Origin of the sequence: uncultured Agrobacterium sp. (assembly GCF_913777885.1) — a bacterium.
Lineage (GTDB): Bacteria > Pseudomonadota > Alphaproteobacteria > Rhizobiales > Rhizobiaceae > Agrobacterium.
Genome location: NZ_CAJYTV010000009.1, coordinates 114,481 through 168,500, shown reverse-complemented (window position 1 = coordinate 168,500; position 54,020 = coordinate 114,481). Strand labels below are relative to the sequence as shown.

Sequence of the window (54,020 nt, the reverse complement as noted above, 5' to 3'; positions counted from 1 at the left end):
GCTGATGCCTGAATTACGAGAAAGGTTAATATCTCTCAACCCTTTGGGCGGCAAAAAGCAGGGAAGACACGCCGATTTGACCCTCTTTCAATGAACGCGCATCGTTACTATATCTATGCCAACAGAAAGGGGCCTCTGATGAGCGATCTCAAATCTCCCAAAATTACCAAAACCGATGAGCAATGGCGTGAACAACTCACGCCCGAGCAATACCGAATCTTGCGCGAACACGGCACAGAGCGCGCCTTTACCGGGCCATATTGGAACAGCACCGAAAAAGGTCTCTATCGCTGCGCCGCCTGCGACGAGCCGCTCTTCGTTTCCGATACGAAGTTCGATGCCGGATGCGGCTGGCCCAGTTATTTCGAACCCGTGAAGCCCGATGCCGTGACAGAGCATCGCGACATCAGCCACGGGATGGTGCGCACTGAAATTCGCTGCGCCAATTGCGGCGGTCATCTGGGGCACGTCTTTCCCGATGGCCCGCCACCGACAGGCCTGCGTTACTGCATCAACGGTCACTCCATGGTGTTCGAGCCGCAAGATTGACAGCGCGAAAAACGGGTTGGCGCGTCTGCGACAACTCGTAACAAAGGCAACAAACAAAAAGTTGCCATTGGTAGTCCACCCTTGATGCACAAGAGGGCGCCCAAGACCTCTGGTCTGACGGAAAAGCGCGGCCGCTGGACGGCGGTCGGCGCTTTAGAGCGCCTGGCTTGAGGTAAGCACCTGCCCCCCTCGCGTCACCTCGGCATAACATCCTCCGCCTCTCTTTTTAACCTTCTCTGCCTGCTCTGAACGAGTCCCGCCATGTGACGCGATCCATGAGCCTGGGAAAACAATCTTTCGATTTTGAAAAATTATAGATAATATTGCATTTTTACCTCCGATTTAGCCTCTTGACTCTCCGTCGAGTCTGAATACCCTTATAATCATCGATAAATTATCTATAATTGAGAGAGCTTGATGCATAAAGTTGAGACTGCCTTTTTCAGCGCCACAAACCGTAGCTTGCCGTTCCGGATGGTTGCCGTTGTCGCTGGTGTCGTCCTGATGACGCTTGCCGCAAAAACACAGGTACCGTTCTGGCCGGTACCGATGACGCTACACACCATGGCAGTGATGGGTTTTGCGATCGTCCTTGGACCACGAATGGCCGTTACGATCTTCGTCGCTTATCTGTCGGCGGGCGCTGCGGGCCTTCCAGTCTTCTCCGGCTCTCCCGAGCGCGGCATCGGAATTGCCTATATGATGGGACCGACGGGTGGTTACCTAGCCGGTTTCCTTGTTGCATCCTGGCTTACAGGCTGGCTGTCGCAGAGTGGAACCCTGCTGCGGAGAACCGTTGCCATGATGGCGGGCCTGGTCGTGATCTACGTCTTCGGCATGGCATGGCTGCTCGCCTTCCTGCCCGCAGAAAAAATCTTCTCTATCGGCGTTGCGCCATTCATTCTGGGCGATCTCGTCAAAATCGGAATTGTTACTGCCGCGTCGCTTCTTCTGCCCAAAGTGAAGACGGTGGAGAATGCTGCCAATGACTGAAACGCTGCCAGCCGACGTCAAGATACGGCATGACTGGAGCGTTGAGGACATCGCTGCGCTCTACCGGCTCCCACTTCTCGAACTGGTGGGGCGCGCCAATGCTGTCCATCGGCACTATCACGACCCAAACCATGTGCAGAAGGCCAGCCTTCTCTCGATCAAGACGGGCGGCTGCCCGGAAAATTGCGCTTATTGTCCGCAATCGGCCCATCACCGCGAGGTCGATCTGACACGCGACATGCTGATGGACCCTCGAAAGGTTCTGGACATGGCGACCACGGCGAAGGCGGCTGGCGCAGAGCGCTTCTGCATGGGGGCCGCTTGGCGACAGGTGCGCGACGGTAAGGAATTCGACGCTGTCATCGAGATGGTGGAGGGCGTGCGCGAACTCGGCATGGAGGCCTGCGTCACGCTCGGCATGCTGAAGCCGCATCAGGCCGAGCGATTGGCGAAGGCTGGTCTAACCGCCTATAACCATAATCTCGACACCAGCCCGGACTTTTACTCCCGCATCATCACCACGCGCACATATCAGGACCGGTTGGAAACATTGTCTACCGTGCGCGCCGCCGGCATCGAGCTTTGTTGCGGCGGAATCATCGGCATGGGAGAAGGCGTCAATGACCGGGCGGCGATGCTGCAGGTGCTGGCGGGCTTTGCGCCTCACCCAGAAAGCGTACCGATCAACGCACTCGTCCCCGTCGAGGGCACACCCCTTGCGAAACGTCCTCGAATCGATCCGCTGGAACTGGTGCGTATGGTGGCAACCACACGCCTCGTCATGCCGCAATCCACCGTGCGCTTGTCAGCCGGTCGCTCAAGCCTGACGCGGGAAGCGCAAATCCTCTGCCTTATGGCAGGCGCGAACTCCATCTTCTATGGCGATACACTGCTCACCACGCCCAATGCCGGCATCGGCGAGGATGCCGAATTGTTGACCGCCATCGGAGCTGTGGAAGAGACGGTTGAAACCGCACTGGCGTCGTGACGCAACGCGTGTCGACAGGGCAGCGTTTTCGCTGCCCTGCGCTTCAGCTGGCCGCAAAAGCAAAACCCTCATCCGCCCAACCAGTCATGCCGCCGATCATGATCTTCACCTTGCGTCCCAACCGGGCAAGATTGAGCGCTGCCCTGTCCGCTCCATTGCAATGTGGACCAGCGCAGTAGACGACAAACAAGGTGTCCTTGGGCCATTCCTGCATCCGCTCTTCAGTCATATCCGCATGGCGAAGATGGATCGCTCCGGGGATGTGGCGCCTAGCGAAGACCTCGGCCGACCCCACGACATGAAGAAGCACGAAGTCCTGCTGGCCTTTCTCCATTGAAGCGCATACGTCCCAGCAATCGGTTTCCACTGACAGTCGCATAGAAAAGTGGTCGATAACAACGTCTGCCGGGGCAGCAGAAATGTCAGTGACATAGCTCATGGTTCGTCTCCTTTTTGTCGAGTGTCCCGAGCTTAAAACGTCACTTGCTGGCTTGGCAGGTGGCAGGATTGCCATATAGCGTAAAGATCATGACAAACCCTGCAGAAATTGCGAAGCCTCCCAATCGGCTCGTCGTAGCCATTGCCTATGATGGACTTTGCACGTTTGAATTCGGTGTTACGGTGGAGGTCTTCGGTCTGGCGCGTCCAGAAATGGGTGACGATTGGTACCGCTTTGCGGTGGCGGCGGTGGATGATGGGGAGATGCGCGCAACAGGCGGTGTGCGCTTCGTTGCCGACGGAGGCATCGAACTCATAGAACAGGCCGGAACGATCATCGTGCCTGGTTGGCGTGGACTTGACGCCGACGTGCCGGACGCGCTTCGCCTCGCCTTGCGAAAGGCGCATGAAAATGGCGCCCGGCTTCTTTCCATCTGTTCGGGCGTCTTCGTTCTGGCGGCCAGCGAGGTTCTCGACGGCAGGCGTGCGACGACACATTGGCGCTATACACAAGCGTTGCAGGACCGCTATCCTGCGATCACGGTGCTGCCGGATGTGCTGTATGTCGATGAGGGCAATGTCCTGACCTCTGCCGGAAGTGCTGCTGGCATCGATCTTTGCCTGCACCTGATACGCCGGGATTTTGGAACCAGGGCGGCTAATATGGTGGCGCGCCGTCTCGTGGTTCCACCACACCGCGATGGAGGACAGGCACAGTTCATCGACAAGTCCGTGCCGGAGCCGCATGAGAAGGCACGGCTTGGGCCTCTGTTGGATATGATGCATGCCGATCTGTCGAGAGCCTACACAGTTGCAGACCTGGCTAGAATGGCTGGCATGAGCGCGCGCACGCTGCTACGCCGCTTCGAAGCGGCGACCGGAACGACGCCCGCCAAATGGCTTCTGTCGCAGCGACTATCAAAGGCGAAAGACTTGCTGGAAAGCTCGGCATTGACGATCGACGCTGTGGCCGAAACATGCGGGCTGGGATCATCCGCCAATCTTCGTCACCACTTCCGCCAGCATTTTTCCACGACCCCAGCCGCCTATCGCGGTCGGTTCGGCTCTGAAAAGCTCAAGAAGGAACCCTGAGCTCCATTGTGGTCAAGTCCAGCCAGCGTCCGAATTTCTTGCCGACTTCCGAATATTGTCCTGCGATCCGAAAGCCGAGCTTTTCATGCAGCCGGATGGATGCGACATTTTCGGATTCGATAGCGCCGATGAGCACGTGGACGCCAGCTGCCTTGGCATGTTCGATGAGCGACAGCATCAGCAGCTTGCCAATCCCATGACCGCGGGCTTCCCTATGCACATAAACCGAATGCTCGCGCGTGTGCCGATAGCCGTCGAAGGCACGCCAGTCACCGAATGAGGCATAGCCTGCGACCACGCCATCCTTGATCGCGACAATCACCGGAAAGCCGCGCTCCTTGCGCAGCTTGAACCACTCCTTGCGGTTCTCGAGATCGACGAGGACCTCGTTCCAGATAGCAGTCGTGTTCTCCACGGCGTCATTATAGATGTCCATGATGCCGCTAAGATCTTCGACTTCGGCGTCGCGTAGTTCAATGCTCATTTCCGATATCCATTCACGATGAATCTGTGCCGCGACCATAGACACGGCTGCGGAGCCTGTGAAGCAGTTTCAGGGACGTTGAGGCATTAAAACGAGATCAATAGCCGACGCCGGGCGTGATGCTGAAGCTCGTCATCACGGCCGAGTAATGTACGGCTGCCGCAGTAACCACGAAGCCATGCCAGATGGCATTCTGGAACCGCAGGCGCTCCCAGACATGAAAAATCACGCCCATGGAGTAGATCACGCCGCCAATCACGATCAGCCACATGGTGATAGGTGCGAGATGATTGGACAAAGGCTGCGCAACCATGACCCCACTCCAGCCCATGCCAAGATAAAGCAGAATAGCAAGCCGGTCGTATCTACCTGGATAGAAGCATTTAAGAAAGATGCCGCCCAGCGCCGCCACCCAAATGCCCGCCAGCGTCAGAGCAATTAAAGGATCTTCGATTCCGCGCTGAAGAAAGGGTGTGTAAGTGGCTGCAATCAAAATGAAGATGGCAGAGTGATCGAGCCGGCGCAGCAGCCATTTCGCTCTCGAATGTGGCCAGATATTGTAGGTGAATGAAATGGAGAGGCAAAGAACGAGGCCAAGCGCGTAGATCCAGGCTGCCGCAATTGCGCTAAGACTGCCCCAGAGCGTTACATAAAAGATGAGCGCGGTTGCGCCTACAAGCGCAAAGGCAATGCCGATGCCATGCACAATGCCATCGGCCACAATTTCATGCAGATCGTACCGGCGGCCAAACGGCCAAATCTCGCTCATTTCATCTTCCCATCAGTCGTCATGTTATCATGGCGGCAATATGAGACAGGAACAAGACGAGCGATCGCCTTGAACTTCACTTTCCGTTCACGGCTGTTGCAAAAGCGGAGACATATCTAACGGTCTACCAACACCGAGCACTTGGCATGACGCACGACACGGTCTGCCGTAGCGCCGATGAAGTAGTTGGTGAAATCTGGCGTGTGCGAGGCGATGATGATGAGATCCGCGCCCGCCTCTTCCGCAACAGCCAATATTTCGCGAGCGGGCGCGCCGCTTCGAATTTCAGCGGAAGAGATTCGAGCCGATTTTTCCTTCAACACGGCAAGCTGGCTCTTGGCATCTCGTATGGCATTTTCGATGATGTCCATGGGCACGTCGATGGCTAGATAATTCGGAAGGTCTTCCACCACGTTCATCAGCACGATCTGGCCGCCTTGGTCGAGAAGCGCTTCGGCTTTCCTGACCATGCGCTCTGCCTTGTCGGCGTTGCTGAGATCGACCGGCACCAGGATTTTCGCATACATAGGTTGCTCCCTTCGTTTGGAAGCAAATGCGCTGCTTCCTCACCGGAATGATAGCCCCTTACACCGCAGCCAGCCATAACGGACGTCAAGTCGGCAAGACTTACCGTCAACGATTATTAGACAGTTTATCGCCAATCGATGAGCTTTCGCGAACGATCTCTTCGCCGCATATTGACGGCAACGGGCTCGCAATATGAGCAGACGACATGGAGATTTGCCAATGAACACAGAGAAGCAATTTGCCTTCACGCGTCCAGGCTATGTGGGCCAGGCGCATTTGGTTGTGAAGGACCTTGCGCAGGTGTCAGGGTTCTATCAAAAGATTATCGGCCTTTCGGTGATTGAGCAGAGCGCAAGCGGCGCCGTTCTAGGCGTCAATGGTCTGCCGCTCCTTACTCTCACAACCTCGAGAAACGCTGAAAAAGCTCCGGCCACCGCAGCGGGACTGTTTCACACCGCCTTTTTGCTCCCGAGCCGAAACGATCTTGCCCAGTGGCTTGCCCATGTAGCGCAAAACGGCGTCCCGCTCGAGGGCGCGTCGGATCATCTCGTCAGCGAGGCGATCTATCTTTCCGATCCGGAAGGAAACGGCATCGAGGTCTATCGCGATCGCCATCCAGACGAGTGGAACTATCAGGAAGCGGGCACGGTGCAGATGGCGACGAACAGGCTGGACCTCCAGGCGCTTTACGAAAGCGCGCCCAAAACTCAGTTCACACAGGCGATGGAGGGAACGGCCATCGGCCATATTCACCTTCAGGTCGGCGCACTGCCGCAGGCGGATGCTTTCTACCAGGACGTTCTGGGATTGAAGATCATGGCGCGTTATCCGGGCGCAAGTTTCTTCGGCTACGGCGCCTATCATCATCACGTCGCCGCCAATATATGGAACAGCAGAGGTGCTGAAGCGCGTAAGAGCAACATGACCGGCCTTTCAGGTTATTCCCTGAAATTCAACGAGCAAGCTACGCTGGATAAGGCCCTCTCCGCATTGGATCGCCTGGAAATCCCATCCGAACGCCAGGACGATGGGATTGCCGTGAAGGACCCGTGGGGTATCGGTTTGAAGCTCTCGGCCTGACTGAGTAAGGCTGGATCTCATATCCTCTCTGGCATATTTTAGCGACACTGGAACTGCGCTCTTCACGATGAGTTATAGCTCATCACGAGGGGTCGGGAACATGAACAGTCACGTTTTTAGCCGTAAGAAAAAGAAAACGGAGCCGCCAACGGTCGAGCAGAATCGCGATCCCGCCCTCAAGAGCGCGCTCGCGACTGCTCAGGACGACGCGCGCAGCCAGCAGCCGCTTGGACGTGAAGCGCTCGATGTCGCGGTCGCCTGGTCCGTCGTCGGTCTCTTCGTCATCGTGCTGATGGGCGTGATCCACATGCTTTCGCTGGTCCTCATTCCCATCGTCATGGCGATCGTCGTCGGCATGATACTTGGCGTTGCGGCAGAGAAGCTCGGCTCCTACGGCATCCCGGGGTTCGCAGTCGCGCTCCTCTTGTCTTCCGCGGTGGCACTCGTTCTTTTTCTCGTCATCAACTCACTTGTCGGCCCTCTTTCGTCGCTAGCAAGCGAAGGGCCTGAACTTCTCGAGCGAACACTCAACCGATTTCTCCCCTATCTACAGGGCTGGCGTTTTATCAACATCACTGCATCGACGTTCAGCCTGGGCAATATGTCGATGGAATCGTTGATGTCACGCAGTGGCGAAATCATTTCGGTCGTGGGGGCTAACCTCACCCCTGCCATCATTCAGGGCTTGATCTTTTTCGCAGCGCTTCTGCTCTTCCTCTACAGCCGGCTACGACTGCGTAAAGCAGTCATCATGGCCTTTCCGCAGCGCCATCAGCGATTGCGAACCATCCGCACGATCGCCTCGATCGAAACGGTACTGAGTTCCTATTTTACCACCGCGTCCCTGCTTTATGCCGCTCTTGGGGTGTCTATGGCGCTGATCGCCTTTCTGGGCGGCCTTCCCATGCCGTTCCTTTGGGGGCTCTTTGCCTTCCTGTCTAGCTTCGTGCCCTTTCTTGGCATCACGGCGATGACGCTGTCACTCGCCGTCGCAGGCATCATCACCCATGACAGCCTTTTTCTGGGGCTGCTTCCGTCCATCGTTTTCTTCACCATCCATCTTCTGATGGAAAATCTGGTGTTTCCGGCAGTGGTCGGCAAGAATATGGAAATCAATCCATTCCTGGTTTTCGTGGCGATCATTTTCTGGACATGGATGTGGGGAGCAGCAGGCGCAATGCTGGCACTTCCTCTATCCCTGATCGGCATGACCATCGCCCGCGAACTCTTTCCGTCGCGTCGGGTCGTACCAAACCTTCCGGCGTAGTGCGCTGGCCAGACTGATCCGATCAATTGGAGGGCATATTGAAGGCTGGATCGTCCAGCCTGACGAATGTCACTCCGCGCGCCTTAAGTGCCATCAGGCCTTTAACCACACCCTCGCCGGCCTCATGCGTCGGCTGGTTGATGTGGGAGATCACCACGTCACCATCCTTGGCGGAAGCAATGTGCTTTGAGGTGGCCGTCGCGCCGAGCAAGGAGCCGCCATCGCCGTTGATAGAATAGCCGGCGACGCGTTCACCCATCCTATTAATCGTCGTCATGGAGGTGGTGGTGTATTTTGCCGTGGCCCCACGAAACCATTGCGGCTGCCTGCCGGTCGAAGCGACGATGGCCTGCCTGCCGCCCTCGACCTCCTGAACCACGGCTTGCTCGGAACCGGCTGCGGCAATGCCATAGATCGACACTGGCTTATCGACTGCAGGAATGTGGTTTTCGCCGTGGTTTTCGATTTCGAACAGATCAGGATGCGCTAACAAAATCGCCAGCGCATCGCCATTGTGCTTCAGCCAGCGGGCTGTGACGAAAATGGTCGCAGGGATTTTTTCCTGAACCAACGTATCGAGAATGCGAAAATCCGTTTTGCCCATGCAGGCATCGAGAGTGATTGCCACTCGAATGGGGGCACCTTTGGTCTGAAGCTTCTCGCTGTGCATCTTAAGGCTCGGCTCCAGAAGCCCGGTCCCGGCGAAAGCAGGAATGGCGACCGTCGCGAACATAGCGGCAAGAGCAATGGGCTTTATCATCTCAAATACTTTCCATCGAAATCTCATCGGCAATGCCGCTTGTAAAACGCCAGAATTATGGCGTTGCGGCTGGCAGCGCGTCGAGTTCGGCGAGCTTTGCCAGCGCTTCCTCTACATGCTGGGTATCGCTGACGCCAAGCGGCATGATGGGCAGTGGCGGCTGGTGATGGGTCAGCGACAGCAGGTTTGCAGCCGCGTAAGTGACGCGATAGCTACCCAAGGACTTGTAGAGCGTCCACAGCGGATCGAAAAACGCCTGCAATCGTTGGACTTCCGCTTTATCCCCCGCCTTCGCCGCAGTGTAAAGCCGTTGCGTCGGCGCAGGCAACAGCCCGCCGATGACGCTATACCAGCTATCCGCGCCCTGCAGCACGGCATTGGCGCAGCCCCAGTCGCCGCTGTAGCCGATGGCGAAATCGTCTCTCAGTCGAGAACGCAGTCGTTCCAGTTCCGCCTTGATATGCAGATCGGCTGGAAGCGGCATCTTCACAGAAAGAATGGTTGGAATATAAGCGAGCTTCACCAACAGTTCTTCGCCGAAAGTAAAGTGTGTGGTGGATGGGTTGTTATAGGCGCAGAGCGGCAGCGCGGTTGAACCGGCGACCGCTGCGAAGTGATGATAGGCTTCCTCCTGCGTCAACGGCGTGTATGAGACAGGCGCCAACAGAAGCGCGTTTGCGCCGGCCTTCTCCGCATCTTGCGCCAGGGCGAGAGACTGATCGGTACGCAGTGCGCCTGCGCCTACCATCAGCGTGCGCCTGCCACTCAGGCACTCGACAGCGGCCTGAACCGCACGCAATCGTTCCTCACGACTAAGATAGGCGTAACTGCCGGTGCTCCCCAAGAGGCCTATGGAATCAACACCCGCCGCATCCAGTCGCTCGATGAGACGAGATAGCGCCTCGACATCTACTCTGCCATTTTCGTCTGCTGGCGTCAGCGGAAATGCCGAAAGTCCGTGAAACCTGCTGCTCATGTGAAGTCACCCCTGAAATCCCTCTTTGGACAGGATTAGGGGGCAAACGATAAAACGACAATAACGATTTGAAATCACTGAGATATCGTTGCCGATCAGCAACTGTCGCTTTGGATGTCTGCTTAGGTTCCGCAGAATGTACGAAAGACCCGCTCGTGGTTCATCGGGGCCTGCATGTAGACGGCGTAGTCGGGTCGTTCCTCGAAAGGGCGCGCGATCGCCTTCAACATTTCATGGAACGGCTCAAAATCGTCATCCTCTACGGCCGCTGCGATGACTTCCTCGATGCGATGGTTGCGCGGAATGACGGCAGGGTTGACAGCACGCATGGCTTTAGCCTGCTCATCGCCAGAACGCCCCTCCTGAGCAGAACGCGCTTGCCAGCGTTTCAGCCATTCATCAGCGGCGGCAATGTCGATAAACATGCCACGGAAGGCCTCCGCTTTACCTTGCGCTGCACTGCAAAGGCTGCGGAAGGTCAAGGTGTAGTCCACCTCGGAACGCTGCATCAGTGCCAACAGATCCTGAACCAGTTGCTCATCGCCCTCCGCCTCGCTCGCTAGACCGAGCTTGGCGCGAATACCGGCAAGCCAGCGCTTTGGAAAAGCCTTGGCAAAATCGGCAAGCACGCTGTTCGCAAGATCGACGGCCTTGTCCTGATCTTCATCCAAAAGCGGCAGGAGGCACTCGGCAAGCCGTGCGATATTCCATTGCGCTATGCCTGGCTGGTTGTTGTAGGCATAGCGCCCCTGGGCATCTATCGAGGAAAACACCTTGTTGGGATGATACTCATCCAAGAAGGCACAGGGGCCGAAATCGATCGTCTCGCCGGACACGGCCATATTGTCCGTGTTCATCACGCCATGGATGAAGCCTACCATGAGCCACCGGCAGACGAGATCGCACTGCCGTTCGGCGATCGCCTGCAACATGGCGAGATAGGGCCTTTCAGCCTGGCGTGCTTCTGGATAATGCCGATCGATGACGTGGTCCGCCAGTGTTTTCAACCCTTCGCCATCTTCCCGCGCTGCAAAGAACTGGAAGGTCCCGACGCGCACATGGCTTGCCGCCACCCGGGTAAATACGCCACCGGGAAGCCCGATCTCACGCTGGACACGCTCGCCGGTCGTCACCGCGGCAAGCGCCCGCGTAGCAGGAATGCCGAGCGCAAACATAGCCTCTGACACGATATACTCACGCAGGACAGGTCCAAGAGCCGCACGTCCATCGCCTCTGCGAGAGAAGCGCGTTGGACCGGAACCTTTCAACTGGATATCACGCCGCCCGCCCTTTCGGTCCAAGACCTCACCCAGAAGAACGGCACGGCCGTCGCCCAACTGGGGCACGAAATTGCCGAACTGATGTCCGGCATAAGCCATGGCCAACGGCTCGGCACCCTGAGGCACCGCATTACCGGAGAAGATTGCAGCCAGACGCTCATCGTCCACACCATCCAAATCGATCCCGAGTTCTTCCGCCAAGGCGCGATTGAACGCGATAAGCCGCGGCGCCTTGACCGGCGTCGGAAGAACCGCAGCACTGAAACGTTCAGGCAGACGGGCATAGGAATTGTCGAATTGGATCACAGGCTTGCTCCCTTTGCCCTTATATTGTGTCTGGGTGCCGCTTTTGCCAGTGTCGTGGTCGACGCGGTTCAAGACCTTTTGTAAGCACCTGGTGTCGGCGTCTTCGGGAAAATGGCCGTCAAATTGAGCTGTTTCTTGGTCCACACCAAGAGAAATTTTGGCGGCTGACACCGAGAAATCAGAGTGCCCGCCCCCTGCTGATGCCCCGTCGCCCCGTTTCGGCCAGTGAACTTTACCCTGCCATTTTCATTCCTATGATTGAGGCTGATTTGGTACAGGAAGGATATTGGAATGAATGACATCGCTGCTCCTGCCGAAAGCGAAAGCGCAATCCGCACCATTCACACCGATCTTCCCGTCAATGCCATTTTTCATGTCTGGCTCAAGGCGAAGAAACCGGAAGATCCGGGCGCGGTTTCGTTTTCCAACGCCAATGGCAAGTTCGGCGAAGTTTCGTCCTCCAATTTGGAAGAGTACAGCTTTCGCATTTACCACGTCTTCGGAGGCGGGCGGGTCGATATCAGCTACGACACGATGACGACAGCTGTTTCGGTGATCTACTGGTTCATCGCGTCCGATGTGCTGGAAACGGGCATCACCGTCGTCCATACCAAGCCTGACAATGCGCCACCGGATTTGCCCGACAGTTACCACTTCCGCCCGCCCTTCGGCTGGATGAACGATCCGAACGGCTTTGGCCGCTTTGAAGGGCATCCGCATCTTTTCTACCAGCACTACTCCCACGGGCTGCGCTGGAACACCATGCATTGGGGTCACGCGATCTCTTCCGATTATCTGCGGTGGCGGCACCTGCCGATCTTTCTGTTCCCATCGGAGGACCTGACAACCAGGCCAGACAAGCGCGGTGGCGCTTTCTCGGGCTCGACAATCCCTCTGGTTGAAGGAACGGGCATCCGCGTCTTCTTTACCGAACAGGTTCAAGATCGCATTCCTGAACAACAGATTCAGCTGACAGCAACCTCCTCCGATCTGATCACGGCGGGTCAGGCGCAGGTCATTTTGGGCAACCGTCCCGACGGACAGGGATTGACGCCGGACTTTCGCGATCCCTACGTGCTGCGTGGTCCGGACGGCAAATGGAAGATGCTGCTCGGAAGCCAGAGCGATAGCGGCGGCGTCATTCTCCTTTACGAAACACAGGATCCGACAGCCGCCTCCGGCTGGACTTATGTGGGCAAGCTGTGGGTGGAAACGCGCTACAAGACCACCGCTATCGAGTGCCCCTGTCTTCTTCCGCTGGATGGACCCGCCAATGCCCGCTCGACCCGCTGGGTACTGACCTATGGACTGATGCATTCGGAAGACCCCGCGACGGGGCGCAAGAACCTCACTATGGCCGATGTCGGCTGGTTCGACGGCAAGACCTTTACCAAGGAGTTCGGCCAGGAACTGGACTTCGGCACTGACAATTATGCCTTCCAGGCCTTTCTCGATGGTGACAGCATCGTCGGCATCGGTTGGCTGGCGAACTGGGCGGATGCCACACCGGAGATCGACTTTCCCACCGCCATGACCTTGCCAAGGCGGATGCATTTTTCCAACGGTGCGCTTCTCACACCCCCGATCGGCGCTGCGGAAAGCCTGCGACACCGCATTCTCGACCGGACAAGGCTGGCAGCGGGCGAGCGTGTCGACCTGTCGACGGGCGCGGTCGAGTTGCTGTTCGAACTGAACAAGCCCGGCCTGCCGTTCGAGTTGGAGCTCGATCATCCGGATGTGCGTCTTGGAGTGGTCAGCGACGAAAGAGGCCTTTGGATTCGCCATGAAGACGGTCGAGATGGGACGAAGCCCCGATATCTTGCTGAGGGCGCTCGACCCTACAGGCTGCGCATCTTCATCGACTATGGCTCCATCGAGGTGTTCGCCGACAAAGGGCGTTACGTCGGCACCAAACGTATCGCGAGCTTCAAACCGGTGCGAGCGGCACATCTGAAAACGAGCGAAGGCGTGGTGTCGCACGCCACTATCTGGAGCCTGAAACAGTAAATTCAGGAACCTTTGTCGAACTCACGTCTTTCCTGAACGAGCCTATCAAAAGGAGACTTATGATGACGCGGATTCAGGAAACCGACCCCGTTCACTTCCCAACTCAGCCTAATGAGAACAAAGGCGAGAAGCGCCGAGCGGGCAAAGGTATCGTCCTGGCGGTCGTCGGTATCGGCATCATGGCTTTCGTCATCTATATGGCGGCAATTCTGATTGCTACCGTCCAGTCGTAAAAAGACACGCTTTAAAACGGAGGAATACCATGGACCCGCGAGACCCGCTTCTGGAAAGTGAAGATGCATTGGATCAGGCCGTAACAGGCATCGATGTCGAGGAGCTTCCGGCCAAGGGAGAAATCCCGCAGGAGCTTGAGCACGACATTCAGGATGCCGAGCTCGAAACCGAAGACGATCCCTATCAAGAGAGTGATGAGGCGCTGCCAGACGACATGGAGGAGCGGGTCATCGATCGCAACCCGTCTCGCGAAGGCGGCGCTTTCGACGAGGTTTAACCTGCCTACAGGACTAGAATAAAACCGCTCGGAGCCGATCAACCAATGCGCTTCGGGCTGTACCCAACTTCCTCCATCGCCGCCATAGCTTTCTCACCGTCTTCCTCAACGATCACAGTGTGAGACGCCAGGTCGACACTGACGCCGACCCCCGGCATAGCCTCCGATAAGGCGCCCCGAATGGTCTTCTCGCAATGCGCGCATGTCATGTCCGCAACGTTGAACGTGGCCCTATTCATGATGTGTCCTTTCTGTGGTTTGCACTGATAAACTGGCTCCTGCCAGATCGTCCAATATCGGGCAGTCGGGGCGGTGGTCGCCTCCGCAGCAGTGTGCAAGATGAGACAGCGTCTTCACCATGCTCTTCATCTCGTCTATTTTGCGCTCAAGATCGGAGATGTGCGCCAACGCTATGTCCTTGACCGCAGAGCTTTCCCGCTCCTTGTCCTGCCACAGCTTCAGGAGTGCCTGAGTTTCCTCCAGCGAAAACCCTAAAGTTCTCGCGCGTTTGATGAAGCGCAGATTATGCACCTCCTGTTCGCCGTAGAGCCGATAGTTGTTATCTCCGCGCGTGGCGGGAGAGATCAGGCCGATCTGCTCGTAATAGCGGATCATCTTGGCAGAGACGCCGGAGGCCTGGGAGGCTTCACCGATATTCACGACCGGTCCTTTCCGCTTGAGACACGGGCGCCTTTAAGGCGCAGCGCATTAGCGACAACGAAGACGGATGAGAGGGCCATTGCTCCCGCTCCGATCATCGGCGACAATGTAATGCCGAAAGCTGGATAAAGGGCGCCTGCCGCAAGCGGGATGAGAACTACGTTATAGCCAAACGCCCAGAATAGGTTCTGTCGAATGTTGCGCATCGTAGCGTTACTCATTTCGATCGCGTGAACAACGCCCATCACATCGCCGCCGACCAGCACCACATCGGCACTCTCGATGGCGATATCCGTTCCGGTGCCGATGGCAATGCCGATATCGGCTTCGGCAAGCGCGGGTGCATCGTTGATGCCGTCACCTATAAAGGCGAGCACCTTGGCCTGCGCACGGAGGTCCTGGATCGCCTTCACCTTACCCTCGGGCAGCACGCCCGCGACGACCTTGCCGATTCCAACTTCAGCAGCGACAGCATTCGCCGTGGCTTCATTGTCGCCGGTGACCATGACGACCTCGACCCCCATGCCGTGAAGGGTCTTGATGGCATTGGCACTTGAAGGTTTCAAAGGATCGGCGACAGCGATCACCGCTGCCAGAACACCATCGATTGCAGCATAAAGAGGTGTTTTACCCTGCCTGGCAAGGCTATGTGCGGCTTCAGTGAACGGTGTGACGGACAGGCCGAGCCTCTCCATATATCGATCCGCACCGATCTCCACCTTGCAGCCGTCCACAACGGCGCTGATACCGTAGCCGGTCACGCTCTCGAAATTTCGAACATCCAGTGGCTTAAGCCTTGCAGGGATCGTAACCTGTTCTTTGGCTGCACGGGTGATTGCTTCGGCAATAGGGTGTTCGGAATGGGCTTCGACCGCAGCGACCATTTGCAGGACGTCTTTTTCTTCAAACCCATTTGCTACAATCAGGTCGGTCAACTCAGGTCGACCCTTGGTGACAGTGCCGGTCTTGTCGACCACCACGATATCCGCGCTGCGCAACTGCTGAAGCGCTTCCCCTTTGCGGAATAGCACGCCGAGTTCCGCTGCCCGCCCGGTGCCCACCATGATGGAGGTCGGTGTTGCAAGGCCCATGGCGCAGGGACAGGCTATGATGAGCACAGCAACGGCATTGATCAGAGCGAAGGTATAAGCGGGATCTGGACCAAAGATCGCCCATATAATGAAGGTCAGCACTGCGATGGCAATGACGGCGGGCACGAAAAGTGCCGTTACCCGGTCTACAAGAAGCTGGATGGGTAGCTTCGACCCCTGAGCGTGCTCCACCAGCCGGATGATCTGGGACAGCGTCATGTCGGCACCGACCTTCGTCGCCCGATATTTGAACGCGCCGGTCTTGTTGATCGTGCCTCCCACGACGCCAGCGCCTGCGACTTTTTCCACCGGAACCGGCTCGCCGGAAATCATCGATTCATCCACAAAGGAATGACCTTCGATGACCTCCCCGTCCACCGGTAGTCGCTCTCCGGGACGGATAACAACAATATCGCCTTCCCGAACCTCTTCTACCGCGATCTGACTCGTCTCGCCGCCACGCTCTACCCGTGCAGCCTTGGCTTGAAGGCTGGCAAGCTTGCGGATTGCATCACCGGTTTTGCCGCTGGCACGCGCTTCAAGCAACCTTCCGACGAGGATCAGGGTCACGATTACCGTAGCGGCCTCATAATAGACATGCCGGGCATTTTCCGGCAGCAGGTCGGGGGCAAATGTCGTGACGATAGAATAGAGATAGGCCGCGCTGACGCCGAGCGCGACGAGCGAGTTCATCTCCGGCGCACCATGAGCCAGGGCCGGAAAGCCACTCCTCAGGAAGCGCCGACCTGGTCCGAACACAACCGCTGTCGCCAGAAGGAAATAGAAATAATAAAGGTTTTGCGTGTCGATAACACCCATCAGCCAGTGGTGCATCGGGGGATACACATGCCCGCCCATTTCGAGCACGAAGAGCGGCGCAGTCAGCACGGCGGCGATCGTCGTGTCGCGCTTCAATGTCGCTTCGTCACCTAAGTGGTGATTATGATCGTGCGCAGAGCCGATCGAATGGGAATGGTCGCCGTGTGCGTCTTTGTTGGCGGAGAGCGTAAAGCCAGCAGCCCGTATGGTTTCGATCAGCAGATGACGTTGATGCGGGCCGCCCATTGTTTGCACAACGACCTTACCGTCGGCATCGACATCCGCATTGACGATGGTTGCCAACGCTTCGAGCTCGCCTTTCAGACGCTGGGCTTCTTCGCTACCTTCTACGCCATCGACAAAGAATTCGTGCCGCTCGGGCTCGATTTCATAACCGATCTTTTTCACCGCGGCAGCCAAAGTCCGGGCAGAAAAACCTTCTGCGGGCTCCACCGTCAGCTTCTTCGTTGCGAAGTTGACGGAGCTCGAAGCGACACCCGGAACCTTCGCTGCTGCGGTTTCCACACGTCGAACACAGGACGCGCAGGTCATGCCATCCACTGGAATGGACAGAGGCTCCTGCAACTGGTTCTGTCTCACGGTCTTGTTCATCGCACTCCCCTTTCGAGGCATTGGCTCAAGCGTCGCGGGCAAAACAGGGGTTGTTTCCAACCGGCGCAGCACCAATCTAGGGCTTCCCATTATGGGAAGGTCAAGGGAGAAAACAGTCTTTTGTGATGAGGCTATTGGATAAGGCCCCGACGGGTTAGCTCTGCCTTGGGCCAGGCGTCCTACCGGTGTGTCGCGTAGCGCTGGATATCGCGGAGAAATTCTGCGCGCACCACCTGCCCCATGGGCTGATCGGAGGGCTTGTCGCCGACACGCAGGCGAACGAAGACGATATGCTGGCCCTCCCGCTCCGCCCAGCCGACGAACCAGCCGAAGGGCCGGTTAGGATCGGGCTTGCCATCCGGCCCCTTCAAATTGCCGGTGCCCGTCGTGCCATGCGCACTCCAGGCTTCCGCGCCATCGAATACCGGTACGATAGCCTTTGTCTTATTCTGTGCATCGCGCGAAAATGGCAGGTTATTGGCCAGTAGACGGCGCATGAAACCCACTTGCTCTACCGGCGAGATTTCCAGTGATGTGCCGACCCACGCATCCGTCATGCCGTTGTCCTTGCCCGGTTCACCTGCAACGTCGCCATTGCCGAAGCCAAGCCGCCGGACGTAAGACGCAAACTTCTCCTGGCCGAGGCGACTGGTGATCTCGCGCGAGTACCAGCGGATCCCCTCCTTCTGCCATGTTGTGGGATCGACCTTCTTGCGCTCCTGAGGGGCTGCCTCCATCCCCTGCTGCCAGTCCCACGCAGGGTTGAACTCATCCTGTAAAATACCTGCATCGTAACCGATCAGTGCCAACGGGACCTTGAAAGTGGATGCGGGAGAAACCCGCCGGTCACAAGCGCCCTGTTGATTGATGACGGCGCCGGTTTCCACCGATGTCACAAGCGTACACTCGAATGGCTGCTGCACGACTTGAGCACGCGCCGGCTCGAAAACCGCTGCAATAAGGCAGATCGGAAGAAGAAGCGCTAGGCTATGGCGCATGCGGGGTCCTTGGTTGTCCGGCAAAGCATCATAACCATAACCGGGAACGGGTAGAAAAGAGAAGCTAGCGCAATACAGAGGGGATGCGGCAGGAATAGGACGGAGCGTGCGTGCGCGCAGGAAGAGACCTCAGGGTCCGACTCCCTACGCTCAACGTGGTTTTTGCGCTTCCGGACGCTCGCCCACCGTCAACGGCCAATCTACAACATAGTCTTCGAAGTCTTCTACATCGACGTCCTTCTCGTTGATCGTGCGACCACGCGCAGAGACACCCGCGACATGCACCGTTTCAGGATCGCCCGAAACCAGGTGATGCCACCAGTAGAGATCGTGTCCGTCGCGTACTAGAGCGTAGGCGCAGGTCGGTGGCAGCCAGCCAATTTCATCCACCAGCTTGAGATCGAGCTGGATGCAGTCTGGCACGGTCGCGCGCCGGTTGTCGTAGTCGGAGCAGCGACAGCTTGTGCCATCCAGAAGCTGGCAGGCGACGGAGGTGAACACGACCTCGCCCGTATCCCAGTCTTCCAGTTTGTTGAGACAGCAAAGGCCACAGCCATCGCACAGGCTCTCCCACTCGCTGTTACTCATTTGCGCCAGCGATTTGGTTTTCCAGAACGGCGCGTCACTCATCGTTAAGATTTCCGTTTCATTTTGCATCGTCGGGCCTCAAATAGAAAAGCCCGTTTTGTCTTATCGCCATTGGCCCGATTATAAGATAATTCTTAAATCCGGCGGAGTGGTGGTGAGGAATGACCCGCGCAAGGTTACCGCGTCAAGCGTTCGCTCGCCACATCGAACAGGAATACGTTTCAGGTGCAGGAAGACAACAACAAGAAGCCGGCGCGCCGTAAACGCCATATTCTGCTTCGGATCGATTCATGGATCGATTCCAGCCTGTGGACTGCTGCATCTCGCGCATTCGATTTCTGGGAAGAAGTGACGATCGCCTCCCGCAAGCTGCATGTGCGCGGATGGAAGAAATTCGTCGTCAACATGACCTGCAACGCGCTGACCGTCGGCACGGCTGGGTCCGTCGTTCTGTTGGCACTTGCCCTGCCCGCCTTCGAGGAAACCAAGAAGGACTGGCGCTATCGCGGCGACTTTGCCGTGACTTTCCTTGATCGCTACGGCAACACCATCGGCCATCGCGGCATCATTCATGAAGATTCCGTTCCGATCGACCAGATGCCGGATCACTTTATCAAGGCTGTTCTGGCGACCGAAGACCGTCGCTTCTTCGACCATTTCGGCATCGACTTCATCGGCCTTGCCCGCGCCATGAGCGAGAATGCCCGTGCAGGCGGCGTCGTTCAGGGTGGCTCAACGCTGACGCAGCAGCTTGCCAAGAACCTGTTTCTTACCAATGAACGATCACTGGAGCGCAAGATCAAGGAAGCCTTTCTGGCATTGTGGCTGGAAGCCAATATGTCGAAGAAGGAAATCCTCGCGCTCTATCTCGACCGCGCCTATATGGGCGGCGGCACCTTTGGTGCAGCAGCAGCGGCACAATTCTATTTCGGCAAGAACCTGACGGATGTGACACTGGCGGAATCCGCCATCCTCGCCGGCCTGTTCAAAGCTCCGGCAAAGTACGCGCCGCATGTCAACCTGCCGGCGGCACGCGCACGCGCCAACACGGTGCTTTCCAACCTCGTTCAGGGCGGATTGATGACTGAAGGTCAGGTCGTTGGCGCACGTCGTAACCCTGCAACCGTCATCGACCGCGAAGAGGTGCAGGCACCCGATTACTTCCTCGATTGGGCTTTTGACGAGGTGCAGCGTCTGGCCAAGGACGGCAAGATCAAGGACCATACGGTCGTGGTCCGCACCACAATCGATACCGGCCTGCAACAGGCTGCAGAGCAGGCGATGGAAGGCAGTCTTCGCGAATTCGGCGAAGGCTATAAGGTCAAGCAGGGCGCAATGGTGATGATCGAAAATGGCGGTGGCATCCGCGCCATGGTCGGTGGTCGGGACTATGGCGAAAGCCAGTTCAACCGCGCGACAGCGGCCCTTCGCCAGCCGGGATCGTCATTCAAGGTCTATACCTACTCCGCCGCCATGGAAAAGGGCTACAAGCCGGAGACGCTGATCTCCGATGCGCCGGTCACATGGCGCGGCTGGTCGCCGCAGAATTACGGCCGTTCCTATGCCGGCAAGGTAACGCTGCAGACCGCACTGGCGAAATCCTACAACACCGTACCGGTGCGTCTTGCCAAGGATGTGCTTGGCACGCAGATCATCGTCGACACGGCAAAAGCCATGGGCGTTGCAACGCCGCTTCGCAGCGACAAGACCATTCCACTTGGTACCTCAGAATTGACGGTGCTGGATCAGGCTACGGGCTACGCCGTCTTCCCGGCCAATGGCATGCAGTCGCGCCGTCATGGAATCGAGCAGGTTCTCGATTATGAAGGCAAGGTGCTCTACGACTTCGACCGCGACGAGCCGCCTGCGCATCGCGTGCTTTCAGAAGAGGCGACGTCCAAGATGAACCGCATGCTGGTGACCATTCCGGTGGAAGGCACCGCACGGCGCGGCGCGCTCGACAACGGCATCGTCTCCGGCGGCAAGACCGGCACGTCGCAGGCCTACCGCGATGCTTGGTATGTCGGCTTTACCGGCAACTACACGACAGCCGTGTGGTTCGGAAATGACGACTTTACCTCAATGAACAACATGACAGGCGGCGCACTTCCCGCCATGACCTTCAAGCGGCTGATGGACTACGCCCACCAGGGCATGGAACTGCGCCCTATCCCAGGCATCCAAAACCCGCTGCCGACAGGTTCTCGCCCGCAACCCGGCGCGAATGGAGCGCAGATTGCTTCCGCCGATGCAAGCGCGCTTCCGGCGCTCACACGCCCTCGCTCTCTTTCGGCCGAAGCCACCCGAATCCTACGTGCGGTTGGCAAGCAGCTGAAAGAGGCCTCGGCCCCTACTCTTGCACCGCAAAAGGTGGCCGAAGCCGGAAACTAGTGTGCCGGTCACACCTGAAGGAGCAATGTCACACCGCGGCCCAATCGAGGGATGCGAAAGTCTATAAGTATGGCGTGATGTATTCCCTTACACGCCTCATGCCTTGTCCTGCTTGAAGTCGCATCGCGACGGCATCCGACACGTTTGCACGACAGGCTGCCGTAAGTTTGAACTCAAGCAGACCCAAGTATCTTTCTCCTCTCTGTCTCAAACTCTTCCTGTGTCAGTGCGCCACTCTCACGTAGCTTCATGAGTTTTTCGAGCGCTTCAACGGTATCCTTGCCTGGTTTGACGGTCGTGCCTCGCGTCAACGCAGCTCCATCGGGTGCCGGCGTGCAGTACCACACGATCAAAACCACCCAGCCGATAGGCAAAATGAGCCAAAGAAGCTGATGCCATCCACTGCGATTGATGTCGTGAAGGCGCCGGGTATTTTGCGCTATAGTCGGCGTAATCGTGGCGAACGAAAATACGATGCTAAGAAGCCCGGACCGATCGATTACGTTAAGGACGGTAGAGGCCAAAATCAAAAACAAGACACAATACCAGAATTCCGACCGGCTCGCACGCGTCGAAAAATTGGTGTAGTTTTTGAAGAAGGTCGATACCGCCGTTACAAAATCCATGGCGTATGGCAAGCCACCGAAGCGGTTGGGACCTGGAGGTGGACTTCTCATCGCGAAAATCACCGGAATGATGGCGATAATGCCGATTGCGATCACCCAGTGCCAAATCGAAAAACTACCCATGCCAAGCCCTTGAATGCGTCTGCAAAGCCTTGCTCATGCAAGCAAAAGCTTCGCTCTACATCTCCATCTGCGGCCCTTACCTTCGCTAATCGATCTCGATTGTTGGGTGGTGCTGCAGATACCCAAAAATGCAATCTTGGGGCTGTTCATGTGGGGAGTACAACACTCGATCGTGCGATTTTTGTATTGAGCGACGTTTTTCCACACGAATAATCGACAGACATCTCTAAGTGTGTCTGTAAGTACGACAATTGCAACCAGATGACCTCTTGAACCGTTCGCAACATCATAGTGGCGCTCAAAGCCTATTGGCACGAGAGCGCTCCCTTCAATACCGGTTGGAGCAATGACATGAGTGATGCATCCCACAGGGAAGCTTCCGCCTATCCTTTCCAGTTGCTGTTCGTGCCTTTTCCGTTCGTGTGCTTTTCTCTGGCGCTTGCAACGGACATTGCCTACTGGCGCACAGCCAATCTGATGTGGTCAAATTTTTCAGCATGGCTTTTATTTGCGGGACTGGTCGCTGGCGGCATCGCAATTCTCGCCGGTCTTATCGATCTGCTTCGCCGGCGCACGCGGCCCATGCGCCCGTCCTTTGCTTCCATCGTCCTCTTTATCGTGATGCTGCTGCTCGCTTTCACCAACAGTCTCCTTCATGCCGGTGACGGCTGGACGGCAGTGGTCCCTTACGGACTTTTGCTTTCGGCCATCACCTTTGTCGTGTCGCTGATGGCGGTTTCCGCCTCTTCCCGAAAGTACACGCGCCTGGCCTGGAGAGTATAATCATGGTTTCTCGCATTCTCACACCCGTCCTAGTGCTTGCGGGCGTTGCACTTGTCCTTCCTGCGTGCAGTGACCAGAACGACAATTTCGACATCTCGCAGCAGATCGGTCCCGATCCTGTTTTGCCGGAGCCAGCCATGAGCCTGATTCCCGACCTGAAGGTCGCGGAGGTCGTCGGTTGGAAGGATGGTGAAATGCCGAAGGTGCCGGAAGGGCTGAAGATTTCCGTCTACCAGAAGGATCTCGTCAACCCGCGCACTGTTCATACCTTACCAAACGGCGATGTTCTTGTGGTTCAGTCGCGTGGGCCACAAGGCGGACAGTCCTCGTCGCGCCCAAAGGACATCATTCGCGGCTTCATCATGTCGATCGCGCATGGCGAAACTGGCGGACCGCCGAAGGAAAGCAATATCATTACCCTGCTTAAGGACACCAACCGGGATGGCACGGTGGACGAGCGCCACGATCTTTTGAAAAAGCTCGACTCCCCCTTTGGGCTGGCCTTCGCCGACAATACGCTTTACGTGGCGACCGCCAATGAAATCCTCGCCTATCCGTATCAACTCGGTCAGAACGAGATAACCGCAGAGCCGCGTGTGCTCACTCAACTTCCGGGCGGACCGATCAACCATCATTGGACGAAGGACTTGGCGCTTAGCCCAGATGGCAAGTTCCTCTATGCGTCGGTCGGCTCGAATTCCAATATCGTCGAGAACGGGCTTGAAGCGGAAAAGAACCGCGCCGCCATTCTTCAGGTCGACCGCCAGACAGGAGCGTGGAAACTCTTCGCCTCAGGCCTGCGCAATCCCAACGGCCTTGCCTTCAACCCGCAGAGCAAGGAGCTTTGGGCCGTCATCAACGAACGCGATGAACTCGGTCCCAATCTTGTGCCGGACTATATGACATCCGTCAAGGAAGGCGGATTTTACGGGTGGCCATGGAGTTACTATGGCAACCATGTGGACAATCGTGTCCATCCGCTGCGGCCCGACATGGTGGAAAAGGCGATCAAGCCGGATTACGCTTTGTCCAGCCACGTCGCTGCGCTCGGGCTTACTTTTTCGTTGAACTCCGCCTTGCCTGCGCCGTATAAAAACGGTGCCTTCATCGGAGAACATGGCAGCTGGAACCGTACTGCCTTCAACGGCTACCGCGTCACTTTCGTGCCGTTTGACAACGGCAGGCCGGTCGGGAAAACGCAGGACGTGGTGACAGGATTTATCCAGGGTGACAAGGCCAGGGGCAGGCCTGTTGGCGTCGGCATAGACGGCACCGGCGCGCTGCTTGTGGCGGATGACGCAGGCAACACGGTTTGGCGTGTGGCAGCCGCCGACGGCACTGTCACTCCCGCGCCTATCGCGACGGACGATGTCTCGGGCTCCTCTGTAAGCGCAGCACCACCTGCAGCGCCTGCGGGCTCTGCTCAGCCGGCACAACCCTCGATGCCTGCGGCTACAGGACAGCCAGCACCCGCCAATTAAAGCGCTGCGCGTCCCCTGGTGCGCATAAATGACGCTCCGTCTTCTTTAACACCGCATCGTCCCGAACGATGCGGTGAGACAGCGACAGTCAAGCGTTTCGCGCCCGCGACATAATACCGTTGAGAACGCCTGCTTATCGTGTTCGACCGCGTTCTGCGGCGCGCGCCTCGTTAAACGCTATGGCGCGCGCTATGAGCGCACTCAAAGCCTCTTCATCGACCTCCTCACCTTCGCGAATGTCGATGGCTCGACGCGTGTCGCCTTCAAGCGACGCGTTGAAAAGACCAATTGGGTCTTCCAAGGACGCACCGTGAGCAAACGTCATTTTGACGATGAAGCGATATGTCTCTCCGGTACAAATTATACCGTCACGAGACCAGACCGGCACGCCCCGCCACTTCCAGTCCTCCGTTACCCGTGGATCCGCGGCCCGGATGATCGACCTGATCTTCGATAATACCTCCGCCCGCCAATCGCCCAACTCCGCAATGCGCGCGTCGATCAAACGGGACGCGGGAGAGCTGTCCTCATCCCCCTGCATCACGTCCGCGGCAAGACCGGAAAGTTCAGCAGAAATCATATGTTTTCCTTCGCTCCGAGAACGCCGCCTCTTTCAGCATTGGCATATACGAACTCTGCCAGAGTCAACAAACGGCTTAAAGTAGCCCCTAGTCAGAATAGACGCCTGCACAATGGCAAAATCCCAAAAAAGGTTCGCCCATCAATCGCGAAATCCAAGAGGCTTCGCTGTAGGATGGCTTGAAACTCCAATACGAAACCGTCCAATGGAGTTCAGTGATAACATGGCTTTCGGGGGGGACAATCATGAAAAAATTGAACACGATACTCACCGCTGTGGCAGCTCTTGTGTGCGCGTCCGCAGCGGCACATGCAGACGATCTGACGTTCACGCTGAAGAACGGCACTAACTCGGTTTTGACGCGGTTCTATACATCACCGGTCGGCGTCAACGAATGGGAAGACGACGTCTTTGGCGAGCAGGTTCTGGAGCCTGGCGAAAGCATCGAGATCACCATTGCAGATGGCCGCACGGTCTGTCGTTACGACATGCGCTTCGAGTTCGAGGAAGGCTCCGATCTCGATACGACCGAGGATAGACAGGACCTGTGCAAACTTGGTTCCTATACGATCCACGAGTAAGCCTCACCTGGTTAACGCCCAGCATGTCGGCAGCTTTGCGCTGCTTCCTCGTGCATCGAATGGTTCGGTATATGTGGGACCTGTGTGTCATGCGGCATGCGTCATTGAAGGTGCGGACGTGACGGCGACAGTGCCGCTGCCACCTCCGCATCGTCTGGTTTCCGCATCGGTCGCGAAAAGCTGTTCATCGCGATATTGAAATCGAAACCGATGAATTTTCCCTCTAGCGTTCATCATCCTTTATGCTGAGGCATTTCCCCGCGTCGAAATCAATGCTAACCGTGGCGCTGCTCCAAATCGGGAAAGCAGCGTGTTTCGAGTCCCATTTCTTGTCGCCCTTTCATTGGTCATTGCCTTTGGCGGTGGCATCGTTTCCACGCTTGTGGCACTGGAAGCCACGTCCGGCTTCGGCTCCATCAAGATCGGCGCCTGGGACGCCTTTCCAGAGTCGCAGACGATCGAAGCAGACCCTTATGCGAAAGCGCACCGGGCTGATGCGGGAAAATTGCTCTACGGGACTGCAGAGGGCTTGGCTTTCACCGCAGCCATGGACAGCGGCGGTCAGCGACTGACGGGTCAATGCCGCTATACTCTGAGCGGAAATCTGCCGCCCGCGCGCTTCTGGACACTGTACATAGCCGATCAACAAGGCAATCTGCTGGATGATGGCTCAGGCAGGCCAATCGCTCTCAACTCGCGCAACCTTCTGCACGGCCCGCAGGGCGGCGTATCCGTGACGCTTTCGGCGACTGCCACTCCGTTCAACTGGCTGGCAGTGCCGCCTGCTGGCAATTTCAAACTGGTTCTGACCCTGCTGGACACGCCGATTGCAGGCAGCACCGGCCTTATCGACATTACCATGCCAGCCATCGAAAAGACGGATTGCAGTCATGCTTAGGCTCCTCCTGTCTATCTTCACGGGTCTGGTCGGAGCCGCCGTTCTGCACCTCGTCATCCTGTTTTCCATCCCGCATTTTTCCAACCGCGACGCTTATACGCGTGCTGTTGCACAGGGTGTGCAAAACCGTTTCCATATGGTCGAGCCCAAAATTGACCGGCCCGGCCAGAACAAGGCAGAACTCGTGAGCGAAGACCCGTTCATGCGGGTGGCTGTCTGCACCTTTGATATCGAGGAAAAACCGGTTAGGCTCTCGGCCTTCGGCGCTGTTCCCTTCTGGTCCATTGCGGTCTTCGACAGCGCATCGAATGAGATTTTCAGCATGAACGACCGCACGTCGGCGGGTGGAGAGCTGGATATTGTCATTGCCAACGCCGAACAGAGCGGCGCCATTCGCAAGACGCAGGTTCAGGCGCTGTCGAAATCCATTCTGGTAGAAGCAGGGCATGAAAAGGGCTACGTCGTTTTACGAACGATGGTCCCGCAGGCAAGCTTTCTCGAAGAAGCGGAGCGGTTCCTGGGAGCGGCGACGTGCGAGCCGACAGCGATCAGATAGACGGCATGTCGATGCCGCGCGCTGAAATATCGGTTGTCCTTTCGATAAGGACGTCTGGGTGTGCGCAAAAGCCAAAGGCCGGTTGAGAATATCAGACTGCTCCACGCAGGTTTTAAGTGCTCAAGAATTTATCGCACTGTCCTGTCCTGCAACTGCGCTGACTTTGCGTTTGCGTGCCTTTACCGTTTTGGCTGCGTCTGTTCGTTCATAACGCACGCCGGTGAAAAACAGGATCTGCGCTGGTCCACCAGCACTGATATGCGCGTCGTCCGGCTTTCGTGGACGGCGTGTTGCCGTCGAAATCGAAATTATGTCTGCCATTGCCATCTCCTTCCACTCGGCACGACGGAACTTGTTGACCGGATTGCCATATACATTGTCGCATGCGACCGTCCGGTATGAGCAGGCGCCATATCGAGCTTTCAGCAAAAATCTGTTTTTGATCTTTGTGCCGGGTCTTTGAGACAACGGCATTGAGCCGATATGGAATGCCAAGTACCACTACATCGGGCATTACCAGTCCACGGACTGGGCAGAAACACGGGGTCCGGGATGCTTCTCCCGCCCTCATGGGCTTTGCTTCGCTTCAGGACCATATCACCGAATGCTGCACTTGCCCACGCTATAGAATCACGAGAAAGTTAAGCAAGCGTTAATCCTAATATGCCTTGTGCAGAACAGCTTTACTTTCGCATGGCGACCTATTTCTTCCGATCGGCCTTGGCAAACGCGAAACGTATGAGCTCGGTTCCATCGGAACGAAAATTCCTTTGGTTAACAAAATAGCTGTGAATTATCGAAAAAAGCCTCTTCTCGGGACCCGTGGTTAACAGGGCGTCAACGCATTCATTCTATTTTGAGTGCTCCTGTAGTTTTGCGTCTTGTTGGGTATTGCGTTGACAGACCGATTTCGAGAACTGGAACGGCCAAGGGCCGAGAGGAAGAAAGACGTGGTATTGATGGCGACCGTCTCGAGTTTCGAAGGGCTGCCTCATCCATCCAGATCAGAGCTGCGACAATTTGCAGAGCTTTTTCTGCCGCTCTTTTCCGCCTCCACCACCGAGGCGAAGCGAGAGGCGATTGCTGCCCTTTCACAGAACCCTCATGTGCCTTCAGCCGTCGCGTTCTTTATCGCTAGCCAGCCGATTTCGCTGTCTGCGCCCTTCCTGGTGTCCTCCAAGGCGCTGAATGACGAGACATTGATCGCGATCGCCCGAACGCAAGGTGGCGCGCATGCCAGAACGATCGTCCGGCGCGAAGATCTGTCCCCAACCGTCATCGACGCGCTGGTTGGTTTGCGACATTCACGCCATGGCATGGGCGTGACCAACGAGGATATCCGCACCTCCCAGTCAGATGCGGCGAGAGCCGAGCGCGAGGAGAAGCTGCGAAGCCAGCTTCGCACGATGGCGCGTCAGCTCAACCGCCCTGCGGGCGATACGCTCGGCGTCCGCCGCCTGACCGAAGTGCAGGAAGCATTGCTGGTCCGGTTCGCGCGCGAGCGCGATGCGAGCCGGTTTGCCGCAACCCTTTCGGATTCACTCTCCACCAGTCACTGGCTAACGGAGCGCATCCTCCTCGACATCTCCGGACGCCAGTTGGCCACGACGCTTGTGGGCATCGGCATGGATATGAACGACGCCATCTTCATTCTGGAATGTTTCTATCCGCATATGAGGAAGCTTGCTGGCGATACAAGCCGTGCCGAAGCTATGCTCGAGTCACTCGACACTGTCGAATGTGAAGAGCGGATCGAAAGCTGGCGCCGCGCGGATCGTTACACAACAAATCCGCAGAGCAGTGACAGCGCGCATTCTCCCGAACCTGCCGCAGTTCACAAACTGGTTGTACGCCGCTAAAGAGCCGTGCGTCTCGTTGCAGGCGTGAAGGGCACTTCGCCGATTTGAATCTATGCAGCGTGCTTTGATGGGTCGAGGCTTTAATGCGTGCCAAAACGCAGTGGTTTCCGATCACAGGAAGCATTCCGGCGCATCCAAGCAACGTCAGGCCACAAGGGTGAAGAGGTCGTCAACGCTCTCGGTTTCCAGTTCGACGACCCAGAGATCCTCGTCGAACCGGCGTTCCTTGTCCAGAAGACTGTCCACTTGTAGGGCGGTCGCCTCTTTAAGCCGCTGTTCAAACCGACGTTCTGAACGGATCTCATTATCTTCTGCAAAGCTTTGAGGGGCCGGGCCAAAGAGATTTTCGCGTCCGTCGCGCAGTCGCTGGCGGATGAAGATCGCGCCCGCCTCCTCCGCTCCCTTTCGCTCAATGGCGGCAAAGTCGCCTGCTGCGAAGACGCGACGCATGAGAGCGGAGACGAAGATTTCGGACTTGAGACGCATGACGAGACTTATAGAACGCGCAATATTGCCAAGCTATTCTTTTCTCGGATGCAGTACCAAATCGGCATGAGAGATTGAAAAAAGAGCGAGTCCACCCAACGCTTTGACCAAGAACGCTCAGAAACTGATTCACAAAAGCCGGGTTGTGTCGACGAACCTTCAGAAAAAGATTCCGTTCGCTCTTACAAAGCCCCGATAGATTTGAGCTTTTTCAACACCGCTTCACTCGGCTCTCCTGTCTCGGGGAGGCGATAGTGCTTCTCGAAATTGCGGATGGCCTGGCGCGTCTGTTCACCAGCCAAACCATCTACTTTCACATCGGCGTAAGCAATGTTGACAAGGCCCTGCTGGATTTTTGAAACAAGATCCTTGCCGGCAGGATTGGTGCCGCTTGCCGAAGACAGAGAGACATTTTGCGGCTTGAGCGGCTTGGCCTCCGCATTGCGGATTGCGGCAGCGACCGGATCGAGCGCCACCCCTCCGCCATTGGCCGCAGCGGGGCGATCTTTTGGCAAAGCCTTAGGGATGGCTGCAACGGTCGTTGCGCTATCTATTTTCAGCGCGGACAGGACCCGGCTCGTCGGTTCCCCCGTCTGCTCCATGCCGACGGTTTCTTCGAAGAAAAGGATCGCCGCTGTTGTGCGTGGGCCCCTCAAGCCATCGGCAGGACCATCGTAGAGGCCGCGGCGCGCAAGCTCACGCTGGATTTCCGCAACCAGCTCGGAAGGTGGATGGCTGGCAGGCTGTTGACCTTGTCCGGCGGTTGCTACCTGCCCTGCTTCTGGCTGAGCCGAGGCCTGTTGCGCATCGATCTCCTGAGCATCCGCCTGTCGTTCTATGCGGAAGGTCGTAACGTTACCGTGCTGGCCGAGCGTCGACGTCATGCGGTAACCCGCAATACCATTTGGATCATCCTCATCTCGGGTGCGCAGGAAAGGTGCCGGATGATGGCCGGGTTGGTACCAGAGGGCGTTGGCGGAAACGAAGCCGAAAACAATCAGGAACGCGGCGGAGCCGCCAACCAGTTTCGGATGAGACAGAACCTGTTGGCCCATGGCGCGCGCAGCCACAGACAGCAAGCCAGGCTCCTTCCGGACAGTTTTTTTCCTAGGCGATTTTCGCTTTGGCGCGGCCATCCGCAGTGTCCTTCCTCTTTCTCATGTCGGCGCCACCCGCATTCTCTCTCAAGCGCGGCGGAAACTCCACAGGCGCACCGGCATCTTCGCAAGTACTGCGCGGCTCGCCGGAGCCATCGGCAGGCAGCAGGATCGTGACGACTGTTCCTTCGCCCTGCTTGCTGGTGATTGCAAGTCTGCCGCCATGAAGTTCCACAAGTCCCTTCACGAGCGATAGTCCCAGCCCCGTGCCCTCATAGCGACGGGTATAATCATTCTGGACCTGCATGAAGGGCTGGCCCAGGAATTCGATCTTATCGGCGGCAATGCCAATGCCCGTGTCGCTGACCGTTAGCTTTAGCATATCATCCTGCATTGATGCATCGATGACAACCACACCACCGGATTCGGTAAACTTGATGGCATTGTTCGCCAGATTGATCAGAACCTGCTGGACGGCCCGCTGATCCGCGACGATCTCGCCAAGATCGCGCTGAATGCGGCTCGTCAGCGTCAGACCCTTCTGTTTCGCCTGGAGACCAAGCATGCCTTCGCATGACGCGATGACATCGCTGATGCGGAAAGGCTCCATCATCAACTCGTAACGTCCCGCCTCCAGCTTGCTCATATCCAGCATCGTGTTGACGACGGAGAGCAGATGGCCGCCAGACTGACGGATCAGCTTAACATATTCGCGCTGACGATCGTTCTCCAACTTGCCAAAATACTCGCCGGCAAGAATGTCGGAAAAGCCGAGTATGGCGTTGAGTGGCGTGCGCAATTCGTGGCTGACGGCCGCCAGAAAGCGCGATTTTGCCTCGGTCGCAGATTCCGCCTCTGCGGCCTTTCGGGCCATTTCGCGGCGTAGAACTTCCATTTCGCTGACATCGCTGAGCTGGCCGATGACGCGCACGAGCCGGCCGGTCTGATCCCGCTCCGCCGTCATGTCTATGCGGGCATACATGAACTGAATCTTGCGACTGACGGGACCGTTCTCGAACCGCAGGTCGGCAACCGCATGATCTGCTCCTTGACGCAGTGTATCGAAAGCCTGCATCAGGCCAATGCGGTCGGAAACATGCACCATTTCGGCAAAGACATGTCCTGCGCTGCTCTGGATCTGCAACGGAAAGCTCCGCCGGTCGCGACCCGATACGGCCTCGACGACGCCCTGTTCGGTGAAGAACAATAGTAAACCCGGAACCTGCGAGGATGCGATTTGCTCGCGGTTGATGACCGCAGCTGCGATCTCTCTGGTGGGCTGATGAATTGTCAAAAGCACCGCGCACGACGCCAGGAATACCGCGACCACCAGCGCTACACCGAGAGGCAGTGCAACTGATGCAGGCAGAATGAAGCAGATGATGGCAGGAGCGAGGAATAGCGCGACGATAGCAAAGGCGGCGAGACGACGAACCGCGGCAACGACTGCCAGTCTTTCGCTGGTATCGTCTTCCATGCGCGACAACCACATGCCCGCGACATGATCGACAACCGCAATCGCTTTTTCCGCTATGTTACGCAATACCAGGACACCGCACTCTAAAACGCAGCAGGATTAACACCTGCCTTCAATCATGCCTGACAATAGAAGCACGCGGCTTAAGGAATGGATAAAAGCGAGGGTGACGAAGGCGCTCCAGTCACCCCGAAATCCCATTTCGGCGCAAATATGCAGTCCTTTGCCAATCATGGTTAACGGTGGGTAAGCGAAGGATTTTCTTGTATTTTTCCGTTTGCGTTAATACTTGAGGCGAGGGATGCGCGCCCAATCGCCTGCATTTTCGCCCCACTGCCGCAATTATGCTTAACATCGACCGTTAAAATTTGTGAGATCAGGGATTCATCGACTTTCGGGGGGAACAAGTCGTTACAATTTGAATTAAATCTCGCGGTTTTCAGCAAAGGGCTGTTGGGCTCTCGGCGCTAGGGTGTTTGCAAGCCCGGACAACAGGGCAACAACGGATGATCCGAAAAGGACGCCAGTCAAACAGGGTAGTCGTGCAATGTGGTTTCTCATCAAAGGAATGATCTGGTTTTCGCTGGTGCTCGTCGCACTGTCCTACTTTGGCGGTAACAGCACAGACAGCCAGAACTCGCAGATGAATGTCGCAGGCGCGATGTCCGCCGCCAGCGAAGCATACCGCTATGTCAGTGCCATCTGCGTCGAAAAGCCTGACGTCTGCATCAAGGGCGCCGAAACATTCCATGCGCTTGGTGAGCGAGCCCGCGAAGGCGCCAAGGTTGCCTATGAACTGATCGATTCCCATCTCAACGCAACCGATGAGCCCAAAATCGCCAACGCGAACGTTCCTGCCACAAAGGTCGAAACGGTGACAGCTGGCGACGATATCAAAACCGGCACCATCAAGGTCGAAAATACCATTCCCCTGCCGCAGAAGCGTCCTGCCCTCTGACTGAATAGCCAGACGCGCAACGCCACAGCAGAACCGATACAGATTTGAGTGATACTCTCACCATCCCTTGCGGCGCATCCCGCTATAGATGCGCTGCCTGACTGCCCGACTCCTGACGCCCTGCCCGAAGTGAAAGCTTCGCCGCAGGGCTTTTTTCTTAGCGGCAGCGGTTCAATTTACCCTGCCGTTGACCTATATCGGTGCAGCAACATGGATGGCAGGCAAATGGCTTCTCTCGACAAGATCATGGACGACTTCTCCTTTCTCGACGATTGGGAGGACCGCTACCGCTACGTGATCGAGCTTGGGAAGGAACTGCCGGATCTGGCAGAGGACAAAAAGACGGCGGAGAACAAGGTACAGGGCTGCGCCAGCCAGGTATGGGTCGTAAGCCATAGCGATGGCGCGCCTGATCCCGTGCTGACATTCGAAGGCGATTCAGACGCCCATATCGTCCGGGGACTCGTCGCTATCGTCCTTGCTACCTATTCCGGCAAAAGGGCCTCGGAGATCGCCGCCCTCGATGCCATCGACGTGTTCGGCAAGATCGGCTTGGTGGAACACCTGTCCTCCCAGCGAGCCAACGGCCTCCGCTCCATGGTGAACCGCATTCGCGAGGAAGCGCGGCTCTTGTCGGCGTGATCGCGGCGGTCACCCGGGCCACCGCGCCGATTTTTTTGCTCAGTCGTAGAGATAGTGCTTCGCCCACTGCGACTCCGGCACCTTGTCGCCCACCTTGTAATCGAAGTTGCGGATGCCGAGAGTTGAGGGTGCCACTTGGCACTTGTATTTGAGGCGATACCACTCACCAGCGCTGCGGAACACCGCGCCCGAAGCCTTGATCGAATCCTTGGCAACATCGGGATCGCCGAAGGCATAGGCAATAACCTTATCGGGCTTCATGCCTTTCTGTTCCTTGGCAATCCGCTCCATCGCCTCGATATCGCAACGCTGCTCCAGCCGCTCCTCGGGCGCAAGCTGGTTCAACTGTCTTATGACATTTGCATCGATGGCGTACGACGGAAGCGAGAACGAGAGGACGGAAAAGGCGGTCAAAAGTGCGATCGATAGGGGCTTTTGCATCGGATTCTATGAGGCTTTCTCAAGTCTTCTTGTCATTCTTTGCAGGGAGGTATCTGCAGCGTCTCCTCGACGCAGCAGACTCTATCGTCGTCTAACGCGAGAATGTGATCGAAACCTGACCAAAATGTGCCCTGCCGATATTCGGTCGGGGACAATAGAAACTTGATAGCGCGGCAGGGGCACTTTACATCATGAAAAAGCAGAATGATTTTCTTACGAAAGCGAGTTTGTCTTGACCATATTCAAGAACCTGCCCACCCCACCCCATGCGCAGAAGAAGCCGGTGACGGATACTTATCACGGCATTACACGCACGGATGACTACGCCTGGTTGCGGGCGGATAACTGGCAGGCGATGTTCAAAGACCCCTCCCTGCTCGACCCGGCGATCCGCACGCATCTGGAGGCGGAAAATGTCTATATGGAAGCGGCGATGGCAGATACGAAAACGCTTCAGGAGAAGCTTTTCGAAGAAATGAAGGGCCGCATCAAGCAGGACGATTCCTCGGTGCCGGTCAATGACGGGCCCTATGCCTATGGCACACTCTTCGTGACTGGCGGCGAGCAGCCGCATTATTTCCGCACCCCGCGCAATGGTGGCGAGAAGCACGTCCTGTTGAACGGCGACAAGGAAGCCGAAGGCAAGGACTATTTCCGTCTCGGCGGCCTCGATCAGTCCTCCGACCACAGCCGCGGCATCTGGAGCTATGACGACAAGGGCTCGGAATTCTACACGCTGCGCATCCGCGATCTTGCCACCGGTAAGGATCTTGACGACGTGGTGGAAAATACCGGCGGTGGCGGCGCATGGGCGCCTGACGGAAAGAGCTTCTTCTATACGCTTCAGGACGAAAACCACCGACCGTCCAAGATCTTCCACCACATCGTCGGCCAGCCTCAATCTTCCGACCGTCTCGTCTATGAGGAGAAAGACCCGGGTTTCTTCATGGGCGTCGGCGCCTCAGTTCTTGATGACTTCATTTTCATCGATATTCATGATCACGAGACCAGCGAATACCGTCTCCTCTCCACCAAGGATCTGCTGGCCGAGCCGCAGATCGTCGCCGAGCGCGAAGAGGGTATCGAATATTCGATGACGGAAGGCGGAGACGTCTTCTTCATCCTCACCAATGATGGCGACGCCAAGGATTTCCGCATTGTCGAAGCCCCTGTTGGCGCGCCGAGCAAAGAGAACTGGAAAGAGGTCGTGCCGCATGAAGCGGGTCGCCTCATTCTCTCGGTCGATGCCTATGCCCGCCATCTGATCTGGCTGGAGCGCCGGGACGGACTGCCGCGCATCGTCATCCGCGATCGCTCGACAGGTGAGGAGCATGCGATCGCTTTCGAGGAAGAGGCCTACTCGCTCGGGCTGCATGGTGCGGCGGAATACGACACCGACGTTATCCGCTTCAGCTATTCCTCCATGACGACGCCAAGCCAGTTGTTCGACTACAACATGGTGACACGCGAGCGCACGCTTCTCAAAACCCAGGAAGTGCCGTCCGGGCATAATCCGGACGATTATGTGACCCGACGCGTCATGGCGCCTTCGCATGACGGTGCGCTGGTGCCAGTGTCCCTGCTCTACCGTAAGGATACACCACTCGATGGTTCGGCACCCTGCCTGCTCTATGGCTACGGCGCGTATGGCATTACCATTCCCGCTTCATTCAGCACCAACAATCTGTCGCTCGCCGATCGTGGGTTTATCTATGCGGTCGCGCATATTCGCGGCGGCAAGGACAAAGGTTTCGAATGGTATGAAAACGGCAAGATGGAGCACAAGCAGAACACCTTCAAGGACTTCATCGCCGCCGCCGACCACTTGGTAAAAGAGGGTTTCACCTCCTATAGCGGTATCATTGCCGAAGGCGGGTCCGCGGGTGGCATGTTGATGGGCGCTGTCGCCAATATGGCGCCGGAGAAATTTGCCGGCATCATTGCCGCCGTTCCGTTCGTGGACGTCCTGACCACAATGCTGGACGACACGTTGCCTCTGACCCCGCCCGAATGGCCGGAATGGGGCAACCCGCTGGAGTCGGAAGAGGAATATCGGTGGATTGCCGCCTACTCGCCCTATGACAATGTCGGTGCAAAGCCCTACCCGCCTCTGCTCGCGATCTCCGGTCTCACCGATCCACGCGTGACCTATTGGGAGCCGACGAAGTGGGTAGCAAAGCTGCGTGAGAAGACCACTGGAAGCGCGCCGATCCTGCTGAAAACCAATATGGCGGCAGGTCATGGCGGCAAATCGGGCCGTTTCCAGCGACTGGAGGAAATCGCGTTCGAATATGCCTTCGCTCTCAAAGTAGCAGGCAAGAACCAATCGTGAGGCAACGAACGATACTCCGACAAGAGGAGTGACGCGAGAACACGCGCCGCTGACTTGAGAGCGCCATACGTCCTGTTGGACTAAAGATGGCGCCCTCTCTTCGTCGATCTATAGATCGTGCTTCTTGAGAATCGAATTCAATTCCAGTGCCGATGCTTTAGCGCTAACCAGCATAATCCCCCGTCTAATGCAGTTTCGGATGGCGTCCTATCGTCAGAGAATCGGCATTTGCGGGGTTTTTGCTGTTTTGCAAGCCCCTGAATTACAAAAACGAAGCAGGGGTTTGCCTCATGTCAAGCACTGTGAGCGCTCCAAGCATGAGTGCGGCAAGCTTCGCGCAAGCTTCAGCGGTTAAAAAAGCGTTAACAGCTTGAAGAGGCTCCCGATGAATATCGACAACAACATTGGCGGATCGCTTTACCACGGTCGCTCACAAACCATTGAGAAAGTGCAAACGGACGTCGTCGTATCGGAAGTGTCGTCGCCGGGCTTTAGTGGCAGCACGATTTCTTTCGTCAATGCCCTGCAGGCAAGTTCGCTGGCAAGCGTGCTCTGGACCGTCAACCGCGACGCGGTAAAAGAAGCCGCTTCGGCACCAACGACGGCTCCTCTTTCGACAGGGGAAGATCCTGACGCCGCCTGGGTCTACCAGGCCTATACGGAACACTGATACCGCCGGACACTTCCGGCGGCGGCCTTGCCAGATCTGGCACGATCGCTTTCACGCGAAGCCAAATCCCGTAATTCAACATGCCTCGCAGATCAAGCTGCTGCGTTGACCTCGATCGTCACGTGGGACAACTCGGAAATCTTCGAAAGCTTATCGCGATAAAAAGCGGAAGACTTTTCACCAGTTGTCGATAGGCACACGATTGCCGCATGATGTCCTGGACCGACTTGCCACACATGCAGATCGGTTATGTTCTCCTCCCCTGTTTCAACGGCTCCACGGATTTGCGAAATGAGCGAGCGATGTCTAGGGATGGCATCCACCAGCACTGCACCCGTGGTTCGAAGCAGGCTCCAGGACCAACGCGCTATGACGACGCCACCTACAATGCCCATGGCGGGATCCAGAAGGGTCCAGCCATTCCACTTTCCTAGAAGAAGCGCTCCTATAGCGAGAACCGACGTCAACGCATCCGCAATTACGTGGAGGTAAGCGGCGCGTAGATTGTTGTCGCGGCTCTCATGGTGTGCGTGCGATCCATGCGCGTGATGAGCGTGAGCCCCACGATGATGATCGTGGCTTTCATCCGGATGGTCATGATCATCGGTGCCATCGTGGTGGTCGTGGCGGTGGCCCTGATGATGCCCATGATGGTGATGATCGTCCTTCAGCAGCAAGGCGCTGACGATGTTGACGACAAGACCAATGACCGCAACGATAATGGCCTGGTTGAAGTCGATCTCCACCGGCGAGACGAAACGCAGCACGCTTTCCCACGCGATCAGTAGAGCGACGACGCCGAGCACTACCGCACTGGCGAAGCCGGCAAGATCGCCAAACTTTCCCGTACCGAAGGTGAACCTTGAATCATGCGCATGTTTTCGGGCGTAGAGATAAGCAAGCGCCGAAATGAGCATCGCGCCCGCATGTGTCGACATATGCCAGCCATCGGCTGTCAGCGCCATGGAGCCAAACCAGTGGCCAGCGGCAATTTCCACCACCATCATGACTGTGGTCAGGGCAATGACCATCCAGACGCGGCGCTCGTTGCGCTCATGATCGCTTCCTAAAAAAACATGCGTATGCGTGCCATCCGTATGACTGTGTTCCATCATGGCCATCGTCTTCACCTTATCGAATGTAGGTTTTCAGAACCTGCGCCAGCTCTTCTGCGGCTTTGGCGCGTTCCTCGTCATTTTCGGCATGCAGAACATGCTCGTGCAGATGCTCCTGCATAACTTCACCCGTCAGACCGGAAAGTGCGCCGCGCACGGAGGCAAGAAGCTGCAGCACGTCACCGCAGGGTTTGCCGCCTTCAAGCGCGCGCTCGACGGCTTCCATCTGACCTTTCATGCGGCGGATACGCGCCAGGAGCTTATCCTTGTCTCTGATCGTATGGGACATCTGCTTATCCTTACATAGTATAGGGGGGTATACTATATTGCTCGAAGTGAAGCCGCAAGCCTCTCCTCGCTACGAGGGACGGGGCGAATGTCTGTGGAGGGATTTGGAATCAGGTCTTCAACGCATCGAACAACGGCATGCTGATCACCGCAGCAGTCGCGATCATCGCATAGCAGATGCGGCGAAAGGTTCTTTCCTCTGCCAATCCAAACATTCTGCTGCCCAGCCATACGCCAAGTCCGTAGGTCGGTGCGACCAAAACCGCCAAGGCTAGGATTTGAAGGGTGATGAGCCCGCTCCAAAGATAGGCCGTGGCGTTGAGGACTGTGGAAATCGCGAAGTAGACGATGATATTGGCCCGAACGATGGTCGCCGGGACCGCCCCGCCCAACCAATAGGCGACGACCGGTGGTCCACCAATCTGCGCCACGCCGGAAAACACGCCGGCAATTAGACCAACAGTTGCTGTCAGAATTGCCTTTGGCTTATCACGGTATCGCCACCCGGATATCAAGAGCGACAGCAGCACCACGACGATGCCGACAATGGCCCAGCGTATGATGACGGGGTCGAGTGTTATCAAAAGGTGGACACCAAGCGGCACGCCTATGATGGCGCCGACCGCCATGGTGAGTACGTCGCAGTGATCCGCACGGCGTACAGCAGCCGGTATCATGCCCAGCGTCATCACCCCATCGACCACGAGAAGAAGCGGAACGGCGATCTGAGGTCCCATCACCGAACTCGCGAGCGGTACAAAAATCAGCGCGGCACCGAATCCGGAAAAACCGCGAGCCAGGCCTGCGCTCAAGGCAACAAGGACCAAAAATGCCAGAGAGGGAACGGAAAGATCGGTCGATAAGATACTGGGCACGGCGATAATCATTGAAGTGAGGCGTTCTCGTCATACTCCATCAGCGCTCGTAAATAGCCAACGCTTTTCTCGAATGCCTGACGGCGGGAGACGGCAGAAGGATTGCGTCCTGATTGGCTTAAACCTATATCTCTACAAGCTATAGCTATGAGGATGAGGACATGTATTCCATCGGCGAATTATCGAAGCGGACCGGCGTGAAAGTCCCGACCATCCGATATTACGAGCAGATGGGCTTGCTCAACGAGGCGGACCGCTCCGAAGGCAACCAGCGACGGTATGAGAAGGCTGATCTCGAACGTCTCGCCTTTGTTCGGCACGCCCGAGATCTTGGTCTCAACATCGACGCGATACGAGAATTGATTGCCCTTAGTCAGCATCGCGAAATGCCGTGCGCAGGTGCAGACCTAATTGCGGCCGATCATCTCGCCACCGTGCGGGAAAAGATTGCCAAGCTGAAGAAGCTCGAACACGAGTTGGAACGCATCGTCTCCCACTGCGACGGGCATTCGATCGAAGACTGCTATGTTATCCGGGCACTGTCAGATCATGGTCTGTGCGATCACGATCATTAAGATGTCATGCTGCAGAGGACAGTCGCCATCGCCTGCGACTGTCCTCTGCTACGCACTTAACGGTTATAGACCGCTGTGATCTTTGCCGTGGCAATGGTGTTAGCGCCGATCATGAATCCAGCTAGGGCGTTGCTGGCATTGTCCGGCAGATCCAGATGCTCTACGCCGAGGGCATGGACGGTGAAAATATAGCGGTGGACCTCACCAGGTGGCGGGCATGCTCCGCCAAAAGCGGCCGCACCATAATCGTTGCGGATTTCCGACGCTCCTGCTGGCAATTTCTTCTCGCCGCTCGCGCCGAGTTCGAGCGACGTTTGAGAAGCGGGAATATTCACCACGTTCCAGTGCCACCAGCCTGAGCCTGTGGGGGCATCCGGGTCATAGGTCGTAATGGCAAAGCTCTTCGTACCGGCGGGCGCACCTGACCAGGCGAGCTGCGGCGACTGATTTCCGCCCTCGCAGCCGAAGCCCTTAAAGACAAAGGTGGACGCAAGTTGCTGGCCCTCGGCAATCGACGTACTCGACAATTTAAAATCCGCTGCGCTAGCGGTCGTGGCGCTGAGCAAGGCGAGCATGAAGCCGGCTACGACGTTCCTTTTCAGCATGATGAGGTGTCCTTTCCAGACGTTGATCATGCTCAATGAAATAAACCGGCCAGGAATTTCGAGCTTCCGGCTCGCGATCAAAGACTATCGAAAAACGATCAGAATTCGGCTGTTCGGATAGAACGTGGTTTAAGACCGAACCTTTTGCGGAAGGCCTCTGAGAAATGCGAAGGCGTCTTGAATCCACATTCCAGGGCGATGTTGGAGATGGAAAAGTCTGTCGATTGCAACATCCCTAACCCCTTCTCCAATCTCGTGTTCAACAGAATCTGCGAAAATCCGGGACCGGATTTCGCTAGCCACCGCCGGAAACTGGCTTCACTCATGGCAAAATGCCGAGCAACGTCTTCCACCCGCCAAGGCTGGCTGATGTCGGCCTCTATCAGACGCCGCACCTGGTTCCATGGCTGATCTTCACCTCGCTTCGGCAAATGGACTCCGTGATGGCGAAGCCAGACCAAGGGTTCCAAAAGGCGATGGCGCTTGACCGAGATGGGCGAAGCGTCATCATCCAGTGCTCGCCGCGTGATCTCCACGACATCATAGTCATCGCTTTGTGCCTTACGAATGATCTGAACGCCGGGCGAGCCTGCCGCGCGTGGCTGATCGGAGAAAACCGAGTCAATCAACTCATGATCGAAGTAGATGCCGGTCGCCCTATAATTCGCGGCACTGACGGGACGGTTTTCCAAGGTGACGATAGAACCAGAGGGGAAAATCAGAACGTCACCGGACTCGCCAACCAGCTCGCCGTTCACAGGGCAGACGACCCTTTTGCTCCCCGCACAGATAAAGCACAGGAAAGTCAGACCGATGAACAGATCCGTGAATGTCGCTGCCGTTGCTTGGGTTATGGGAAGCAGCGAGACGCCTGCACGATGAAAACCCAACTGCTCTGCCGATTGCGTGGTCATAAATCTCGTTCGTCCCTGCCTGCACTTTGGTTGAATATCTCGGCGATGCACATAGCGGCTTGAGCGGGACCGATGTCAATCAAACACTCGCTCCCGTGAGTCGGATGGAACTGGAGAGGCCGGAATGCTGAAACCACCCCTTGACAGCTTTCCGATTCGAGCGCATTGAATCGCCCATGATCAACGAACGCGCACCCATCTCCTGCACGTATTTTTGGGCCTACCTGTAAAGGGCGGCTCGACAGATCACTTTGTCAACAAGCCGCCGTTAGGCGGCTTTGTTGTTTTCCAAGCGTCCTGACGGCAAAAGACCAGAAAACCCGAAGGACCAGACCAATGACCGAAGACAGCCTTTTGACACTGCCGAGACCGCCCGTCGTCACCATACGTGGCGCGCGCCCGGCGGATTTGCCCGAACTCAACGAAATGATCACGCTGCTTGCCGCTCATCATGGCGATGCCGCAGCGATCACGCCTGAGAAGCTGGAGCGCGATCTTTTCGGCCAAGTCCCCTGGATCACCGCACTGGTGGCGGAAGCTGCAGGCGAGCTTATCGGCTACGCCATTCTCGTGCCGCTCTACCGCGCCCAGGAAGGCCGCCGAGGAATGGAGCTGCACCATCTCTTCGTGCGTGACGGTCATCGCGGACACGGCACCGGTCAGCACCTCGTGGCGCGCGCTCGCGATGTAGCCAAGCGATGCGGCTGCGACTTCCTGTCCGTCGGGGCTGCGACCGGCAATTTCGCCGCGCACAAGTTCTACGAAAACATGGATTTCATTTCGCGTCCCGTCACAGGCATGCGCTTCATGCAGGCGATCGCCTGATCCGCCTTCTGATATTTTGGAGGATGATATGGCCCGTATTGGAATTGCCCTGACAGAAGAGTTTGCCGATTGGGAGCCTGCGCTGCTTGCCGCTGCGGCGCGGGGCTATCTTGGTGTCGAGATCGTAACGGCATCTCCAGATGGCCTACCCGTTACGTCTATGGGTGGGTTCAAGGTCGCGCCGGAAACGGCTCACGACGCCCTTGATCCTAGCACTATAGACGCCCTCGTCATTCCTGGCGGCCTGTCTTGGGAAAAGGGTAAGGCTCCCGATTTCAGCGATCTGGTCCATCGCTTTCGGGAAAAAGAACGCGTCGTCGCAGGGATCTGCGCCGCCGCGAGTGCGCTAGCAGGCACCGGCATCCTGAACCACGTTGCGCACACGGGGAACTCGCTGGAATCGCACCAGCGATATGACGCTTATGATGGGTCAGTGCTTTATCGCGACCAGCCGAGGGCTGTCAGTGACAAGGGCATCGTCACCGCGCCCGGCAACTCGCCGGTGAGCTTCGCGACAGAGGTATTGGAAGCCCTTGGTCTCTGGGCACCGGAAGCCGAAAGCGAACTTTCGGTGTTTTCCGCAGAGCATCGATAGGGCGCCATGCCTCTCTCTGAAGCCACAAAGGCCGCTCTGTGCAAGTCCACTCATCGTGCTTTCAACGGTCCAGAACACGGCAGAGGCGCGCCGGTCCTTGCGCGTCTTCCACCGCCATGGCGCGGCGTAAATCACGGCTGTTGATGTGGAGGCTTCGGTCGGATGGAATTGTCATCCGCTCGATCTTCTTGCGCGCAGCATCGAGAAAAGCGTCCCGGTTTTCCAGGAAGTAAGCCCGGCACGTCTGCGCTGTCGGCGCCTCTTGCAGGAGCGCCTTGAAGGCAAGACGATGCATGGCGCAAAGCGCGCCATGACCGGGAACCGGAAAACGCAGGCAATCGAGCTCATCGCTCCAGTCGGCTGCGTTTCCCCCTGTGATCATCTTACTTTGCAGCTTCGAAACGCTTGAGGAACAGGCCACTCAACGAGCCGAGGATCAGCCAGAAGACGAAGCTGGTAACGGTGGCGAGAACGACGAAGCGGCGTTCCAGCGGCAGAGGTGCCAGCGCGTGTTCACCTGTAGGCGGCAACGGCGCACCGACGACATGCGGCGCAACAATCAGCACGACAGCAAGGATCACCGCCCAAGGCTCTGAACGGCGAAACGCAAGAAGCGCAATGCCACCGGCCGTGGCGGCCGCGGTTGCAATCCACCAGATCTGGCGCGCACCGAGATCGGCCGCCGGGCTTCCCGGCAGTTCCGGCGGCAGGCCGATCATCGGAGCCAACATCACGGTGGCAAAGCCCGCAAGCCCCCAGAAAAGCCCCTCGCGCCAGCCACCCTGAGCGCCGCGAAGCGAGATCAGGCCAGTGAGCACGAGCGCATAGCCGATGGCAGTCAGCACATTGGCGGCCACGGTGTAGGCGTTACGCTCGAACCCATCGGCGGGGGCCCAAGCTTCAGCGTCGTGGTGGTGATCGGCTGGTGTGGCGGCATCATGCGAATGGTCTGCTTCGCTGCCGGCACCCTCGAACGTTTCCGCCTGGAGAATGAGCGGCGTTGTGCCAACCGCTTGCATGGCACTGACGGCCAGTCCGGTAATCAGGCCGACGAGCACAGCGGTAAAAACGATATTCCTGAAAAACGACATCTCAGTTCCCCTCAATGGCAGGGGAAGGCATTGGCGTGGCGCGTATCATGCGCCGCATTATGCATGGCCTCGACATGCGAGAAGCCGACGAAACCGACGATAAACAGTCCGAGCGCTACAGCGGTCAGGGCTTGAAGGAGTTTCGAAGTCATTGAGGAAACGGCGCTCGACGCCGTGTTCTGTTGGATAGACATGGTGACCCTCTTTTTCAGCGGCGCGCTGTTTTCAGGCAGCCGGACGCACGCGTTCAACATTCACCACGGGGAAAGACAAACAGGGCTTTTCGGACGGATGATTCCTGCCCGAAAACCGTGCTCTTCCGGACACCCCGCCGGCATTGACGACACTTCGTGATGGCAGGTCTCCTGGCTCGCGGGTCGTAGCTTTGAAAACGCCTTCCCGATGCAAAAAACAGCATCAGTGGCTTTCGTTTTCAGGCTCGCCGCTCACAGTTGCGGGGGCAGCCACGAATGAGAGCGAAGCTCCTATCGTGTTCCCTTTTCACTTTCCGGCAGGACCGGAAAGACCATCACCTGTCTGTTATCAGTCAGAGGTTGTGTAGAGTCAATGCGAGAAGCGCCGCCTCCCGCATTCAGGATTTCAGCGCGCCGGAACTGCCTTGAGATAAGCGGCGATCGCATTGCGGTCATCGGTAGAAAGCTTCGCCATGTTTTGCTGCACCTTGACCATGGAGCCGCCGACACTGTCGAACTCCGGCGTGAAGCCGGTCTCGAGGTAGTTGGCGATATCTGCTGCCGTCCAGGAGCTGATGGCCTGCGAGCCGGGCGTGATATCGGGGATCGTTCCCTCGCCTTCCGGGTTGGGGCCGCCCGCCAGCCACTTGTCCTTGATCAACCCGCCAAGTGCCGTGCGTGGCGTATGGCATTCGCCGCAATGGCCTGGACCTTCCACCAGATACTGGCCGCGTGCGACATCGGCGCTGGCATTGTCATTGGCAAGCTGCACGCGCGGCGCACCCTTGTCAAAATAGAGGAACTTCCAGCCACCGAGAGCCAGTCGCATGTCGAGCGGGAATGGTAGATCGTGGGCAGGCGCATCATTGGTGCTGGTGGGCAACGTCTTCAGATAGCCGAAGAGGTCGTTGATGTCCTGCGCAGTCATGCGGGCGTAGGACGTATAAGGGAAGGAGGGATAGAGATGTTCGCCATTCTTTCCAACGCCTCTGGTCATGGCGTCACCGAATTCGGCCACTGTCCAGCTGCCGATACCGTGCTGAGGATCTGGCGAGATGTTGGGAACGTGAAAAGTGCCGAAAGGGCTCGGTAAGGCCTGGCCGCCGGAAAGCGTTTTCACGGCGTCTCCGGTCGCATCCGGGGCGGCGTGGCAGCTTGCGCATCCGCCTGCCCAAAACAGAGTCTCGCCATTGGCAAGATCCGGCTCGCCCAGATTGGCCCAGTGGCTTGGTGGTTGGCGCTCAGGTGCCGTCACCCACATGAAGATACCGAAACCGGCAATCCCCGCGACCGCAATGCCGCCTGCCAGCTTTGCCCATATGGATGCCATCCGCCTCTCCGCCTAATCGATAAAACATCAAAAAAAAGAATAGCCCGCCGCTGAACCGGCGGGTGTGTCTTCGTCGTCTTACTTCTTCAGACGATAGGCCTGATGGCAGGAGCTGCAATCGGCGCCGAGCGTCTTCAGGGCAGCACCCGTGCTGGCCTGATCAGTCGGCAACTGTGCGAGCACCGCGTCAGCATCGGCGCCAAGCTTCTCAGACTTCGCCTTGAAGTCGGCGAAGTTCTGCCAGATGGCAGGCGACGCTGCACCGCCTTCGGAGCCCGCCGGGAACTGGTCCGGGAATGCCTTGGCGTTGGTGCTGATGGTGGTGACAGCGGTCTTCACGGTCTCGGCGTCGTACGGCTTTTCGCCCTTGGCGATCGCGCCGAGTGCGCCCATGGCGCCACCGATCTGCTTCATCAAGCCTTCGCGCTTTTCAACTTCGCCGGCCGCGGACACCGCTCCGGCGCAAAGACAGCCTATAAGAATGGATGCGGCAATCGTCTTGAATTTCATGCTCTCTCTCCTTGTTCCGGTGTCACCGGAGGGTGGTTGTTCGCCGTCCCGCATCGATCTCACGACACGCGCATGCGTGCCGGGCGGCACACCGAGTCGAACAGAGATGAAGATGCAGGCTACACGTGGCAAAAAGAAGTCACATTCAGGTGATTTTCCAAAGGAAAATCAGGTACCTAAACTTGTCTTTTTCAGTTTCCTTTCAACCCTTCCCAAAGTGTGAAGACGGCAACTAAAATCAGCAGCAGCCCGGCGATCCTACCGATGAGAATTGTCGCTCTAGGGGATGACACCAGAAAATCACGACTTTTGCCAGCGGTTAGCGCCAGCGTGCCATAGACGGCCAGTTGAGTCCCAGCAGTCATCAGCCCCATGACGATGCCTTGAACCCATATCGGACCATAGGCGGGTTTGAGAAATTGAGGGTAGACAGCCATCATGAAGAGATAGGCTTTCGGGTTGCTGAGGCAGGTAATGACTCCGCGCCGAAAGGCCCGCCAGGCGGAAGCGCTAGCACTGACCTCATCTGCTTCGATCACAATCGAGCTTCGTATCAGGCTGAACCCGATCCAGATCATATACGCCGCACCGAAGATCATCAGCGGCGTGAAAAGAACGGGAATGAGCGTCGCCAGAAGGGCAATGCCGATGGCGCCATAGAGTGAATGCACCGCTCCACCTGCGATGATGCCGGATGTCGCGGCAAGCCCGACGCGTCTCCCGCCAGTCAAGGAACTGGCCAGGACGAGGAGCATATCTATTCCTGGCAGCATGATGATACCAAAGAGCAGCGTGAAATAGAGCCAGAGGTTTTCAGTATAGGTCATGTCGGTCCGGACACATGGCGCGGAGAGAGGATCGAGAGAAATTCTCGAAACCTTATCCACCCGGTGGAGGGACTGTATCAAATGAATAAGTGTGGTGGATTCAACTCGCTGACGAGAGGCTTTTCAAAGCTTGTCGTGATCTCTCAGGTCATCTCATAAATTTTATTTTTATCGCATGTCGGCAGCGCAAAACCTCTGCACACTTTTGCACAACACGCTTTAGCGCGCATCGTTCGCTCAAAACACCAGAACGCGGCTCGTCTCGCGGCCAAAACCACGAATGGCGATGCGATCCGGATAGACGTCGGCGATCGCAAAGGCATTTTGGTCCAGCGTGTCCACCATGCCTTTGATGTTGACGAAATGGGTATTGCCGATCGCGCCGTAATTGCCTTCATGATTGTGCCCGCAGAACCACGCCTTGACGCTGTGGTGGGCTGCAAGCAGTTTCAGCACTTCGGGGGCATCCCACATATTATGCGCGTTCTCCGGAAAGAGCGGATAGTGGCAGAACAGAACGACATGTTCCTGCATGGCATCGGCCTTTGCGAGTGTCGCTTGTAGCCAGGAAAGTTGCTCATCGCTGAACGAGCCGTTCCAATCCTGCGCATTCAAAGCCCCGGCCTGCCGCAATGCCTCCAGGCGCATCTTTGCAAGCTCTCGACGGGGGTCGCCCAGCGGAGGCGCGAAGGTGCTGACATCATTGCCATCGAGCACGATGAAGCGGAATTCACCGAGACTGAAGTCATGCCATCTGGCCGGCATGCCGAGCCGCTCATGAACCCTTGCCAAATGCTCAGGCTCGACGGCGAAGTCGTGGTTGCCAGGAAGGAGCACGCAGCGATGCTTCAGCTGATCATAATATCCAAGGATAAAGTCGAAGCTATCCCACCCTCGGTCGATCAGGTCGCCGAGGGTGACGACAAAAGCGAGATCCTCCTGGTTGAAGGCTTTAATCGCTTCCGCCAGCTTCTTCGTACTTTCCGCATAAAAGCGGTTCATCTCCGGTCTTGCAGGTATATCGGCGTATTGCGGGTCGGCGACGATGCCGAATGAAAAGAGCGGTGTGGCGGGTGTATCTGTCATGGTCGCTACCGCTTAGAAGCGCCGCATGACAGCGGTGTGACAGACATTGTAGAGGAAGGCCCGTTCAGGCTTCTTATCGAACGGGACGCAGCCGGAAAGCAAAACACCCAGCGCGAAGGCCGGGTGTTGCTTATCCGATCCTATCGGAAAATTACTTGGAAGCGGCTTCGTAGCGCTCCAGAACGTAATCCCAGTTGATGAGATTATCGACGAAGGCTTCGAGGTACTTCGGACGCAGATTGCGGTAGTCGATGTAGTAGGAGTGTTCCCATACGTCGACGCCGAGGATCGGCTCTGCACCGTGAACCAGCGGGTTTTCGCCATTCGGTGTCTTGGAGATTTCAAGCTTGCCGTTCTTGACCGAGAGCCAAGCCCAGCCGGAGCCGAACTGCGTGGTGCCGGCTGCGATGAAGTCCGCCTTGAACTTGTCGTAACCGCCGAGATCGGAGGCAAAAGCCTGCTCGAGCTTGCCGGGCAGCTTGTTGCCGCCGCCGTCCTTCTTCATCCACTTCCAGAAATGGACGTGGTTGTAATGCTGGGCGGCGTTATTGAAGAGACCGGCATTGGTGCCGAAGGACTTCTTCACCACCTCTTCGAGCGAAAGGTCGGAAAGACCGGCTTCTGCAGCCAGCTTGTTGCCATTGTCCACATAGGCCTTGTGGTGCTTGTCGTGGTGAAACTCCAGCGTTTCGCGCGACATGTAGGGCGCAAGCGCATCATAATCATATGGGAGTTCGGGAAGTTCAAAGGCCATGGTTTTACTCCTTGTTGCAGCGGCTGGGCCGCTCCTCGAAACCTAGTGCGCGGACCATAGGATCAGCTATCAATTCAGGCAACCTGTGAATTATCAAAATGTTCCAGCAAAAGAGAAAATTCCTCTCGTGCCTCTTCAAAAACATGATTGCGACCCAGTTTGCCGTACCGATTCCGAACGATCCGTTCGGCTGATCTCGTGAGAAACTACAACAAGGACATGGCAATGAAACGACAGGCTCTGGTTTTGATCTTGGCATCCTTTGTGGCACTCCCCGCAGCCGCCTCGTCCGACAGCGCATGGGAAGAGTTCGTCGCCGACGTGCAGGCAAAATGCCTCGACGCGGGTGCGAGGCTGATGGATGATCCAAAGGCCGTGGTCGATCCGACAGGAAGCGAGAATTACGGTCTTGCGATCCTGACCGGAAAGGCAAAGGGAGCAGACGCCACTATCAGCCACATCTGCGTCTATGACAAGAAGACCAAGGCCGTTGAACTGGGAAGCGAACTTTCCGCGGATTCCGTGAAGGTCGAGCTTCCCGGCTCCACCAAGCCGTAAGACTTAGAATCTTGGCGTCGTGTCCGCCTCGCCGAGCGGTCGCTGCATGAGAACGATATCCAGCCAGCGGCCATGCTTCCAGCCGACGGATTTTAGCGTACCCACCATCTCGAAACCCGTGGCGCGGTGAACGCCAACCGATGCGGCGTTCTCAGAATCGCCGACCACCGCTACCATCTGGCGAAAGCCCCGCGCCGTTGCCTCGTCAATGAGCGCCAGCAGCAGGGCCTTGCCAATGCCCAAGCCCTTTCGGTTCGGATCTAAATAGATCGAGTCCTCCACCGTGGCGCCATAGGCCGGGCGCGCGCGGTGTGGTCCGGCATAGGCATAGCCGACGACCGTGCCTTCCATCTCCGCAACGATGTAGGGAAAGCCGCCTGAAAGAAGCTTTGCACGGCGTTCACGCATGACGTCAGCCGTCGGCGGCTCGATTTCGAAACTGGCGCTGCCATGGAGAACGGCGTCACGATAAATTGCGACGATCGCGGAAATATCACCCTCTTCGCAGGGGCGGATGATCAAGGCGGCTTTTGTCGGGGAGGTCATTGATGGGAGTCCTGAAAGGGTATGCGTCTCGTTGCAATCTGCACCAGAGACATACCCAAATAAAGATTATAGATCTTATGCAGAGCATAAGGATTTCTTTGTCATGGATTTGGACCTCCGACAGTTGAAGAGTTTCATTGATGTCTCGGAGCTTGGAAGCTTCTCCGCCGCGGCCGAGAAGGCAAGGCTGACCCAGCCCGCCATCAGCCTCCACATTCGATCGCTTGAAAAGCAACTCGGCGTTCGACTCATTGAGCGTGTTGGACGCAAAGCGCAGCCAACGCCCGCAGGCCGTGATCTACTGGTTCATGCAAGACGCATATCCGACGAGGTATCTCAGGCGATCGACACAGTCGCGCCGCATCGAGGTGGCCAGAGCGGCCGTTTGCGCATCGGCACCGGCGCAACGGCCTTGATCTACTTTATGCCGGCAATATTGCGCGAGATCCGCTATCGAATGCCTGGCATCGAAATTAGGGTGGAAACCGGCAATACGCCGGATGTCGTTCGCCTTCTCGAAAACAACGAAATCGACGCCGCGATCGTCACGCTCCCCGTCACCGGTCGCAGCCTCGATCTGCGCAAGGTCCACCAGGAGGAGTTGCTAGCAATTTTTCCGCATGACGCGTCAGACATTCCTCAAGTCATAGATCCAGACTATCTCTGCGCTCAGCCGCTGCTGCTCTATCAAGGCGGCAATACCCGGAAGATCGTGGACGGGTGGCTGAAAGAGAGAGGTGGACGAGTTCAGCCCATCATGGAGCTGGGAAGTGTCGAGGCGCTGAAGACGCTGGTGGAAGCCGGTCTTGGCGTCGCCATTGTGCCTGCAATGGCCGTTGGTGACGTCGAGCGGAGCAAACTGCAAATACGATCGCTTGTGCCGAAGCTGGAGCGTGACCTCGTGCTGGCACTCAGGCGCGATAAGCACATGAGTGCGCCGCTCCGCGCCCTGGTCGCTGCGCTTAACCGCCAGTCAGAAGCGTAAGCGCAATCAGCCACATGACTAGCGCGATGATACCTTCCAGAATGCGCCAAGCGAATGGATTGGCAAAAACGGGTCGCAACAAGCGCGCACCATAGCCAAGCGAGAAGAAAAACACGCCCGACGCCGTCGCCGCACCGGCTCCGAAGACCGCTTCCTTGTCGGGAAACTGCGTCGAGATCGTGCCGAGAAGAACGACCGTATCGAGATAGACATGCGGGTTCAGCCATGTCAGTGCGAGACAGGTCAGAAGCGTTGGCGCGAAAGGAGTGACGGTGCCGGACGCAGCGGCCAAAACCGCCGAAGAGCGAAGCGCCGATTGCAGGCTTTTTGCGCCATACCACACCAGAAACGCGGCACCCGCATAGCGCATGGCGGGCTCGATTGCAGGCATGACCGTGGCGATCTGCCGGAACGCTGTGACGCCGACGGTGATCAGGATCGCATCCGACAGCGCGCAGGCTAGACAGACGGCGAAGACGTGATCACCTCTAAGCCCCTGACGCAACACGAAGGCATTCTGCGAACCGATGGCCATAATTAACGTCAGCCCCATGGTGAAGCCTGTGAAATAAACCGAAAAATCCATGCGATGCCCCTTGTGCCTCAGCATCGAATAGTTGGCGGGAAACCATTAATACAGTTAAAGGTACTTACTTCGATTAAGCAGGGCTAAATCTATGGACTATGCATCGCTTCGCGCAGTGGCAATGGTGGTGCAGACCGGCAGCTTCGAAAAGGCGGCACTTTCTTTGCACGTCACGCCATCGGCCATCTCTCAGCGGGTTAAGCAACTGGAAGAGCGGCTGGGCGCCGTCCTCATCCTGCGTGGAAATCCCTGTACCGCCACCGAGAAAGGTGCGTGGGTCTGCCGCCACATGGAGCATGTGGGGATGCTGGAGTCGGAGCTTTTCAGCCAGCTTCCCGCGCTCCTCTCTTCGGATGAACCCAGCAGCCGGGTAACGCTCCATATCGCCACCAATGCCGATAGTCTCGGTACTTGGTTCCTGAAGGCGGTTTCCGCTTTCACTCGCCAGTCTGGCTTCCTCCTGAATGTGGCAGTGGACGATCAGGACCACACGGCCGAGTGGCTACAGCGCGGACGCGTGCTCGCGGCAGTGACGAGTCTGGAGAAGCCGGTCCAGGGCTGCCGCGTCACGCCACTCGGCTTTCTGCGGTATCACGCAACAGCGAGCGCAGCGTTTGTCGACCAGTATTTTCCCAACAGCGTGACTGAAGCCGGACTTGCACAAGCACCTGCCCTCACCTTCAACCAGAAAGATCGGCTTCAGCAGCAATGGATCCGCCAGGTTTTTGGGGCGGCGATTGTCCACCCAACCCACTGGCTTCCCTCTACCCAAAGCTTCGTCGATGCAGCCTTGTTGGGCATGGGCTGGGGCATGAACCCGGACCTTCTGGTGCGAGATCATCTGGCGGGCGGACGATTGGTAGAGCTCAAGCTCGGCACGCCGCTCGATGTCCCGCTGTTCTGGCAGGTCAATAGACTGGCGGCGGATCGGCTGAAGCCCTTGACGGATGCGGTCGTCGAGGTGGCACGTCGAGAACTGGTGCAGGCAAAGGGCGAATAGAACTCCCTGCGACGTCGAATTTACTTACGTCCACAGGGAGGGTTCACGCCATATCCTCACTCCGCTGGAGCGGTGGATTTCGCCCAGTCCAGGTAAAGGTCCAGAGCTTTGCGAGCCACGGGGCCTGCCTGGAGTTCGCGGTCATCCAGCTTGATGACCGGGGAAACCTTTGAATAGTTGCCGGAGCAGAAAATTTCGTCCGCGTTGCGGAAGTCTTCGACTGAAAGTGTCGCCTCACGCACGTCGAAACCGGCCTGCCGCAACAACATCATCACGCGTGAGCGGGTGATGCCCGCCAGGAACGTCCGGTTCGGCATCGGCGTATAGACAATGCCATCCTTCACCATGAAAACGTTGGAGGATGCAGACTCGGCGACATTGCCATTCATATCGCGCATCAAAGCGTTGTCGAAACCGCGCGAACGGGCTTCGATGATGGCGCGGCCGCTATTGGGATAAAGGCTGCCAGCCTTTGCGTCGGTCATCGCGGTTTCCGGCGAAGGGCGACGAAGCGGCGAAACCGTGAGCGTCAGCGGCACGCCGGCATCCATCGGCGCCTCGAACAAGCAGAGGGCAAAGCGAGTAGACTCGGCATCGGGCGCCACGACGGAGCCGCGCATGCCATGCTCGGCCCAGTACATCGGCTTGATGTAAATCGCCATATTGCCGTCGAACTTCTTCACGCCTTCCAGCGCCAATTGCTCGATTTCTTCCGCAGTCATGGTCGGCTTCATGCCCATATTGACAGCTGAGCGGTTGACACGCTGGCAATGCAGATCGAGGTCCGGCGCCACTCCGTCGAACCAGCGTGCGCCATCGAAGACGGTAGAAGCAAGCCACATCGCATGCGAAGTCGGTCCGATCAGAGGAGGATTGCCAGGAAGCCATTGACCATCGACATGGGTCCAGGTGGTGGAACGGGGTGCGGTATCGACGGACATGGCATTCTCCTTCTTGAATGCGTCGGAATGAATGCCCGTGCGGCTATGAGGTCAAGGTGAAATTCCCGACAAAACGCAAAAGGAAGGATTATTGCCCGAGTATTGTCGTGAAATGTGCATTTGTTGCGTGCAGCCAAGAGCTTGGTCTGGGCGTTGATGCTCCGATCGCGTTGATCTGGCGGTTGCAAGAACGCTGTGTCAACTTCGGTATCATACGAGCGCAGGGAGAGACGGAATGGCATGGTCGGCACAGCAATATCTGAAATTCGAAGACGAGCGGACGCGGCCGGCGCGTGACCTTCTGGCGCAGGTTCCACTGGAGCGCGTGATGACGGGCTTCGACCTTGGCTGCGGCCCAGGCAACTCGACACAGCTCCTGACGGAGCGCTACGGCGTCAACGTCATCACGGGGGTCGATAGCGACGACAACATGCTGGAAGAAGCAGCGGTCAGGCTGCCGATGACGCAATTCGTTCAAGCTGATCTTTCATCCTGGCTTCCGGACGAACCTGCCGATCTGCTCTACGCCAATGCTGTGTTCCAATGGCTGCCGAACCATATCGACCTTCTCGAACGCCTGATGGATCACCTCAACCCCGGAGGCGTCCTCGCCATCCAGATGCCGGACAACCTTAATGAGCCCGGCCATTTGCTGATGGAGGAAACGAGCCGCTCCGGCCCATGGAGCGTGAACTTCGAGGGGCGGCAACTGCGCCGCCAGCCTCTGCCTTCTCCCGCCGACTACATCGATCGGCTGGCGCCGAAAGCGCTCCGTGTCGATGTGTGGCACAGTATTTACAATCACCCCATGGCCGATGCCAGCGCCATCGTCGAGTGGGTGAAAGGTACGGGCCTTCGCCCTTATCTGGCAACGGCCGGCGCTGAACATCAGGACGCTTTTCTAAAGGATTACCGGCAGCGGATCGACGCTGCCTACCCGCCCCTTGCGGATGGAAGACGCCTCCTGCGCTTTCCGCGATTGTTCATCGTCGCGGTCAGATCCTGATCATCGATGGCCAGGCACCGTGGCGATGCCTGGCCAT

General features: G+C 57.3%; 62 protein-coding genes and 1 riboswitch. Of the genes, 27 read left to right on the top strand and 35 right to left on the bottom strand.

Translation table 11 applies throughout. The features are described 5' to 3' along the window. Positions 1 to 138: 138 nt before the first annotated feature. The 3 genes from msrB (at position 139) to bioB (ending at position 2,530) form a co-directional block, all read left to right on the top strand. Entirely contained in the window at positions 139 to 549 is a 411-nt protein-coding gene (msrB, locus tag QZ869_RS08070; RefSeq protein WP_296015553.1) for a peptide-methionine (R)-S-oxide reductase MsrB, read from the top strand. A 417-nt stretch (positions 550 to 966) separates the two neighbouring features. Beyond that, on the top strand, positions 967 to 1,542 hold the full coding sequence (locus QZ869_RS08065; protein WP_296103863.1) for a biotin transporter BioY: 576 nt from the start codon (positions 967 to 969) through the stop codon (positions 1,540 to 1,542). Continuing rightward, entirely contained in the window at positions 1,535 to 2,530 is a 996-nt protein-coding gene (bioB, locus tag QZ869_RS08060) for a biotin synthase BioB (RefSeq protein ID WP_296103860.1), read from the top strand. Before QZ869_RS08065 ends, bioB begins: the two co-directional genes overlap by 8 nt. Positions 2,531 to 2,573: 43 nt before the next feature. Here the strand turns inward: bioB and QZ869_RS08055 are convergent, their stop codons facing one another. Next, complete coding sequence (locus tag QZ869_RS08055; RefSeq protein ID WP_296082439.1) at positions 2,574 to 2,969, bottom strand: rhodanese-like domain-containing protein; 396 nt, start codon at positions 2,967 to 2,969, stop codon at positions 2,574 to 2,576. 68 nt (positions 2,970 to 3,037) lie between these two features. On the opposite strand from QZ869_RS08055, the gene ftrA reads away from it, so the two are divergent. After that, the gene (gene ftrA / locus QZ869_RS08050) at positions 3,038 to 4,060 is read left to right on the top strand and encodes a transcriptional regulator FtrA (protein ID WP_296103856.1); all 1,023 of its coding nucleotides are present in this window, start codon (positions 3,038 to 3,040) and stop codon (positions 4,058 to 4,060) included. Here the strand turns inward: ftrA and QZ869_RS08045 are convergent. The 3 genes from QZ869_RS08045 to QZ869_RS08035 all read right to left on the bottom strand — a co-directional run bounded on the left by QZ869_RS08045 (position 4,044) and on the right by QZ869_RS08035 (position 5,840). Then, a complete protein-coding gene (locus QZ869_RS08045; RefSeq protein ID WP_296103853.1) occupies positions 4,044 to 4,544 on the bottom strand; it encodes a GNAT family N-acetyltransferase in 501 nt (166 codons plus the stop codon). The genes ftrA and QZ869_RS08045 overlap by 17 nt on opposite strands. Before the next feature lie 97 nt (positions 4,545 to 4,641). Next, positions 4,642 to 5,313, bottom strand: a complete 672-nt coding sequence (locus QZ869_RS08040; protein WP_296015562.1) for a hemolysin III family protein — start codon at positions 5,311 to 5,313, stop codon at positions 4,642 to 4,644. Positions 5,314 to 5,429: 116 nt separating this feature from the next. Further along, positions 5,430 to 5,840, bottom strand: a complete 411-nt coding sequence (locus tag QZ869_RS08035) for a universal stress protein (RefSeq protein ID WP_296103850.1) — start codon at positions 5,838 to 5,840, stop codon at positions 5,430 to 5,432. 193 nt (positions 5,841 to 6,033) lie between these two features. On the opposite strand from QZ869_RS08035, the gene QZ869_RS08030 reads away from it, so the two are divergent. Together QZ869_RS08030 and QZ869_RS08025 are read left to right on the top strand one after the other, a co-directional pair. Continuing rightward, complete coding sequence (locus QZ869_RS08030; protein WP_296077669.1) at positions 6,034 to 6,921, top strand: VOC family protein; 888 nt, start codon at positions 6,034 to 6,036, stop codon at positions 6,919 to 6,921. A gap of 100 nt (positions 6,922 to 7,021) precedes the next feature. Continuing rightward, on the top strand, positions 7,022 to 8,188 hold the full coding sequence (locus QZ869_RS08025) for an AI-2E family transporter (RefSeq protein WP_296037017.1): 1,167 nt from the start codon (positions 7,022 to 7,024) through the stop codon (positions 8,186 to 8,188). A gap of 22 nt (positions 8,189 to 8,210) precedes the next feature. Here the strand turns inward: QZ869_RS08025 and QZ869_RS08020 are convergent, their stop codons facing one another. From QZ869_RS08020 to QZ869_RS08010, 3 genes are all read right to left on the bottom strand, one after another. Continuing rightward, positions 8,211 to 8,948, bottom strand: a complete 738-nt coding sequence (locus tag QZ869_RS08020; RefSeq protein ID WP_296103849.1) for a polysaccharide deacetylase family protein — start codon at positions 8,946 to 8,948, stop codon at positions 8,211 to 8,213. Between the two features lie 55 nt (positions 8,949 to 9,003). Then, positions 9,004 to 9,924, bottom strand: a complete 921-nt coding sequence (locus QZ869_RS08015) for a dihydrodipicolinate synthase family protein (protein ID WP_296103847.1) — start codon at positions 9,922 to 9,924, stop codon at positions 9,004 to 9,006. A 122-nt stretch (positions 9,925 to 10,046) separates the two neighbouring features. Beyond that, complete coding sequence (locus QZ869_RS08010) at positions 10,047 to 11,507, bottom strand: YdiU family protein (protein ID WP_296103968.1); 1,461 nt, start codon at positions 11,505 to 11,507, stop codon at positions 10,047 to 10,049. Between the two features lie 294 nt (positions 11,508 to 11,801). Between QZ869_RS08010 and QZ869_RS08005 the strand changes: the two genes are divergently transcribed. From QZ869_RS08005 to QZ869_RS07995, 3 genes are all read left to right on the top strand, one after another. Then, positions 11,802 to 13,517: a GH32 C-terminal domain-containing protein gene (locus QZ869_RS08005; RefSeq protein WP_296077678.1), complete on the top strand. Its 1,716-nt coding sequence runs from the start codon at positions 11,802 to 11,804 to the stop codon at positions 13,515 to 13,517. A gap of 62 nt (positions 13,518 to 13,579) precedes the next feature. After that, positions 13,580 to 13,750 carry a hypothetical protein gene (locus tag QZ869_RS08000; protein ID WP_296015574.1) on the top strand — a complete coding sequence of 57 codons (171 nt, stop codon included), beginning with the start codon at positions 13,580 to 13,582 and terminating at the stop codon, positions 13,748 to 13,750. Between the two features lie 29 nt (positions 13,751 to 13,779). Then, positions 13,780 to 14,028, top strand: coding sequence for a hypothetical protein (locus tag QZ869_RS07995; protein WP_296082421.1), 249 nt, complete (start codon positions 13,780 to 13,782; stop codon positions 14,026 to 14,028). Positions 14,029 to 14,066: 38 nt separating this feature from the next. On the opposite strand, the gene QZ869_RS07990 is transcribed toward QZ869_RS07995, so the two are convergent. The 5 genes from QZ869_RS07990 to QZ869_RS07970 form a co-directional block, all read right to left on the bottom strand. Beyond that, entirely contained in the window at positions 14,067 to 14,267 is a 201-nt protein-coding gene (locus QZ869_RS07990) for a heavy-metal-associated domain-containing protein (protein ID WP_296103844.1), read from the bottom strand. Continuing rightward, on the bottom strand, positions 14,260 to 14,688 hold the full coding sequence (gene cueR / locus QZ869_RS07985) for a Cu(I)-responsive transcriptional regulator (RefSeq protein WP_296103841.1): 429 nt from the start codon (positions 14,686 to 14,688) through the stop codon (positions 14,260 to 14,262). Before cueR ends, QZ869_RS07990 begins: the two co-directional genes overlap by 8 nt. After that, positions 14,685 to 17,210 carry a heavy metal translocating P-type ATPase gene (locus QZ869_RS07980; protein WP_296103839.1) on the bottom strand — a complete coding sequence of 842 codons (2,526 nt, stop codon included), beginning with the start codon at positions 17,208 to 17,210 and terminating at the stop codon, positions 14,685 to 14,687. The genes cueR and QZ869_RS07980 overlap by 4 nt, the downstream gene beginning before the upstream one ends. A gap of 179 nt (positions 17,211 to 17,389) precedes the next feature. After that, entirely contained in the window at positions 17,390 to 18,208 is an 819-nt protein-coding gene (gene blaOXA / locus QZ869_RS07975) for a class D beta-lactamase (RefSeq protein ID WP_296082410.1), read from the bottom strand. Between the two features lie 150 nt (positions 18,209 to 18,358). Further along, positions 18,359 to 18,838, bottom strand: a complete 480-nt coding sequence (locus QZ869_RS07970) for a YcgN family cysteine cluster protein (protein WP_296037035.1) — start codon at positions 18,836 to 18,838, stop codon at positions 18,359 to 18,361. Between the two features lie 183 nt (positions 18,839 to 19,021). On the opposite strand from QZ869_RS07970, the gene QZ869_RS07965 reads away from it, so the two are divergent. Next, on the top strand, positions 19,022 to 21,187 hold the full coding sequence (locus tag QZ869_RS07965) for a transglycosylase domain-containing protein (RefSeq protein ID WP_296077688.1): 2,166 nt from the start codon (positions 19,022 to 19,024) through the stop codon (positions 21,185 to 21,187). Positions 21,188 to 21,360: 173 nt separating this feature from the next. Here QZ869_RS07965 and QZ869_RS07960 read toward each other — a convergent pair whose 3' ends face one another. Further along, the gene (locus QZ869_RS07960; protein WP_367115322.1) at positions 21,361 to 21,936 is read right to left on the bottom strand and encodes a DUF805 domain-containing protein; all 576 of its coding nucleotides are present in this window, start codon (positions 21,934 to 21,936) and stop codon (positions 21,361 to 21,363) included. A 351-nt stretch (positions 21,937 to 22,287) separates the two neighbouring features. On the opposite strand from QZ869_RS07960, the gene QZ869_RS07955 reads away from it, so the two are divergent. Both QZ869_RS07955 and QZ869_RS07950 read left to right on the top strand, forming a co-directional pair. Beyond that, entirely contained in the window at positions 22,288 to 22,719 is a 432-nt protein-coding gene (locus QZ869_RS07955; RefSeq protein WP_296103836.1) for a DUF2231 domain-containing protein, read from the top strand. A 2-nt stretch (positions 22,720 to 22,721) separates the two neighbouring features. Then, positions 22,722 to 24,200: a sorbosone dehydrogenase family protein gene (locus tag QZ869_RS07950; protein ID WP_296103833.1), complete on the top strand. Its 1,479-nt coding sequence runs from the start codon at positions 22,722 to 22,724 to the stop codon at positions 24,198 to 24,200. A 133-nt stretch (positions 24,201 to 24,333) separates the two neighbouring features. On the opposite strand, the gene QZ869_RS07945 is transcribed toward QZ869_RS07950, so the two are convergent. Further along, positions 24,334 to 24,741: a DUF1801 domain-containing protein gene (locus tag QZ869_RS07945; RefSeq protein WP_296103966.1), complete on the bottom strand. Its 408-nt coding sequence runs from the start codon at positions 24,739 to 24,741 to the stop codon at positions 24,334 to 24,336. Positions 24,742 to 25,022: 281 nt separating this feature from the next. On the opposite strand from QZ869_RS07945, the gene QZ869_RS07940 reads away from it, so the two are divergent. The 3 genes from QZ869_RS07940 (at position 25,023) to QZ869_RS07930 (ending at position 26,815) form a co-directional block, all read left to right on the top strand. Then, the gene (locus tag QZ869_RS07940; RefSeq protein WP_296101020.1) at positions 25,023 to 25,361 is read left to right on the top strand and encodes a hypothetical protein; all 339 of its coding nucleotides are present in this window, start codon (positions 25,023 to 25,025) and stop codon (positions 25,359 to 25,361) included. A gap of 310 nt (positions 25,362 to 25,671) precedes the next feature. Next, positions 25,672 to 26,259, top strand: coding sequence for a DUF1214 domain-containing protein (locus QZ869_RS07935; protein WP_296015591.1), 588 nt, complete (start codon positions 25,672 to 25,674; stop codon positions 26,257 to 26,259). Next, positions 26,252 to 26,815, top strand: coding sequence for a DUF1254 domain-containing protein (locus QZ869_RS07930; protein WP_296015594.1), 564 nt, complete (start codon positions 26,252 to 26,254; stop codon positions 26,813 to 26,815). Before QZ869_RS07935 ends, QZ869_RS07930 begins: the two co-directional genes overlap by 8 nt. A 120-nt stretch (positions 26,816 to 26,935) precedes the next feature. On the opposite strand, the gene QZ869_RS07925 is transcribed toward QZ869_RS07930, so the two are convergent. Continuing rightward, entirely contained in the window at positions 26,936 to 27,136 is a 201-nt protein-coding gene (locus tag QZ869_RS07925; protein WP_296100816.1) for a hypothetical protein, read from the bottom strand. Positions 27,137 to 27,774: 638 nt separating this feature from the next. Here QZ869_RS07925 and QZ869_RS07920 point away from each other — a divergent pair. Next, positions 27,775 to 28,674 (top strand): DUF2336 domain-containing protein, encoded by a 900-nt coding sequence (locus QZ869_RS07920; RefSeq protein ID WP_296103963.1) that lies wholly within the window; start codon positions 27,775 to 27,777, stop codon positions 28,672 to 28,674. 144 nt (positions 28,675 to 28,818) lie between these two features. Here QZ869_RS07920 and QZ869_RS07915 read toward each other — a convergent pair whose 3' ends face one another. The 3 genes from QZ869_RS07915 to QZ869_RS07905 all read right to left on the bottom strand — a co-directional run bounded on the left by QZ869_RS07915 (position 28,819) and on the right by QZ869_RS07905 (position 31,791). Further along, positions 28,819 to 29,160: a DUF1491 family protein gene (locus QZ869_RS07915; RefSeq protein ID WP_296082390.1), complete on the bottom strand. Its 342-nt coding sequence runs from the start codon at positions 29,158 to 29,160 to the stop codon at positions 28,819 to 28,821. 182 nt (positions 29,161 to 29,342) lie between these two features. After that, the gene (locus QZ869_RS07910; protein ID WP_296103832.1) at positions 29,343 to 30,296 is read right to left on the bottom strand and encodes a peptidoglycan-binding protein; all 954 of its coding nucleotides are present in this window, start codon (positions 30,294 to 30,296) and stop codon (positions 29,343 to 29,345) included. Further along, positions 30,268 to 31,791, bottom strand: a complete 1,524-nt coding sequence (locus QZ869_RS07905) for a HAMP domain-containing sensor histidine kinase (protein WP_296103960.1) — start codon at positions 31,789 to 31,791, stop codon at positions 30,268 to 30,270. Before QZ869_RS07905 ends, QZ869_RS07910 begins: the two co-directional genes overlap by 29 nt. Before the next feature lie 490 nt (positions 31,792 to 32,281). Here QZ869_RS07905 and QZ869_RS07900 point away from each other — a divergent pair, with 490 nt between their 5' ends. Further along, a complete protein-coding gene (locus QZ869_RS07900; RefSeq protein ID WP_296103829.1) occupies positions 32,282 to 32,692 on the top strand; it encodes a DUF5330 domain-containing protein in 411 nt (136 codons plus the stop codon). 225 nt (positions 32,693 to 32,917) lie between these two features. Next, positions 32,918 to 33,334: a SufE family protein gene (locus QZ869_RS07895; RefSeq protein ID WP_144621064.1), complete on the top strand. Its 417-nt coding sequence runs from the start codon at positions 32,918 to 32,920 to the stop codon at positions 33,332 to 33,334. 39 nt (positions 33,335 to 33,373) lie between these two features. Here the strand turns inward: QZ869_RS07895 and QZ869_RS07890 are convergent, their stop codons facing one another. Then, the gene (locus QZ869_RS07890; protein WP_296015607.1) at positions 33,374 to 33,775 is read right to left on the bottom strand and encodes a DUF930 domain-containing protein; all 402 of its coding nucleotides are present in this window, start codon (positions 33,773 to 33,775) and stop codon (positions 33,374 to 33,376) included. Positions 33,776 to 34,007: 232 nt separating this feature from the next. Between QZ869_RS07890 and QZ869_RS07885 the strand changes: the two genes are divergently transcribed. Beyond that, entirely contained in the window at positions 34,008 to 36,107 is a 2,100-nt protein-coding gene (locus QZ869_RS07885; protein WP_296103827.1) for a S9 family peptidase, read from the top strand. Between the two features lie 385 nt (positions 36,108 to 36,492). After that, positions 36,493 to 36,777 carry a hypothetical protein gene (locus QZ869_RS07880; RefSeq protein WP_296074293.1) on the top strand — a complete coding sequence of 95 codons (285 nt, stop codon included), beginning with the start codon at positions 36,493 to 36,495 and terminating at the stop codon, positions 36,775 to 36,777. Between the two features lie 92 nt (positions 36,778 to 36,869). Here the strand turns inward: QZ869_RS07880 and dmeF are convergent, their stop codons facing one another. From dmeF to QZ869_RS07865, 3 genes are all read right to left on the bottom strand, one after another. Continuing rightward, positions 36,870 to 37,898 carry a CDF family Co(II)/Ni(II) efflux transporter DmeF gene (dmeF, locus tag QZ869_RS07875; RefSeq protein WP_296103824.1) on the bottom strand — a complete coding sequence of 343 codons (1,029 nt, stop codon included), beginning with the start codon at positions 37,896 to 37,898 and terminating at the stop codon, positions 36,870 to 36,872. Between the two features lie 10 nt (positions 37,899 to 37,908). After that, positions 37,909 to 38,181 carry a Ni(II)/Co(II)-sensing transcriptional repressor DmeR gene (gene dmeR, locus QZ869_RS07870; protein ID WP_113272125.1) on the bottom strand — a complete coding sequence of 91 codons (273 nt, stop codon included), beginning with the start codon at positions 38,179 to 38,181 and terminating at the stop codon, positions 37,909 to 37,911. 109 nt (positions 38,182 to 38,290) lie between these two features. Continuing rightward, entirely contained in the window at positions 38,291 to 39,046 is a 756-nt protein-coding gene (locus QZ869_RS07865; protein WP_296103957.1) for a sulfite exporter TauE/SafE family protein, read from the bottom strand. Positions 39,047 to 39,216: 170 nt separating this feature from the next. On the opposite strand from QZ869_RS07865, the gene QZ869_RS07860 reads away from it, so the two are divergent. Beyond that, positions 39,217 to 39,630, top strand: a complete 414-nt coding sequence (locus QZ869_RS07860) for a helix-turn-helix domain-containing protein (RefSeq protein WP_296103820.1) — start codon at positions 39,217 to 39,219, stop codon at positions 39,628 to 39,630. A gap of 56 nt (positions 39,631 to 39,686) precedes the next feature. Here the strand turns inward: QZ869_RS07860 and QZ869_RS07855 are convergent, their stop codons facing one another. Together QZ869_RS07855 and QZ869_RS07850 are read right to left on the bottom strand one after the other, a co-directional pair. Further along, positions 39,687 to 40,235, bottom strand: coding sequence for a YbhB/YbcL family Raf kinase inhibitor-like protein (locus tag QZ869_RS07855; protein WP_296103818.1), 549 nt, complete (start codon positions 40,233 to 40,235; stop codon positions 39,687 to 39,689). Positions 40,236 to 40,333: 98 nt separating this feature from the next. After that, positions 40,334 to 41,149 (bottom strand): helix-turn-helix transcriptional regulator, encoded by an 816-nt coding sequence (locus QZ869_RS07850; protein ID WP_296103816.1) that lies wholly within the window; start codon positions 41,147 to 41,149, stop codon positions 40,334 to 40,336. A gap of 336 nt (positions 41,150 to 41,485) precedes the next feature. Between QZ869_RS07850 and QZ869_RS07845 the strand changes: the two genes are divergently transcribed. Together QZ869_RS07845 and QZ869_RS07840 are read left to right on the top strand one after the other, a co-directional pair. Further along, on the top strand, positions 41,486 to 41,974 hold the full coding sequence (locus QZ869_RS07845) for a GNAT family N-acetyltransferase (protein ID WP_296017151.1): 489 nt from the start codon (positions 41,486 to 41,488) through the stop codon (positions 41,972 to 41,974). Between the two features lie 28 nt (positions 41,975 to 42,002). Next, a complete protein-coding gene (locus QZ869_RS07840; RefSeq protein WP_296103812.1) occupies positions 42,003 to 42,569 on the top strand; it encodes a type 1 glutamine amidotransferase family protein in 567 nt (188 codons plus the stop codon). A gap of 61 nt (positions 42,570 to 42,630) precedes the next feature. Here the strand turns inward: QZ869_RS07840 and QZ869_RS07835 are convergent, their stop codons facing one another. From QZ869_RS07835 to QZ869_RS07800, 8 genes are all read right to left on the bottom strand, one after another. Further along, positions 42,631 to 42,951, bottom strand: a complete 321-nt coding sequence (locus QZ869_RS07835) for a hypothetical protein (RefSeq protein ID WP_296074271.1) — start codon at positions 42,949 to 42,951, stop codon at positions 42,631 to 42,633. Between the two features lies 1 nt (position 42,952). After that, positions 42,953 to 43,660, bottom strand: coding sequence for a CbtA family protein (locus QZ869_RS07830; protein WP_296074268.1), 708 nt, complete (start codon positions 43,658 to 43,660; stop codon positions 42,953 to 42,955). 11 nt (positions 43,661 to 43,671) lie between these two features. Continuing rightward, a complete protein-coding gene (locus tag QZ869_RS07825; protein WP_296103810.1) occupies positions 43,672 to 43,854 on the bottom strand; it encodes a CbtB domain-containing protein in 183 nt (60 codons plus the stop codon). Between the two features lie 143 nt (positions 43,855 to 43,997). Continuing rightward, a riboswitch (cobalamin riboswitch) is annotated at positions 43,998 to 44,206 on the bottom strand. Positions 44,207 to 44,260: 54 nt separating this feature from the next. Continuing rightward, complete coding sequence (locus tag QZ869_RS07820) at positions 44,261 to 45,184, bottom strand: cytochrome c (RefSeq protein WP_296103807.1); 924 nt, start codon at positions 45,182 to 45,184, stop codon at positions 44,261 to 44,263. A 78-nt stretch (positions 45,185 to 45,262) separates the two neighbouring features. Next, the gene (locus QZ869_RS07815) at positions 45,263 to 45,694 is read right to left on the bottom strand and encodes a cytochrome c (RefSeq protein ID WP_162686460.1); all 432 of its coding nucleotides are present in this window, start codon (positions 45,692 to 45,694) and stop codon (positions 45,263 to 45,265) included. Between the two features lie 191 nt (positions 45,695 to 45,885). Continuing rightward, positions 45,886 to 46,521, bottom strand: coding sequence for a LysE family translocator (locus QZ869_RS07810; RefSeq protein WP_296017166.1), 636 nt, complete (start codon positions 46,519 to 46,521; stop codon positions 45,886 to 45,888). A 237-nt stretch (positions 46,522 to 46,758) separates the two neighbouring features. Beyond that, on the bottom strand, positions 46,759 to 47,607 hold the full coding sequence (locus QZ869_RS07805) for a metallophosphoesterase (RefSeq protein ID WP_296103804.1): 849 nt from the start codon (positions 47,605 to 47,607) through the stop codon (positions 46,759 to 46,761). A 151-nt stretch (positions 47,608 to 47,758) separates the two neighbouring features. Then, positions 47,759 to 48,361: a superoxide dismutase gene (locus tag QZ869_RS07800; protein WP_296017170.1), complete on the bottom strand. Its 603-nt coding sequence runs from the start codon at positions 48,359 to 48,361 to the stop codon at positions 47,759 to 47,761. A 225-nt stretch (positions 48,362 to 48,586) separates the two neighbouring features. Here QZ869_RS07800 and QZ869_RS07795 point away from each other — a divergent pair, with 225 nt between their 5' ends. Beyond that, a complete protein-coding gene (locus QZ869_RS07795; RefSeq protein ID WP_296037075.1) occupies positions 48,587 to 48,919 on the top strand; it encodes a hypothetical protein in 333 nt (110 codons plus the stop codon). 3 nt (positions 48,920 to 48,922) lie between these two features. Here QZ869_RS07795 and QZ869_RS07790 read toward each other — a convergent pair whose 3' ends face one another. Then, positions 48,923 to 49,465: a GNAT family N-acetyltransferase gene (locus tag QZ869_RS07790; RefSeq protein ID WP_296103801.1), complete on the bottom strand. Its 543-nt coding sequence runs from the start codon at positions 49,463 to 49,465 to the stop codon at positions 48,923 to 48,925. Between the two features lie 103 nt (positions 49,466 to 49,568). Here QZ869_RS07790 and QZ869_RS07785 point away from each other — a divergent pair, with 103 nt between their 5' ends. After that, on the top strand, positions 49,569 to 50,450 hold the full coding sequence (locus tag QZ869_RS07785) for a LysR family transcriptional regulator (protein ID WP_296037079.1): 882 nt from the start codon (positions 49,569 to 49,571) through the stop codon (positions 50,448 to 50,450). On the opposite strand, the gene QZ869_RS07780 is transcribed toward QZ869_RS07785, so the two are convergent. Continuing rightward, positions 50,428 to 51,036, bottom strand: coding sequence for a LysE/ArgO family amino acid transporter (locus QZ869_RS07780; RefSeq protein ID WP_296037084.1), 609 nt, complete (start codon positions 51,034 to 51,036; stop codon positions 50,428 to 50,430). The genes QZ869_RS07785 and QZ869_RS07780 overlap by 23 nt on opposite strands. 91 nt (positions 51,037 to 51,127) lie before the next feature. Between QZ869_RS07780 and QZ869_RS07775 the strand changes: the two genes are divergently transcribed. Further along, positions 51,128 to 52,036 (top strand): LysR family transcriptional regulator ArgP, encoded by a 909-nt coding sequence (locus tag QZ869_RS07775; protein ID WP_296103799.1) that lies wholly within the window; start codon positions 51,128 to 51,130, stop codon positions 52,034 to 52,036. 56 nt (positions 52,037 to 52,092) lie between these two features. On the opposite strand, the gene QZ869_RS07770 is transcribed toward QZ869_RS07775, so the two are convergent. Continuing rightward, positions 52,093 to 52,977 (bottom strand): branched-chain amino acid aminotransferase, encoded by an 885-nt coding sequence (locus QZ869_RS07770; RefSeq protein ID WP_296103797.1) that lies wholly within the window; start codon positions 52,975 to 52,977, stop codon positions 52,093 to 52,095. A gap of 235 nt (positions 52,978 to 53,212) precedes the next feature. Between QZ869_RS07770 and tam the strand changes: the two genes are divergently transcribed. Further along, the gene (tam, locus tag QZ869_RS07765; protein WP_296103795.1) at positions 53,213 to 53,983 is read left to right on the top strand and encodes a trans-aconitate 2-methyltransferase; all 771 of its coding nucleotides are present in this window, start codon (positions 53,213 to 53,215) and stop codon (positions 53,981 to 53,983) included. Positions 53,984 to 54,020 lie beyond the last annotated feature (37 nt).

Bases quoted from the DNA above. Each gene is read 5' to 3' on its own strand.
- dmeR (WP_113272125.1), bottom strand. From the start codon at position 38,181: ATGTCCCATACGATCAGAGACAAGGATAAGCTCCTGGCGCGTATCCGC.
- QZ869_RS08030 (WP_296077669.1), top strand. From the start codon at position 6,034: ATGAGCAGACGACATGGAGATTTGCCAATGAACACAGAGAAGCAATTT.
- QZ869_RS07925 (WP_296100816.1), bottom strand. From the start codon at position 27,136: ATGGCAGACATAATTTCGATTTCGACGGCAACACGCCGTCCACGAAAG.
- QZ869_RS07880 (WP_296074293.1), top strand. From the start codon at position 36,493: ATGAATATCGACAACAACATTGGCGGATCGCTTTACCACGGTCGCTCA.
- QZ869_RS07890 (WP_296015607.1), bottom strand. From the start codon at position 33,775: ATGCAAAAGCCCCTATCGATCGCACTTTTGACCGCCTTTTCCGTCCTC.
- QZ869_RS07980 (WP_296103839.1), bottom strand. From the start codon at position 17,210: ATGAACAAGACCGTGAGACAGAACCAGTTGCAGGAGCCTCTGTCCATT.
- QZ869_RS07995 (WP_296082421.1), top strand. From the start codon at position 13,780: ATGGACCCGCGAGACCCGCTTCTGGAAAGTGAAGATGCATTGGATCAG.
- QZ869_RS07860 (WP_296103820.1), top strand. From the start codon at position 39,217: ATGTATTCCATCGGCGAATTATCGAAGCGGACCGGCGTGAAAGTCCCG.
- bioB (WP_296103860.1), top strand. From the start codon at position 1,535: ATGACTGAAACGCTGCCAGCCGACGTCAAGATACGGCATGACTGGAGC.
- blaOXA (WP_296082410.1), bottom strand. From the start codon at position 18,208: ATGCGCCATAGCCTAGCGCTTCTTCTTCCGATCTGCCTTATTGCAGCG.
- QZ869_RS07945 (WP_296103966.1), bottom strand. From the start codon at position 24,741: ATGCAGGGGGATGAGGACAGCTCTCCCGCGTCCCGTTTGATCGACGCG.
- QZ869_RS07900 (WP_296103829.1), top strand. From the start codon at position 32,282: ATGTGGTTTCTCATCAAAGGAATGATCTGGTTTTCGCTGGTGCTCGTC.
- QZ869_RS08000 (WP_296015574.1), top strand. From the start codon at position 13,580: ATGACGCGGATTCAGGAAACCGACCCCGTTCACTTCCCAACTCAGCCT.
- QZ869_RS07820 (WP_296103807.1), bottom strand. From the start codon at position 45,184: ATGGCATCCATATGGGCAAAGCTGGCAGGCGGCATTGCGGTCGCGGGG.
- QZ869_RS08015 (WP_296103847.1), bottom strand. From the start codon at position 9,924: ATGAGCAGCAGGTTTCACGGACTTTCGGCATTTCCGCTGACGCCAGCA.
- QZ869_RS08020 (WP_296103849.1), bottom strand. From the start codon at position 8,948: ATGATAAAGCCCATTGCTCTTGCCGCTATGTTCGCGACGGTCGCCATT.
- QZ869_RS07795 (WP_296037075.1), top strand. From the start codon at position 48,587: ATGAAACGACAGGCTCTGGTTTTGATCTTGGCATCCTTTGTGGCACTC.
- QZ869_RS07920 (WP_296103963.1), top strand. From the start codon at position 27,775: ATGGCGACCGTCTCGAGTTTCGAAGGGCTGCCTCATCCATCCAGATCA.
- QZ869_RS08065 (WP_296103863.1), top strand. From the start codon at position 967: ATGCATAAAGTTGAGACTGCCTTTTTCAGCGCCACAAACCGTAGCTTG.
- QZ869_RS07810 (WP_296017166.1), bottom strand. From the start codon at position 46,521: ATGACCTATACTGAAAACCTCTGGCTCTATTTCACGCTGCTCTTTGGT.
- QZ869_RS07850 (WP_296103816.1), bottom strand. From the start codon at position 41,149: ATGACCACGCAATCGGCAGAGCAGTTGGGTTTTCATCGTGCAGGCGTC.
- QZ869_RS07970 (WP_296037035.1), bottom strand. From the start codon at position 18,838: ATGAGTGACGCGCCGTTCTGGAAAACCAAATCGCTGGCGCAAATGAGT.
- QZ869_RS07815 (WP_162686460.1), bottom strand. From the start codon at position 45,694: ATGAAATTCAAGACGATTGCCGCATCCATTCTTATAGGCTGTCTTTGC.
- QZ869_RS07930 (WP_296015594.1), top strand. From the start codon at position 26,252: ATGCTTAGGCTCCTCCTGTCTATCTTCACGGGTCTGGTCGGAGCCGCC.
- QZ869_RS08040 (WP_296015562.1), bottom strand. From the start codon at position 5,313: ATGAGCGAGATTTGGCCGTTTGGCCGCCGGTACGATCTGCATGAAATT.
- msrB (WP_296015553.1), top strand. From the start codon at position 139: ATGAGCGATCTCAAATCTCCCAAAATTACCAAAACCGATGAGCAATGG.
- QZ869_RS08045 (WP_296103853.1), bottom strand. From the start codon at position 4,544: ATGAGCATTGAACTACGCGACGCCGAAGTCGAAGATCTTAGCGGCATC.
- tam (WP_296103795.1), top strand. From the start codon at position 53,213: ATGGCATGGTCGGCACAGCAATATCTGAAATTCGAAGACGAGCGGACG.
- QZ869_RS07780 (WP_296037084.1), bottom strand. From the start codon at position 51,036: ATGGATTTTTCGGTTTATTTCACAGGCTTCACCATGGGGCTGACGTTA.
- QZ869_RS07895 (WP_144621064.1), top strand. From the start codon at position 32,918: ATGGCTTCTCTCGACAAGATCATGGACGACTTCTCCTTTCTCGACGAT.
- QZ869_RS07845 (WP_296017151.1), top strand. From the start codon at position 41,486: ATGACCGAAGACAGCCTTTTGACACTGCCGAGACCGCCCGTCGTCACC.
- QZ869_RS07825 (WP_296103810.1), bottom strand. From the start codon at position 43,854: ATGTCTATCCAACAGAACACGGCGTCGAGCGCCGTTTCCTCAATGACT.
- QZ869_RS07840 (WP_296103812.1), top strand. From the start codon at position 42,003: ATGGCCCGTATTGGAATTGCCCTGACAGAAGAGTTTGCCGATTGGGAG.
- QZ869_RS07785 (WP_296037079.1), top strand. From the start codon at position 49,569: ATGGATTTGGACCTCCGACAGTTGAAGAGTTTCATTGATGTCTCGGAG.
- QZ869_RS07950 (WP_296103833.1), top strand. From the start codon at position 22,722: ATGGTTTCTCGCATTCTCACACCCGTCCTAGTGCTTGCGGGCGTTGCA.
- QZ869_RS07855 (WP_296103818.1), bottom strand. From the start codon at position 40,235: ATGCTGAAAAGGAACGTCGTAGCCGGCTTCATGCTCGCCTTGCTCAGC.
- QZ869_RS08025 (WP_296037017.1), top strand. From the start codon at position 7,022: ATGAACAGTCACGTTTTTAGCCGTAAGAAAAAGAAAACGGAGCCGCCA.
- QZ869_RS07915 (WP_296082390.1), bottom strand. From the start codon at position 29,160: ATGCGTCTCAAGTCCGAAATCTTCGTCTCCGCTCTCATGCGTCGCGTC.
- QZ869_RS07775 (WP_296103799.1), top strand. From the start codon at position 51,128: ATGGACTATGCATCGCTTCGCGCAGTGGCAATGGTGGTGCAGACCGGC.
- QZ869_RS07835 (WP_296074271.1), bottom strand. From the start codon at position 42,951: ATGATCACAGGGGGAAACGCAGCCGACTGGAGCGATGAGCTCGATTGC.
- dmeF (WP_296103824.1), bottom strand. From the start codon at position 37,898: ATGGCCATGATGGAACACAGTCATACGGATGGCACGCATACGCATGTT.
- QZ869_RS08055 (WP_296082439.1), bottom strand. From the start codon at position 2,969: ATGAGCTATGTCACTGACATTTCTGCTGCCCCGGCAGACGTTGTTATC.
- QZ869_RS07830 (WP_296074268.1), bottom strand. From the start codon at position 43,660: ATGTCGTTTTTCAGGAATATCGTTTTTACCGCTGTGCTCGTCGGCCTG.
- QZ869_RS07955 (WP_296103836.1), top strand. From the start codon at position 22,288: ATGAGTGATGCATCCCACAGGGAAGCTTCCGCCTATCCTTTCCAGTTG.
- QZ869_RS07960 (WP_367115322.1), bottom strand. From the start codon at position 21,936: ATGGGTAGTTTTTCGATTTGGCACTGGGTGATCGCAATCGGCATTATC.
- QZ869_RS07800 (WP_296017170.1), bottom strand. From the start codon at position 48,361: ATGGCCTTTGAACTTCCCGAACTCCCATATGATTATGATGCGCTTGCG.
- QZ869_RS08005 (WP_296077678.1), top strand. From the start codon at position 11,802: ATGAATGACATCGCTGCTCCTGCCGAAAGCGAAAGCGCAATCCGCACC.
- QZ869_RS07990 (WP_296103844.1), bottom strand. From the start codon at position 14,267: ATGAATAGGGCCACGTTCAACGTTGCGGACATGACATGCGCGCATTGC.
- QZ869_RS07790 (WP_296103801.1), bottom strand. From the start codon at position 49,465: ATGACCTCCCCGACAAAAGCCGCCTTGATCATCCGCCCCTGCGAAGAG.
- QZ869_RS08035 (WP_296103850.1), bottom strand. From the start codon at position 5,840: ATGTATGCGAAAATCCTGGTGCCGGTCGATCTCAGCAACGCCGACAAG.
- QZ869_RS07805 (WP_296103804.1), bottom strand. From the start codon at position 47,607: ATGACAGATACACCCGCCACACCGCTCTTTTCATTCGGCATCGTCGCC.
- QZ869_RS07910 (WP_296103832.1), bottom strand. From the start codon at position 30,296: ATGGCCGCGCCAAAGCGAAAATCGCCTAGGAAAAAAACTGTCCGGAAG.
- QZ869_RS07770 (WP_296103797.1), bottom strand. From the start codon at position 52,977: ATGTCCGTCGATACCGCACCCCGTTCCACCACCTGGACCCATGTCGAT.